The organism is Sphingomonas corticis, from assembly GCF_012035195.1.
GTDB lineage: Bacteria > Pseudomonadota > Alphaproteobacteria > Sphingomonadales > Sphingomonadaceae > Sphingomonas > Sphingomonas corticis.
Genome location: NZ_JAAVJH010000012.1, coordinates 1 through 57,671, shown reverse-complemented (window position 1 = coordinate 57,671; position 57,671 = coordinate 1). Strand labels below are relative to the sequence as shown.

Sequence of the window (57,671 nt, the reverse complement as noted above, 5' to 3'; positions counted from 1 at the left end):
CGTCGCGCCAGTCGAAGCCCAGGTGGCGCGCGATCGTCTTGATCGACAGGTTGCGCAGCGGCCACTCGGTCTTGGGCATGATGACGTCGAAGAGGAGGTCGACCGCGCGCGCGGGATCGAACAGCGTCTCGATCTCCTCGGGCGAGCAGACGTCGGGGTGGCGGCGCTGGAGCGCGCGGTAGGACGAGCGCTCGTACTTGCTGTAGTAGTAGATCATCGCCGAGGGATCGGCGGAGAGGAACTCGAGCGCCTGCGCGAAGGCGTGGCGCTCGTCGTCCTCGGTCTCGGCGAAGAAGCGGACGTACTCGGAGGTCTGGACGCCGTCGCGCCGCCGCACGTCGAGCACGCCGTGGAGGTAGACGAGGCCGTCGCGGCTGGGATCGGCCTCGATGTCGAAGTGGAGTTCGCGCGGCGCTCGGGCCAGTCCGAGGGGCTCGCGCGCGTAGGCGGCTCCGCCTTCGACCACCAGCCGCGCGCGGGCCTGGAACCTGGCGAGGCGCTCGGCGCCGAGGCCCGGCACGCTCGTCCGCCCCCGCGGTCGGACGAGCGGCCGGGGGTCGAGCGTCGCCAATGCCGCCACGGTGGGTGCGTGCGGCGCCAGGACGTCGCGCACGCTGCGCCCGATCCCGGCCAGCAGGGTGAGGTCGTCGGCATCCTCCAGTTCGCGCCCGCAGACCGTGTGCCAGCAGCACATCTTGCAAGTGGCGGACATGGCGCCGAGCGCCTCGTGCCGACCATCGCGGATGGCGCGGGCCTTGGCGGCCAGCGCGGCGGCGGCGTCGGCGATGCTGGTCCCCGCCCTGCCCCGCCGCATCCTGAGATCGTAGAGGGTGTCGTCGCCGTCGCGTCCGATGACCAGCGCGGTGTCGCCGCGGCCGGCGTTCAGACCTTCGAGCATGATCGCGTAGTGCGCGACCTGAGCCGCGTACTCGCGCCTCGGCGTCTCCCCGTCCTGTTCGAAGGCGCCGCCCGTTTTCACGTCTCCCGCGATCCAGTCGTCGCCGGCGCGTCGCAGGACGTCGGGTTCGCCGAGCATGTCGCCATGCTCCAGACGTCCGCCGAGGATGGTCTCGGCGCCGGAGCGGAGCGCCGCCATGGTGGCGGCCATCCTCTCCGGCTTCGGCACCTGGCGCAGGTCGACCACGGTGCCGGGCATGCGGGCGAGCACGGCCTCCTCGTGTTCGCGACCGCCGCGCCAGAGCATCTCCACGAACTCGCCGACGCCGTCGCGTCGGGACGGATCGGAGTGGAGGTCGTGGTGGACCTTGCGCTCGCACTTGACCAGGTCGTGGAGCATGGATCCGGTGATCGCGGGCGTGGCGGGCTCAGTCATCGACGATGCTCCGGTCGCTTCCGCGCCGGACGGGCAGCGTGACGCGATGGACGGTCGACACGCCCGCCATCTCCCGCTCCACGGTTCCGCCGAAGCGCCGCAGGAGGGATGCTACGAGCGAGAGGGCCGGCGAACCACCCGATCCGAACGAGGAGACGCCAGGTTCGGTCAAGGAGCCGCGCGGCCGGTCGCCTCCTTGACCGCCATCGTCGGCCACTGTCAGGACGAGGTCGCCGTCGCGGCGCACGAGGCGGATCTCCAGCCTGCCGCCATCGGCGAGCGGCCGCTCCACGGCGTCCGCGACGAGCTCGTGAACGATCAGGGCGAGAAGCCGGGCTCCCGTCGCCGCGACGCGGACGCTCTCGAGGTCCAGCGAGAGGACGATCCGTCCGTCGCCGCGCCCGCGGACGATCTCGCGGCAGAGCAGGGCGAGCAGCAGCCCGATGTCGCACGGCTCGCTCGAGCAGGACAGCAGTCTGGCGCTCCGGCCGAACCCCTCCATCCGCTCGATCGCCCGGTCGACGAGTCGTTGCGCCGGTCCGTCCGCGCGCGGTCGCGCCAGGCGGAGCGCCGCCAGCGCCGCCGCCGCCTCGCCTTCGGTCCTCCGGAGGTGCTGCTCCATGAACATCGCCTCCAGCCGGCGCGCCGCATGGCCCGCGAAGGTTGGGCGCCATCCGGTCGCATCCGCCATTCCCATCTCCTCGACGCACGAGATAGGATCATTTCAGTGAACTTTAAAGTATTCCCTTGCCGGTTCTTCCCGATGCGGGACTCTCGATGACGATCCGCCGTTGGCCGCGATGCAGCCGGGCGGGCGCCGGAGCGCGCCGGAGCCGCCGCGACGCATCCCGACGTCCCCGTTCCTGCGACTGCTAGGCCGCCCCGGCCCGCTTCCATGCGCGATCGTCGAAGTCGTGCGGCTGCGGCCAGATCCTGCCGGTGGCGCAGTCCGCGAGGGCGATGCCGATGTCCAGCCTGAGCCTGAGCGCCTCGTCGCGGATCTCCTCGGCGTCCTCGATGACGCAGTCGCAGTCGAATGGCAGCTGGGCCACGTCACGGAGCTTGCGTCCGACCAGCGCGCCTTCGACCATCTCGGGCAGTTTGACGCGCTCGAGTTCGAGCACCTCGCGATTGAGGTCGAGGCGGTTGGCGACCTCCGCCTCCGCCCTGATCACGCCGTCCCGCCAGTAGAGCGTCGCGTGGAAGGGCCCGCTCGACGTCTCGAACGAGATGAAGGTGTCGTATTCCTTCGCCAGACGCGACAGGACCGCCGCGGCCCCGCCGGGCGCCGCCGCGGCGATGGCGGCGGCGACGTCGTCTATGCGACCGTCGGCGCCGAGCGAGCGCAGTTCGTCCAGCTCGGCCGAGCGGAGGCGTTGCAACCATGGTATGCGGGTCAGGTCCTCGCCGGCGCGAGGGTGACTCGTCGACACGTAGTCGATCACGGTGCCGGAGCGCAGAGCCTCGTCGACACCCAGATATTCGACGTAGAACGACGGCTTCTCGACGTCGCGTTGGGTGGAGATGTCGATCGACAGTGCGTGTACCTTGAGAGGGGCGTCAGGTCCGCACTCCCTGACGATCCCGGCATCGGCAAGTCGGCGGATCTCCGCGGCCTGCCCGCCGATCTCCACCCGCCGCTTCCAGAAGGCGCGCATGTCCGCGACGATCTGGTCCGCCATCTCGCCGACCTGCTCGGGCAGCACCGAGCAGAACCTGATGGCGCCCATGCCGAGGGTGAAGCACTGGAGCACGGCGCCACCCGCGTCCGGCGACGGCGCGAACTGCAGCGTGTTGCGCTCGTCGACGTCGACGATCTTGCGGGGCGTCGGGAGGCCGAGTCGCCGGCAGGCGAGTTTGCGGGTCTTTCTCTCGATCAGCCGGTGGAGGAGCTGGAGGTTGGGCCCGTGCGCGTCGCGGCGGGTCTCCTCGAGCGCGTGCAGACCGGGTCGTCCGGCGTCCAGGACGTAGGTGCTTCCGTTCAGCGTGACGCTGCCCTTGTGTAAGCTCCTGGCCGAGGTGCCGAAGGGCATCTCGAACTCGCCCTTGCCGGATTGCAGGGCGACGATCAGCTCCACCGCGGTGTCGACCAGGTCCTCGTGCGTCTTCGTCAGGATCTGCCTGGCGTCGACGCCGGCGGCGCGCGCGTCCGCCGCGAGGGCCGCGGCGAGTGCGTCCGGGATCGGCGTGCCGTTGCCGACGTCGCCCGGCGCGAACAGCGTGCGGACGTGGTCCAGGATCTGGGCCGCGTCGAAGTTGCGATGCGTTCCGATGAACATGTCTTCTCCCCTCTTCTGGGCGGTTGCGCCCACTCCCGTTCGAAACGGGCACTGCTGTTCCACCCGCGCGCTGCGGGTCCGAGCGGCGCCTTGCCGCTGGCGACTAGCCGCTTGCGGGAGACAGGATGGTGATCGCGACGACGACTGCGGCGATGCGGGTCGCCGCAGGTACGGAGATGACCGTCAGGAGCAGGCGGCCGAAGTGGGACACGGCTCCGAGAGCGGCCAGGCAGACGACCAGCGCGACCAGGTTGGCCGCGAGCTGCTCCGCTGCGTCGGCGGGTGCTGAGGTGACGCTGGTGCCCACATGCCGTCCTCTGGCAGCACGCCGTTAACGTCGCCCTAGCGGAACGGGCCGCACTCTTGCGGCGCGTGATGTCCGGGCTCTTCGATGAGCGCAAGCTGCCGCACGCAGCAGATGACTTTCTCGCCAGTCGAATCGCACCCCGCCCGCAGCTGCCTGGAGAACCCGACGAGGACTCGCACGTCGACGCGCGGCGACTTGTGCGCCTTTTCGTCGTCGGAGGACGCAGCGACTTGCGCGCATCCCGGCCGCTGATATCCTGATGGCGAGCGTGTTCTGGCTCGTGGCGTACCGGGGGGCAGAGCCATGATCCTAAGGAAGCGCACTCGCGCGAGTCTCACTTTTTTCATGCCGCTGTTGGCGCTGGCGGGTTGCGCCGGTTCCGGACCGGAGGCGACGATCTTCGGGGGTGGTCGCGTGAACCCCGCCGGAGCGAACAGCCTGGTCGCGTTCCGCAGCGAGCCGATCGCCTCCGCCGAATTGGCGGCGGCGATCTGCCCGGTTTCCCCGCCGGCGGCAATTGCCGACCCGGCGGTCGATCCGCTCTCGGCGGCGCTCACCTGCTTCCGCGACGACGCCAAGGCGGATGGCGGCAGGTCCTCCGAGAACCTGATTGCGAGGCGGAACGACGTCCAGCATCTGCTGATGCTGCGTTCGGATCAGAACTGCGGCATCTGGGCGACCTACCTCGCCCGTGCCGGAGCCATCAACCGGGGAACGTTCAACGTCCTGAGCGTGCTCGCAGGTGGCGCTGGCGCCCTGCTTTCCGGCGACGCGTCGCGGATCTTCTCGGCCGGGTCCGGCATCGCGAGCGGCACCGGCGCGGCGATCGACGGCGCACTGCTTCATGGGCTCACCGAGGGGCTGATCATGCCCCGCGTGCGCGCGGTGCGCGACACCATACGCGACGAAGTCGACGCACACGCGGAGGACGATCTGATCGTCTACCCCGTCACGCGCGCCATCGCCGACGCGCTGCGCTACCACGCCGCCTGCAACATCAGTTCCGCCTTCGATGCGCAGACGCCTGGCCTCACCTACGCCGCGCAGCTGGCCGCGGTGACGGAGGCGGTGACGACCGGCAACCAGCTCAACCTGGCGCTGGGTCGCGGGCTGCCGCCCACGCGGGAGGGCGACCTCAAGAAGGGCGCCGTCTTCATGCTCGCCGACCGCCGCTTGGTGCGGGTGGACGATCTGCCCGCGGGAAAGGTCGACTATTCCGACCCGCTCGATGGCGGTGCGGCCGGGGTAAAGGCGGTGCCGCTTTCGGACTTCAAGAAGCTGCTGCTCGGCAGCTCGCTGGTGAAGTCCGGGAGCTGAGGCGTGGCGGAACGCCGCGCGTGGAGTTTCGGTGGACACGAACTTTCTGGGAGAGAGCGGGATGAAACGGCTGGCGCTGTTCCTTGACGGCACCTGGAACACGGTGGAGAGCCAGACGAACGTCGTCCGTCTGCACGACGCCGTCGCCACGCGCGACGGTGCGATCGAGCAATGCCGCTACTACGATCGGGGCGTCGGGACGGCGATGTTCGAGCGGCTGCGAGGCGGCATGCTGGGCTACGGCCTTTCGCGCGACGTGGTGGACGCCTACAGCTGGCTGCTGAAGCGCTACGAGGACGGCGACGAGATCTACATCGTCGGTTTCAGCCGCGGGGCGTACACGGCGCGCAGCCTGGCCGGGATGATCGCGCGCTGCGGGCTCCTCCGCCCCGGGGCAAGGCTCACGCCGAAGGAGCTCTTCAAGCGCTATCAGCGTTCCGACGTGCGGCCGATCCACGAGCTGGATTACGCCGCGGCGACGGGCGGGGAACTGAAGAACGAGGAGCGCGAGTTGCTGGGGCAGTCGCGTCGCGTCCCGATCAGGATGATCGCGGTGTGGGACACCGTAGGGGCGCTCGGCATTCCGTTCGGCGACATCCCCGGCCTGAGCCGTCGCAGGTTCCAGTTCCACAACACGCGACTGAGCACCATCTTCGAACATGCGTACCATGCGCTGGCGATCGATGAGCATCGCCAAGCGTTCCAGCCTACCCTCTGGACCCGGTTCACGCCGAAGATACCGGACCCGCCGCCTGCGGCCGGCGCCGCGCCACCTCGGACGGTGGAGCAGCGCTGGTTCGCAGGCGCGCACGCGGACGTCGGCGGCGGGAACGCGACGTCGCTGCCGTCGATCTCGCTGAGGTGGCTGGCCGAGAAGGCGCATGCGGCGGGGCTGAAGCTCAACAGCCCGATTTCAATGCCGATGAACGCGATCGACGGCGAGATCACGGACTCCTTCGGCCAGTTCATGTTCGGGCTCTACAAGCTCGCCAAGCGCGGCATCCCGTTCGAACGCACGATCCAGGCGGCGGCGGTCGAGAAGGACAGGGGCTGGGTCGACACGGTTTCGGAGACGATAGACGCCAGCGTCTTCGATCGCTGGCGCCGATACGATGCGTACCGGCCACCCGCGCTGAGCCGATGGGCGCGCGATATGGGGATCGATCCGGAAAAGATTAGTACCGCCGTCTCGGCAGTCGATGGAAGGCCGCTGAACTGATCGGCGGGCCGTTCACTCTCCGAAAGAGACGATCCGAGAACCCGTTGGCGATCTTTACTTGCCTGGTGCTTTGTGATCAAATGCGGTTCGGTCTGTGAGACTTGCTGGGGCAAGGGTCCGGCACTCCGTTGCGTAGCTTACATCATGTGGCACAGGGGAGCGGCTCGTGGCAGGCAAGCGCACCGCGGTCGTGCTGGTTCATGGCATGGGCGAACAGCGGCCGATGGAGACTCTCTGGAGCTTCGTCGACGCCGTCTGGACGCACGATCCCAATGTCGTGGCGCTCGACCGCAGGGAGGTGTGGTCGCATCCGAGTCCGGTGCCGGGCAACTACGAACTTCGTCGGGTGACGACCCGCGGGGGGCTGAACGGCAAGCGCGTCGACTTCTACGAGTTCTACTGGGCGCACCTGATGGCGGGCAACACCGTGGCGCAGCTGCGGCGTTGGCTCGTCGGCCTGCTGGTGCGGCGGCCGAGTTCGGTGCCCGCTCGGCTCAAGGGCGTTTGGGTCGGCGGAACCGCGTTTCTGGTCATGACGGCGCTGCTGCTGCTTGGGGCTGCCTTCGCGCCGCAGCTGGTGGAATGGTTCGGCTCGGAACGGACGTCCGACCCCCGCCGTGGCGGAGGTCTGCGACTGCTCCTCGCAGGGTGCGCGGCGGTGACGTTCGTCGCCACCATGCTGCTGAACGGGGTGCTGGTGCCCGTCGCCGGGGACGCAGCGCGGTACTTCAGTCCGGTTCCCGAGAATGTCGAGGCGCGTCAGAAGATCCGCGAGGCGGGCGTCGATCTTCTGGAGCGGCTGACCCGATCGGGCTTCGTCGACCGGATCGTTCTCGTTGCCCATAGTCTCGGCACGACGATCGCCTACGACGTGCTGACCCATGCGTGGGGCAAGGTCAGTCACGATGCCTGGCGCAAGGCTCATGACGACGACGCCGTTGCGACCGCGCTGGCTGCGCTGCAGACCGCGAGCCGGGCACTCTACAAGAAGCGCCACACCGCCGAGGAGATCGCGACGTACCGCGACTGCCAACGGGCCTATTCGGCAGCGTTGAGCGACGCGGACGCGCCATGGCTGGTGAGCGACTTCGTCTCTCTCGGTTCGCCGCTCAGCAAGGGCGACGTGCTGATGAGCCGGGACGCGGACGCGTTCGAGCTGCGCAAGGCGCGGCGCGAGTTTCCGACCTGCCCGCCCGTCAGCGAGGGCGCGGTGGGCGAGTTCACCTTCGATCCCGATCACGGCGGGCGACGCATCCCGCATCACGCCGCACCGTTCGCACCGACGGTATGGACCAACATCGCCTTCGAGCACAGGCTGCTCTTCCTGGGCGACGTGGTCGCGGGACCCGTGCGAGCACTCTTCGGATCGGGCATCCGGGACATCGTCCTCCCGGCGGGGAGCAGGTTTCGCCACCTCGACTACTGGAAGGGCTCCAGCGCCGACGTCGCCGGAGCCGTGCCCGCGGCACTCGCCGCGTTGCGGCGGGCGCTCAACCTGCGCGGAGAGAGCGAACGTGCCGTATGGGGGAATGCGGGCGGCAGGATCGGCGCGGCCGACCTCGCAGCGCCTGGCATGCCGCCGCAAGCGCCGATGCAGCCGGACGGCGCCTCGGGAGCCGCGATGGGTAGGGCTCCGGACGCCCTCGCCTCCGATCCGGCGTCGCCGTCCCCCGCGCGGGTGCGGCCATGACCCTGGTTCCGAGCCCGGAAGTCCCCACGCCCGCGACGCGTCAGCTTCAGGTCTACGCGTTCGATCCGCAGGCATCCGTCCACCTCGCCACGGCGACGATCAACCATGCGGTGATCTCGCTGCCCTGGGAGACCCCGTGGGAGGACCCGTTGGGCAAGGGGCCGACGAACGACTATCTCGAAGTGGTCGATTACGATCCCGCTTGCGACCTGTTCTACGCGCCCGTCGACCTGAACGCCCCCCACGTCCTCGCGCAGAACGGCCTGCCCCCATCCGAGGGTCGGCCCCAGTTCCATCAGCAGATGGTGTTCGCGGTGGCGATGCGCACCATCCGCATCTTCGAACGTGCATTGGGACGGACGGTGCTCTGGGCGCGCGACGCGTCGCCCGAGGAGTCCGATCGTCGCAACGAGAACGGCGTTCCGAGGGACTTCGTCAAGCGGCTGAGGATCTATCCGCATGCGCTCCGCGAGGCGAACGCCTACTACAGCCCCGAGAAGACGGCGCTGCTGTTCGGCTACTTCAAGACGGGCGTGCGGCCCGATGCGGAGGACAGCAGCTGGGTGTTCACCTGCCTGTCGCAGGACATCATCGCCCACGAGACCGCCCATGCCATCCTGCATGGCATGCATCGGCGCTCGATCGAGGCGACCAACATCGATGCGCTCGCATTTCACGAGGCGTTCGCCGACATCGTCGCGTTGTTCCAGCGCTTCACCATGACCGACGTCGTCGAACACCAGATCGCCGCGACGCGTGGCGAACTGCGGACGGAGCAGAGCCTGCTCACGGGACTGGCGCGCCAGTTCGGACAGGCTCTGGGCCGAAGCGGCGCGCTGCGGTACGCGCTTGACCTCCTGAAACCGCTGCCGGGTGGGAAAAAGCACCCGCCGCTCTCCGAGGCGTTGGAGCCGCACGAGCGCGGCGCCTATCTGGTCGCCGCCGTGTTCGACGCGTTCGTGATGATCTACGAGCGCCGCACCGCCGATCTCCTTCGACTGGTGCTGGGGCAGTCGCGTCCCGACGGACGCGAGCTGCCGATCGACCTCGTTCGCCGGCTTGCCTCGGAGGCGGGCAAGGCCGCGGACCACGTCCTGCGCATGTGCGTGCGCGCTCTCGACTACCTTCCGCCCGTTGACGTGCACTTCGGGGAGTACCTGCGCGCGATCATCACCGCGGATGCCGATCTCGTCCCCGACGACCGCTTGGGGTATCGCGTCGCCATTGCCGAGGCGTTCCGCAAGCGCGGCATCTCCGTGCCCGGCTGCATCTCGATGGCGCCCGACAGCTTGATGTGGGAGACGCCCGACAAGGATTGTGACGGGCTCGAATACGACAAGCTGTTCGCTTCGCTGCTGCCGACCATCCGGCAGGGAGTCAACTTCGACGCGCCGAACTCCGGCAGCGAGGTGGATGGCAAGCCGCCCAACTACCGCGAGGAGTCGATCCGCGTCATCGTGCAGAATCAGCACGCGATCTGGACCTGGCTGGTTGAGCCGTCGGAGGATGACGAGAAGTGGGAGGGATTGCTCGGCGTCCGCCTCACCCGCGGCGACCTGAAGACCATTCCGATCTCACCGAAGGGCAAGCCCGCCGTGGAGGTTCATTCCGCTCGCATCGCGCGCCGCGCCGGCCCTAGCGGTGAGGAGCTGGTGCAGCTGATCGTGCAGATCGTCCAGCGCCGCCATGGGTACATGAATTCGAAGAAGCAGCGCGCGGCAGACGAGAAGGGCACGCGCATCAAGCCGGATTTCACCTTTCGCGGAGGCTGCACGCTGCACATCGATCTTCGCGATGGCAGGCTCAGGCGGGTGATCCGCAAGAGGATCGACGACGACGGTCGACTCGAGAGGCAGCGCCGCTTCCGATCGGACGACGACGGCGGGCTGGCGACCGCGCAGAGGACCGACCCGCGTCGCCGCGAACCGTTCGCGTTCATGCACGGGAGTTGAGCGATGGCCCACCCGACCGTCCACGTGCGGATGTATCAGCGGCTGCTCGGCGACTGCTTCCTGCTCACGATCGGCGCCGAGGACGCCGATGCCCCCGTCCATGTGCTGATCGACTGCGGCATCCTCAACGGCGTCGAGGGAGGCGGCGCCGTCATGGAGGAGGTGACGGACGACATCATCGCCACCACCAAAGGCAAACTCGACCTGGTGGTCGTGACGCACGAGCACGCGGATCACATCTCCGGCTTCCGTCGGCTGCTCAAGGATCGGCGGCTGAGGATCGAGCGACTGTGGCTGGCGTGGACCGAGGACGACCAGGACGGCCAGGCGAACGCCCTCCGCACCGACCTTGCGGCCCGACGACGCGCCGTGCGGGAGGCGGCGAAGGCGGCGCGCGAAGGCGCCCGCGAGGCGAGCGGCGACGCCACGATGGAGAACCCGTTCGCGCTGACGCCCGGCGGCGCGACGCGTGGCCTGGAAGCGTTCCTGGACGACGAGGAGAGCGAGGGATCGAGTGGCGGGTCGCTCGGCGTCGCCGGCAGGAAGCCGAGGCCGCCCTTGCTCGCCACCCTGAAGAAGTTCGTGGGGCGTGCGTCCACCGACTTCCTTGAACCGGGCGATACGGTGCCGCTGCCAGGGTCGTCGGGGATCGTCGCGCACGTCCTCGGACCGCCCCGCGACGAGGGACTGCTGTTCAAGGACCTTCCGAGCGCGGGGAGCGATAAGGAGACTTACCTCACGGCGACGCGCGTGCTCAATGCCGAATGGATGGTCCGACTGGCGGCCGGAGCGCCAGATGGAGGTCGAACGCCCAGGATGGAGGAAGCCAGCCCGTTCTCTCCGCAGCATCGGAGACTGACGAGGCGCGGCATCGAAGACGGCAGCCTCGGCGGTGAAGACGCGGAATGGGTGCGAAGTCACTACTTCTCCTCCTGCGATCCGCGCCCCTTCCGCTACCTCCCGGCCCATTTGGCGGCGAGGACCGACGTGGCCTGCGACACGGGCTGGCGGCAGGAATTCCGTCGCATAGACGGGGTTTGGCTCTCCGCCGTCGGACCGCTGGCGCTCAAGCTCGACAGCGACACCAACAACACCAGCCTGGTGCTCGCGCTCGAGATGCCCGATGGCTGCGTGCTGCTTTTCGCCGCCGACGCCCAGGTCGGGAATTGGGAGTCCTGGCACAGGCAGCGGTACGGCCGCGGACGCGCCACCGCCGCCGATCTCCTGGAGCGCACCATCCTCTACAAGGTCGGCCACCATGGCAGTCACAACGCGACGCTGACGGAGAAAGGGCTCGCGCTCATGACGCACAAGCGGCTGGTCGCGATGATCCCCACGGTCGAGACGGTCGCGCTCGAGCGGGGCAGCAAGGGCTGGAAGATGCCCTACGCCCCGCTCCTCGCCGAACTGCTCAAGCGGACGGAGGGGCGACTGCTGCGGGGCGACGCGAAACCGGGCTGCGACGTCGGTGGCGCGTCCTTGACGCGCGATGCCGAGTTCCGGGCGCGCGTGAGGGTGGAGAAGTCGGCGCGTGCCGGCGCCGACGGGCCGCAGCTCTACGTCGAGTACCGAGCCTGGCCGATCTGAACTCGTGGATTGGCGTCGTCGAGGTCGAACCCCTCCCAGTCGGGCCGGCGTCCCACCTCCTCGTGCTCTCGGGTCTGAAAGTGGCCCTCCTCAGTGACGCCGGTCGTCGCCGACGAGCTGCTTCAGGCGCGACCAGATCTCGCGCATGCGTTCGACGCCAGCCGCATCCCCTTTTCGCTCCAGTTCCGCCGCGCGCACGGCAACCCATTCGAGCGCACGGTCGCCGTGGGCGCGCTCCAGGTGGAGGGCCTCGGCCCAGCGCTCCTCGTCCTGGTTCAACTTCGATCGCCTTCGGGTCCAGACGCCAGGCCGTTCGGGTCCGATCGGCTTAGGTGGTTTCGATGATCGACGGGCGGGGCGGGCGCAAGGGCCTGCCGGGGCTCGGGCGTGCGTCGGGGAGCGATGGGAGCATGATGCACGCGGGAGACGAGGGCACCGGCCGTGATCGGACGATCAGTCGAGCACTTGCCGAACGACGTTCCACGCGGTCTGCCTTCTGCGTGGGTGAGCCGGCACGGATGATCTGAACCATGGTCCACGGAACGGGCGAGACGTCGTGGCTTCACTCCGCAGGCGATCGGGGGCGCATTCCATCGCCGGAGGGTGGCAGACGTGGCGAGGTCATTCACGGAGGCGGAGTTGTGGGCACAGGCTCTCGCCATCGAGGAACTGCTCGGCGACCGGGCGCTCGAATGGCTCGGCCGGACCGCAGTCGAGCTCCATGCGGCCGGAGATGCGAGGGGCGTGCGGTGGATGCGCGACATGCATGTGCGGGTCGAGCTGCTGTCCGCCGCGAGGAGGAGGACGTGATCGTCCGCACGCGGGACATGGTACATGCTGTTCTGACGCGTTGCGGCGGGATCGACCTGAGTGGCGCATGTCATGTGGGGTTTGTAGTGCCGGAGGAGGAGGGAGAGCGGATGACGTCTGGTCGGATCGAGGCGGTGATGCGAAGCCGCGGTGCGTCGCCGCGCGCGCTGCGCCTGCTTCCTTTCACGCGACCGTCGTCGTCCGCATCGGCCGTGAAGCCGCGCGAAGCCCTCGGCTGCGGCGACGCGGGATCGGCGGAATGGCGCGGGCCGTCGTCCTCGACCCTCGGTCGCGCCACGCCCTCTTCGCTGGCCTGCCTGTGAGAACCCTGCTGTCGGCGGCGGCGCTGGACCGCCTCGCGGGTCGAGCGGATCGGCTGGCCGGTCTGGACCTCCTCATCCTGGATCATGGCGGGGTGGTGCGCGATCCTCTCGGCGGAGTCGTAGACGACCCGGACCCGGAGATCTGCTGGCTGAGTCTGGACGTCTACGAGGCGGGACTGCTCCCCGTCATGCTGGGCGTCCTGATGGACGGCCGCAGCGGAAGGTGGGCGCAGTCGTTCAGTGCCGGCTTGGACAGCCCCGTGTTCCGCAGGCTCATGGAGAAGGGATATCGTCTGACGCGTAGCGACGCGCAGGCGCCCGCGATCGCCGACTACGTCATGGCGCAGGTCATGGCGCTGCTGCACCCGTTCTCGGAGCAGGCGGACGCACGTGCCGAGCGGGAGTGGCGCCGCGTTCCGTTCCGCGAGGTCGGCGAGACGCGCTGGCTGGTCGTCGGCCTGGGAGCGATCGGCGGCGCGCTGGCGTCCCGGCTCAGGCCGTTCGGAGCCCAAGTCACGGCTGCGCGGAGGACGCCCGGCCCGGATCCCCGTGTGGACGCGGTGACGTCGCCGGACCGCATCTCGGCGGTCCTGCCGGAGACGGACGTGGTCGTCCTCGCCTGTCCGCTGAGCGATCGGACCCGCGGATTGGCGGACGACGCCTTCTTCCAGGCCATGCGACCGGGCGCGATCCTGGTCAACGTGGCGCGCGGTGGCGTGGTGGACGAGGACGCGCTGCGGCGTGGGCTAGGGCGCGGGCAGCCGGCATGGGCCGTGCTGGATGTCGTCTCGGAGGAGCCGCTCCCTGCCGATTCGTGGATCTGGTCGCATCCGCGCGTCCGCCTCACCGCCCACACCTCCGCGGCGGGCGGAGGCGTGCAGCGCCGTGGCGACGCGCTGTTCCTGGACAATCTGGCCCGCTTCCTCGCGGGCGAGCCTCTGCGGAACGAGGCGGACCCGGCGGAGGTCGGCCTCTGAGAAGAGAGCGCGCGGGCGGAGCACCGTCGGCGTCCTTCCACCCTCTCTGGCGCTTCGATCCCGGCGGTCGCCACGGGCTCACGTTCCGCTTACTTCCGCGCTCGTTGCTGGTCCGATCCGGGACGCGGGAACAGGCGTCGACATCCCCCCGCGCGCGGGGAACGACATCCATCGGCTGATTTCCAGGAGTTCACGTGACAGGATACCTTCCCCTGACGGCCTCGGGTCCGGGACGCTACGCGATGCTGGTCGAGCCCGAACACTGCGTCGGCCCGGAGCGGCAGCCCTTCCTGTTCGGAGGCGTCGGACTTGGCACCGCGGTCACGGCGGCCGAGGCGCATTGCGAACGCCCGGCCCGCTGGATCACGGCGCAGTTCCTGTCGGCCGCGCGGCCAGGCGACTTGCTGGAGGTGGTGGTCGATCCGTCGCGCGCAGGCCGCGCGGCCACCCAGGTGATGGTGTCCGGAAGCGTCGGAGGTAAGCCGGTGTATCGCGCGATGGCGGCCCTCGGGTCCGGGCGCTGGGAGGGTTCGAACAGCTGGAGCGCCCCACCCCGTGTCCCTGGACCGGAAGGCCTGGAGCGCACCACCCACTGGCGCGGCGATCGTGGCGTGCACGCAGGTATCGAGGTTCGCGTGGTCAGGGGTGGGTACGGCGCGAGGCGACCGGGCGAACATGAGCCTGATGGTCGGCTGATCCTCTGGGCCCGGCCGCGAGCGGGAGCCATAGACCCCGCCTTCTTGGCGGTGCTCGCGGACTTCGTGCCGGCGGGTCTGGGCAGCGCCTTGGGGATGCACGTGGGCGGGACCAGCTTGGACAACACGCTCCGCGTCGTGGACGTCGCATCGACGGACTGGGTGCTCGTGGACGTCGGCGTGGAGGCGCTCGGGTCCGGCATCGCCCACGGCTCGGTGCGGCTCTACGATCGAGGTGGCGCGCCGCTGGCCATCGGCAGCCAGACCATGGTCGTCCGCACGCGCGAGGCCTAGCCGGGGCATCGAGGCAGGGCACGCGCCGGGCGATCGCATCGCCCGCTGGATTGCGAGCGGCGAAGCTCACGTGGTCCGAGCGCCGACGAGGCCGTGTAGCAAGCGGTCTCGACGCCTCGCGGCGGGAGAGTGATTCTAGTCACACCCGCCATGGCGGACGCGTTCGACAGACGTGCGCTGAAGCGTTCTCAGGCGGCCTCCGAGGTGCGAGGTCCGGACCTCGACATAGCGCCGACCTGTCGGGTTCCGCGTGCCTCCGCCGTTTGACAAAGCGGTGCGAGCGCCGGATACGTGCATTATGCACGTGGAGTTCGCATGACCGAGAATGATCCGATAGACGTTCTGATCTGTGGCGCCGGCGCCGCGGGTCTCACGCTGGCGCTGGACCTCGCGCGGCGCGGCGTGTCGTTCCGGCTGATCGAGAAGAGCGGGACGCCCTTCGTCGGCTCCCGCGGAAAGGGGATCCAGCCCCGCACGCAGGAGGTGTTCGAGGACCTTGGGATCCTGGACGCCATCGCCGCGATGGGCAGTCCGTATCCGCCGCATCGCAACCATCGGCAGGACGGCGGGTACGAGGAGGTGCAGGACGTCGTCATCGAGGCTCCGACGGCGCAGGAGCCGTACCGTTCGATGCTGCTTGTGCCCCAGTTCGTGACGGAGGGCGTGATGCGATCGCGCCTTGCGGGTCTGGGCGCGGCTCCGGAGTTCGGGCACGAACTCGTCGCGTTCGAGGAGCACGGCGACGGCGTCACGGCTTCTGTCGAGAGTCCGAAGGGTCGGCACCGGCAGCGTTGCCGCTACCTCGTCGGTGCGGACGGCGGCCGCTCGTTCGTCCGGAGCGCTCTGGGCGTCGACTTCCCGGGACAGACCTTGGGGGTTCGCGCCATCGTGGCCGATCTCGAGCTCGACGGTCTCGCGCGGGATGCCTGGCACTGGTTCAATCGGGGCGAAATGGCGCAGCAGATCTCCTTCTGTCCGTTGCCCAGGTCCGGCCTGTTCCAGCTGCAGGCGCCGATCCGGGCCGAGGGCGAGCCGGACCTGTCGGTCGCCGGGCTGCAGGCGTTCGTCGACTCGCGCGTGCCCGCGGGATCGGTGTCGGTCCGCGCGGTGCCTTGGGCGTCGGCCTACACGATGAACGCGCGCCTGGCGGACCGCTACCGGGCGGGTCGCGTCCTCCTGGTGGGCGATGCCGCGCATGTGCATCCGCCGACCGGCGCGCAGGGTCTCAACACCAGCGTGCAGGACGCGTACAATCTCGGCTGGAAGCTCTCGGCCGTGCTGGCTGGAGCGCCGGAGGCGCTGCTGGACACCTACGAGGAGGAGCGGCGGCCGATCGCGGCGGGGATGCTGGGCCTTGCGAGCGAGATGCTGGACCGTGCGCGCAGGGGCAATCTCAGGCGCGACCGGGAGGTGGCTCAGCTCGATCTCGACTACGCGTGGTCGTCCCTGTCGCTGCCGATCGACGATGATGGTCGGCTCCACGCTGGCGCGCGTGCGCCGGACGTGCGTCTTCGCGGCGCGGGTGGGCAGCCCCGACGTCTGTTCGATCTGACGCGAGGCACGCACTGGACCTGGATCGTCCATGGTCGGCCGGTCGCCACGCTGCCGCCCGAACGGCGGGGTCTTCGGGTCCACCACGTCGCCGCTGAAGGCGAGTACGCCGACGAGGATGGCGCGATGGCGACGGTTTACGGCCTCCGCGACGGAGACCACCTGCTCATCCGGCCGGACGGCTACGTGGCGGCGATCGTCGACCGTGACGGGGGCGGGAAGGTTTTTGACCATTTGGCGAGCGCGCTGCCGTCGCGGTGACGTCCCCGCACGGAAGGCTCGCGCGCCGGCACGGGGTTCCGGACGGGAGCGTCGCGCCGACGGCGGATCGTCGGCGTGCCCCGATCGGCGGCGGCGGCTCGCGCCGACGGGGAGCGTTCGGCCGTGGAAGCGCCCTCAGGATGCTTCCGCGTCCGCCAGGAACCGCTCGTACTTGCCGATCATCAGCGCCGTCGCCTCCCGGCCCTTCGCCATCGCCGCGTCGCGGGCGGCGGGGTCGTCGGGGAGCTTGGCGGCATTGCGGCCGAACCAGTCCAGGCGGGCGTTGCCAAGCCACTCGATGAGCCCCGGCTCCTGCGCCCAGCGCATCTGGTTGCGCGTGCTCGCCAGAGTGACGCGGAGGTAGTCGAGCGCGCCGTCCGGGTGCGGCACCGGGCGGCAGATCTCGTTCTTCAGTGCATCGTCGGGATACGCGTGCTCGACGTGCGCTATGAAGGCGGCGCTGAACACCTGTTGGCAGACGCGTACCGATTGCAGCGTGATGAGGTCGTCCTCGAAGACCGGCACCGCTGGGCGGCGTTCGAGTCCGTCGGCCGAGCAGTCGATGTAGAGCGTGTCCTCCTCCATCGGCACGGTGCCTCCGTCGAGCTCGAGCGCGGCGGGCTCGATGCGTCGGACGCGACCCTTGCGGATGATGGCGGTGATGCGCCTGAGGTCGGCGAGTTCGGCCTGCGAGACGGTGGCGCAGCGGTACATCGTCGGGGTGACGCGCTCGTCGATGCGCAGGAGCGTGCCGGCCTCGTTCAGGCGTTGGAAGAGGTCGTCGACGCTCTCCGCGGCGGCGACCGCGGCCATCTGGCGCATGCGGCCCTGCGCGAGACGGTCGGCGAACCTTGCGGCGGGCTGGAACCCCTCTCGGTCGAGCAGCCAGCTGTCGCGCGGCATGACCCAGCTGATGCCGTCGGGCGCCACGCCGTTGCGCAGGAGGAAGAGGCAGGCGTCCATGCCCGTCTTGCCCGCGCCCACGACGCAGAAGCGCGCGGGCCGGCGCGTCAGCCGGACGAGCTCGTTGGGGGTGATGCACGCGACGCCGTGCGCCACCGCGTAGGGAGGCGCGCGCATGGCAGGCACCGTCACGTTCATGTAGGTGGCGTCGACGACCTTCCTGGCCTCCACCTGGTGCGTCTCGCCCGAGATGCGCGAGTGGAAGCGGCCCTCGCCTTCGTGCTCCGCCATCGGGAAGTAGCGCACGCGGCCGGAGGCGAGCAGGTGCTGCTGCATGATCTGCCCGAAGTAGCCGACCACCTCGCCGGACGAGGCGAGCTCGTACAGCCCGGCGTTGGAGCCGGTCGCGTCGATCACGTCGCGGCCGAGCGGGGCGGAGTTCACGCCGTAGAAGGCCGAGGGCTGGTGCAGGCGGACGAAGGGATACGCGACGTTCCAGTGGCCGCCAGGCTGGTGGTGGCGATCGACGATCACCACGGTCGCGTCGGTTTCCGAGACCAGCGTGTCCGCGAACGCCATCCCCATCGCGCCCGCGCCCACCACCAGATAGTCCGCCTTCAGCGTTTCACCCATCGATCACCTCCTTGTCGATCTCGCGTCTTTCGGCGGTCGAACGGCGTACTGGAAGAACCTGATCCCCGGCCTGCGGGCGAGCGCAGGCTCAAGGGGACGACGTTGGCACTCCGTCGCCGAGCGGAGCATAAAGAGGGGCGCGGTCTTAGCGACCGCGCCCCTCCTCCCCCTTAGCTCTACTCTGCGGTTCGCGACTCCCGCTTTCCGCGCCGCGACCTCTTTGGGATCAGGGCCGGGAGCGGGCGGTTCCGGAACCCGCGGTCCTCACTGGAACATGATGACGGAGCGGGCGAGCTCGCCCGTCTTCATTTCGGCGAACCCCTCGTTGACCTGCTCCAGCGCGATGCGGCTCGAGATCAGTTCGTCCAGCTTCAGCTTGCCCGACATGTAGAAGTCGACCAGCCGCGGCATGTCCACGGGGAAGCGGTTGGAGCCCATCATCGAGCCCTGCAGCTTCTTCTCGCCGAGGAAGGCGGCGCCCATGATCGACACCATCTGGCCGACGGGGATCATGCCGACGATGGTGGCGGTGCCGCCGCGCGCCAGCATGCCGAACGCCTGCTCGGCCGTCTTGGCGAGCCCGATCGCCTCGAAGGCGTGGTGGACGCCGCCCCTGGTGAGCTCCTGCACCTGCTTCACGGCGTCGCCCTGGCTGGCGTCGATGAAGTCGGTCGCGCCGAACGCGTGCGCGAGGTTTGATTTCGCCGGCACCATGTCGACGGCGATGATGCGCGCAGCTCCTGCGATGGCGGCGGCGTTGACGATGGCGAGACCCACCCCGCCGCAGCCGACCACCGCCACCGTCTCGCCCGGACGCACCCCCGCGGTGTGCGCGACCGCGCCGTAGCCGGTCATCACGGAGCAGCCGATCAGCGCCGCCCGGTCGAGCGGCATGTCCTTGCGGATGGCGACGCAGGCGTGCTCGTGGACGAGCATCATCTCCGCGAACGACGACAAGTTGAGGAACTGCGGAAGCGGCGCGCCGCCTTGACTGAGCCGCGGCTCCTCGCCCGGTTCACGCTTGGTCTCGGGCGACTGGCAGCGGCTGAGGTGGCCGGTGACGCAGTGCTCGCAGTGGCCGCAGAACGCCGAGAGGCAGGTGATGACGTGGTCGCCCGGTTTCACCGTGCGCACCTCGCTTCCGACCGCCTCGACGACGCCCGCGCTCTCGTGGCCGAGCACGGCCGGCAGCGGATGGGGGTAGTTGCCCTCCATGAAGTGGAGGTCGGAATGGCACAGGCCCGCCGCCGCGGTGCGGATGAGCACCTCGTGGGGGCGGGGATTGGCGATCTGGACGTCCTCGATCTCCAGAGGCGTTCCGACCTGGCGGAGCACGGCTGCCTTCATGTCGATGTCTCTCCTGTGGTGCTGGGGAAGCGCGGTCCGGCGCGTCTAGGGAGCGACCGCCCGAGCCTCGCTGGTGAGGGTCTCGATGACGGCGGCCTCGTCGTATTGGGCGTCCCGCTCGTCGAGCTGGCGGCGGATCTCCGCGTGCCGCTCGGCGGTGAGCCCGTATCCTATCATGCAGAACGCGCCGAGCATCACGAACACGATCGGTCCGGTGAGGAAGACGATCTCGAGATGGCTGATGGCCTCGGGGGTGTTCGTCGCGCCCTCGGTCGCCACGTAGCCGACCCGCGAGAGGACGAAGAAGGTGAGTCCGATCGAGAGGGCCCCCGTGATCTTGTTGGTCATCGTCGTCATGGCGTAGAGCAGCCCCGCCCGCTCGCGGCCGTGGTCGAGCCTGACCTCGTCCGCGATGTCGGCGGTCATCGCCCGGGTGGTGGCGTTGAAGCTCGCCGCCATGAACCCGGCCAGGAACAGCGCGCAGACGAACGCCGGCAGGTTGCCCCTCGGCAGGAGCATGAAGCTGGCGAGGACGAGCGAGTAGACGACGCAGGCGACGATCACGGTTCGGTGCTTGGAGATGCGCACCGCGACGCGGCCCATGACCGGCGCGCCGACGATGCCCGCGAGGATGTAGGTCGCGAGCAGGACGCTCGCCTGCCCGGTCGTGAAGCCGCGACTGTCGGTGAAGAAGAAGAGGTAGATCGCGGCCATCCATCCCGGCCCGAGCGAGAGGCAGAGGTCCGCGAGGATCAGGCGTGCGAAGGATGGTCGGGCCAGCAGCGCGAGGTAGTCGCGCGGACCGAACTTGTGGCCGGCGATCTCCGGCGCGACCCGCTCGGGGGTGCGCCATAGCATCAGGCCGATCGCCAGGGGCGTGGCGACCAGCGCGAACGCGCCCATCGCGGGCACGTTGGTGGAGTCCGGGAGATCGCGCGCGTCGTTCACGATGGAGATCGCGATCACGGCAGCGGCGCCGAGCACGCCGACGGCCGTGACCAGGCCGAACAGCTTCGAGCGCTCGTCGTATCTGGGCGCCAGGGTGGACGCCCAGGCGAGATGCGAGAGCATCATGATCGAGTTGCCGAGGTACATGACGAGGAGCCAGGCGATCAGGTACGTCCGGTCGATGCCCGCCGGCGGCATGAAGACGAAGTAGACCCCGAGCATGAAGAGGGGCGTCCCGATCAGCGTCCACAGCCGGTATCGGCCGAGCCTCGAGCGCGTCCGGTCCATTCCCCAGCCCAGCAGCGCCTCGACCGGGATGTCGATGAAGCGGACGATGAAAAAAGCGGTACCGACCAGGGCCAGGTCGATACCGAGGTGGCTGGCGTAATGGCGGGGAAGATAGACCGCCATCGCCAAGGACACGGCTGCCACTGGAAGGCCCGCAGCCGCGAACGCGAGCGAGGTGAGTGGCGAGAGCGCCTTGGACTGTTGATCGGATCTCGTTGCCACTAGGATACTCCGGGGAAGGATTGGTGCGGGTTGCCTGTCAGAAGCCCTTGGTCACTGCGACGCCGAGGAGGCGCGGATCGGTGACGGCGAGTGTGCGGTAGGCGCCGAGGTTCTCGTCGGCGATCTCGAAGCCGACGATGTTGGCCTTGTTCTGCAGGTTCTTGACGAAAAGCAGGACGGACCAGTCATCGTCCGGACGCGCGAAGATGAGGCTTGCGTTGATGTTGCTCCAAGGACGGACGTCGTCGAAGAAGGCGTTGTTGTAGCGCGCGAAGCTGCGGGACTGGCGGTAGTAGTCGCCTCGGATCGTGGCGTTCCATCCGCTGTCGCCCAGGTCGAACCCGTACTGCGCCCCGACCGAGATGGTGAGCTTGGGCGCGTTGGGCAGCTCGTTGCCCTCGAGGTCCTGCAGGACGCCTTCGGCCGAGCCGTTCGAGAAGAAGGCCACGTTCGGACCGTAGTCGTAGATGCCGGCGGTGAGCGTCGCCGCGGTCGCGGCGGGGATGCGGGTCGCCAGCGCGGTGCGGAAGGTGGCCGGCCCCTTGCAGGCGTTGTCGCCCAGCAGCACCGGCGTGACCGCCGGATTCTGGAGCGCGGTGGCGACGCCGGCGGCGTTGAGGATGCAGCCGCCGTTGGTGCCGTTGGCGTAGACGTAGGTCGGATCGCCCTGCGTGCGGTAGAAGGTGTCGACGACCTCGCCTTCGGTGATCTTGGTGTGCAGGTATCCGATGTTGGCGTTGATCCGCAGACCGTCGATCGGCTCGGCGATGCCCTCGAACTCGACGCCCGCGACGGTGGTGTCGATGTTCTGCACGAAGCTCGAGCGGTTCACCGATCTGGCGATCTGGTAGTTGGTGTAGTCGTAGTAGAAGCCGGTGACGTTCAGGATCAGGCGGCCGTTGGCGAGCGTGTTCTTGGTGCCGACCTCGAGCGCGTTGACGAACTCGGGTTCGAATTCTGCGGGGAGCCCGACTTCGGCGACGAGCGGCGAGTTGAAGCCGCCGCCCTTGTAGCCGCGCGAGACGGACGCGTAGATCAGCGTCTTGTCCGTGAACGACAGCACGGGAGACCAGTCGACGTTGAGGCGACCTGTGACCTCGCGGAAGCTGGTCTCCTGCTCCGGGAAGAAGCTCAGGCCCTGCCCTGGCACCAGCAGCGTGCCGCGAGCGCCGAGCAGCTTCTTGTTGTCGTCGGTGTAGCGGGCGCCGGCGGTGACCTTCAGCGTGTCCGTCAGTTCGTAGTAGAGTTCGCCCAGCACGGCGGCCGACTCGAGGTCGAAGTACGAGTTGTTCTGGAAGTAGTTGTGGCCGGTGAAGTCCGGAAAGGGATTGGGGTCGATGTAGATCGGCGTGCCGCCACGAGCGCTGATGGCTCGGGCCAGCGTGTCGATCACCGTCGAGTTCACGTAGGTGATCGAGTGCGCCTTGTACTTGAGGTAGATGCCGCCGACGTTGAAGTTGAACGGCCCGTCGAACGAGGATTGCAGCCGCAACTCCTCGCTGAACTGCTTGTTGTCGTTGAAGAGGCCGTTATCGTACCGGAGGCGGTCGCTGACCCCCATCTGCGCACTGGTGGCGAGCCCGTTCGGCAGCAGCGGCGAGATCGGGAAGGTGACGCTCGAGTAGCCGCCGGTCGCGTCGCCGAGGCGGTCGTCGTGGTTCTCGTTGTAGCTGGTGAGCGAGCTGATCGTCAGCCCCTCGGCGATGTCGATCTCGCCGCTGAAGGTGAACAGGTCGGAGACGGCGCGGAACAGCGGTCGTCCGACCACCTCGGTCTCGCGCAGGTCGCGTGAGACGAACTTGTTCTCCAAGGAGTCGCGCGGCTGGATGCCGAACTGGCGCGCGAGGATGCCCGAGAAGGTCGAGAGCTGGTTGGTGGTGCCGTAGACATTGTCGCCATAGACGCCTACCTGCTGGCAGCCGGCGGTGAACGCCACCTGCGTGGCACCGGTGGCGACGCCATTGATGCTGCTCGGCCCCGGATCCTTGAGGCAGAGCTGCTTGCGTGCGGCGGCGCTGCGGTTGTCGTTCTCCGAGAAGCCCTCGTACATGAAATACGCGCGCACGGTGGAAGACGGCTCGAAGCCGAGCGTGATGCGGCCGGAGAAGATGTTGCGGCTGTCGAGGTCGCCGCCGGTCAGCAGGTTCTCGACATAGCCGTCGCGCTGCAAGCCGAAGCCGGCGACGCGCAGGTTGAGCGTGTCGGTGATCGGGGCGTTGATGTAGCCGAAATAGCGGGCGCTGCCGTAGTTCCCGAGCTCCACCGTGGCCGAGCCGGAGAACTCGCTGGTCGGCTTGTTGGTGATGACGTTGACGACGCCGCCGGTGGCGTTGCGGCCGTAGAGCGTGCCCTGCGGGCCGCGCAGCACCTCGACGCGCTCGACGTCGAAGAACTCCGCCTCGCCCAGCCGGTTGCTGGTGAGCGGCACGTTGTTCTGGTGGACGCCGACACCGTCATCGCCCGACAGCGCCGAGAGCTGCGTGCCGATGCCGCGGATCTGGAAGTTGTTGCGCGTGCCGCGGCGCTGGAACGAGACGTTCGGGATCGACTGGACGAGGTTGGAGGCGCCGTCGAGGCCCTGCGCGCGCAGCGACTGCTCACTGAACGCCGAGACGGCGATCGGCACGTCCTGCAGCGTTTCGGAGCGCTTCTGCGCGGTGACGATGATGTCCTGGATGCCGGTGACGTTGTCCTCGGCCGGCGCGGTCTGGCTCGCCTGGTCCTCGACCTGCGCGGTCGGCGCCTGCGTTTGCGTCGACGGGCCGGCGGGCGCTGCCGGCTGGGTCGTCGCCGCCGTGCCGGGGGCGTCCTGCGCCATCGCCGAAGTCGCACAGATGATCGCCGCCAGTGAGGCGGACACAAGTCCTACCGTTCGCATTTTGCCTCCCCATGTTCCCCGCCGGCTCTGTGAGCTTGCCGTCGCCTCCTTTCAGGAGGTCTGGTCGAGGAAGATCAGCAGTCGAACATCGTTCGACAAGGGGTTTATGCAAAGTGCACGCGGTTGGGCCCGATCTCCGGGCGGCCCACGGCTTGGGTCTTGCTCGCGGCCACGAACCCCAGCGAGGCGCCGAACACGATGTCGTAGCCGAACCAGTCGGCCACCCAGCCGCCGAGCAGCGGCCCCAGCGTGGCGGTTGTGCTCTCGGCGGTGGCGGAGGCGGCGATCCGCATCGGCAGGTCGTCGCGGTCGCCGAACTCGAGGATAATGGTCTGGGCACCCATCATGTAGCCCGCCTGAGCCGCGCCCAGACCGAAGAAGGCGATGAAGATCAGCGCCATGGAGCCCGTGCTCATGAGCAGCTCGGTGGCCGCGACCCAGCAGCCGATCGAGAGCAGCAGCACGAGGCGGAAGCCGGTCCGGTCGCCCAGATAGCCCCAGAGGAGGTTCGAGATTGTGTCTGCCCCGAGGTAGGCGAGCGAGAGCAGGCCGAGGGTCGCTCCGTCCACGCGCATCTGCTCGCCGACGTGGAGGATGTAGAAGGGAGTGGCGATGCGGGCCGCCGTGGCGAGCATCTGAACCATCAGGAACCATCCGAAGCCCGGATCCTCGGCGACCAGCGCCGGGAACTCGCGGAGGCGGTCCACGAAGCGGGATTGGGAGCGGAGCGTCGGCGTCACCGGCTCGCGCAGGAGGAGTTGCAGCGCCCACAGGCCCGCGCTGGTCAGGATGAAGGCGCAGAGGAACGTGGTCGAGTAGCCGTTGCCGAGGAGGTTCTGACCGATGAGGTACTTGCCGGCCACGTAGGCCAGGACGGCTGCGATCAGACCGCCCGTCGCGTTGCGCTCTGCCTGCAGACGTCCGCGGCGACTGAGGGGGATGACCTCGGACATGAGCAGCGAGAACACGACGGACATGAGCAGCGAGAACACGACCCGCTGCGCGCCCATGAACACGCCGAACATGAAGATGAACCTGAGCAGCGCGATCACGAGCGCCTGGCCGCTCAGAAGCCAGCCCGAAAGCGCCATCCCGAGCACCGCGAGCCGCCCCATGCTCCCCATCAGCACTGCGGCGGGCATGACCTTCGGCCGATGCTCGATTTTGGTGCCCGCGAACATCGGCGAGATGATCCCGCCCAACTGCTGCAGCGCGAGGCCGAGTCCGACGATGGCGTTCGAGCCGGAGACGAGATGCAGGTAGGCCGGCAGGAACGTCGGCGCGTTGATGAGCCTGGATCCGGTCATGCCCAGCATGCCGTGGAGATAGTTGCCGATGTAGTTCCGCCGCAGGTTGGCCCACACGAAGCGCTCGTACTCCGCCTCCTTGTCGACGGGATCGGCGTCCGGCAGCCCCGCTCCGTCCGCTGGCAACGGCAGTGCGTCCTCCGAATCGAGGGCGTCGAAGCTGCCTATGTGGGTTCCTTCTGGCTTTGCGGGAGCGGCGTCATCGCCGGACGGAGCCGTGGGCGCGTCCGCGTCCGGGAGCGCCTGCGGGCCTGGTCCACGGCCCGGCTCGTTCCGTCGTGGTCGGGGTCATGTCGCGCGATGCCGCCGCCGGCCTCGCGCATCGCGGAGCACGGGCCAGCGGGAGCCATGTCGTGGCTCCGCTTCGAGCCTGCGGGCGCGCGCGCCGCCCGTTCCCGTCGCCCCGGGGCCTGCTCGCCGGCCGGCCGGCGCCAGGCCCTTGCGACGACGGAACGCGCTCGGTTCGCGTCCGGCGGCGGGCGCCGGACGAGGTCGCGTGGGCGGGCGACCCGCTCGGCGCGGGACGGACCCGCGCCGAGGTCGACCTCGCGCATGGCCGGAAGACCGGCTCGCGTTGGGTCCTCACATCAATCTCAGGCCGCGACCTGCGGCGGCGGCGGCGCCGCGTATCCGAGGATCGCCTTGACCTCGAGGAACTCGTGGAAGCCGTAGTCGCCCCACTCGCGACCGTTGCCGCTCCTCTTGTAGCCGCCGAACGGCGCCGTCAGGTCGCCACCCACGCCGTTGATCGAGACCTGCCCGGCGCGAAGGCGCGAGGCGACTTTCCGGGCCTCGTCGACGTCGGCGGCCTGCACGTAGGCCGACAGTCCGTACTCGGTGGCGTTGCCGACGCGGATCGCCTCCTCCAAGTCCCGGTAGCCCATGATCGACAGCACCGGGCCGAAAATCTCCTCCCGCGCGATCGTCATCTCCGGCCTCACGTCGGCGAACACCGTCGGCTGGACGAAGTAGCCCTTCTCGATCCCCTCGGGACGTCCCGGGCCGCCCGTCACGAGGGTGGCGCCCTCCTTGATGCCCGCTTCGATCAGTCCCTGGATCTTCTCGTACTGCATACGGTTCACCACTGGCCCCATGTGGAAGTTGCCGGCCGGGTCGCCGACGGTGATCTGCGACGCGGCCTCCTTGGCGACGGCGATCGCCTCCTCCATCCGGGCGTGCGGCACGAGCATGCGCGTCGGCGCGTTGCACGACTGTCCCGAGTTGTTCATCACGCTGGCGACCCCGCGGGACACGCCCTTGGCGAAGGCGTCGTCGTCCAGGACGATGTTCGGGCTCTTGCCGCCGAGCTCCTGCGCGACCCGCTTGACGGTCGCGGCGGCGGCGCGGGCCACCTCGATGCCGGCCCGGGTGGATCCGGTGAAGGAGACCATGTCGATGTCTGGATGGCTGGCGATCGCCGCGCCCACGCCTGGACCATCCCCTTGGATCATGTTGAAGACGCCCTTCGGCACGGCGGCGGCGTCCATGATCTCGGCGAAGATCTGGGCGCTGAATGGCGCGACCTCCGAGGGCTTGAGCACCATCGTGCAGCCGGTCGCGAGCGCCGGGGCGACCTTGCACACGATCTGGTTCATCGGCCAGTTCCAGGGCGTGATGAGCCCGCAGACGCCGATCGGCTCCTTGACGATCCTCGTCGGCCCCCGCTCCTCCTCGAAGGCGAACGCCTTGAGGACCTGGATGGCGGTCATCAGATGGCCGAGGCCGACGGGCGCCTGCGCCCTCTGCGCGAGCGAAGCCGGTGCGCCCATCTCCTGCGTGATCGCGGCGGCGAGGTCGCCCATCCGCTTCTGGTACTCCGCGGCGATCCGCTGCAGCACCTCCAGCCGCTCCTCGCGACTGGTCCGGCTCCAGCCTTCGAAGGCTTGCCGTGCCGCCCTGACCGCCTTGTCGACGTCGGCGGACGACCCGATCGAGATCCTCCCGACGGTCTGCTCGGTGGCCGGATTCTCCACGTCCAGGGTGGAGGCGACGGTCGGCTCGACCCATGAGCCGTCGATGTAGAAGGTCAGGTGTTCGCGCATAGGTCCTCCTGAGTTCGCCGGCCATGTGGCGGCGCTGGTTCGATCCGTTCGGTCTGCGCTCTCCGGCACGCCTTCATGTGACGCCCGGAGCGGCGATGGGTTGGACGTGCGGGATGCCGATCACCGAAGACGTCGAAGCGGACGCCCGACGTGCCAGGCCACCGCCGCGATACGCCGCTGCAGATGCGCGACGGCCGGGAAAGACGCGTTACGTTCCTTTCCTCCCCGGCCGCGTGGCCCTCGTTAGCTCCGACGCCGATGCTGGCGACCACCGTTTTGCCCAGCCTGAGCCGTGGAACGACGTTCGAGAAGTCCTATTGAGCTTTATTTTTTATCATGGCCTTTACTTGGTGACCGGCGCCACTTCTTTGTTGCAACAGGTGTTTTGGTGACGCACTTCGCCGCGTCTTCGCCTCATGCGCAACTAGAAGGAACAAGCATTGTCGTCGCCATCGTGCGAAGCTCGTGAGCGGTTCGGTAAGGGTCGCAGCCCGCGGCGCGGGCGCCCGTCGGAGCCGGGGTGGCTCCGATGACGGAGACGGCCTTCGACGTGCTGGTCGTCGGAGCGGGTCACGCGGGCGCTCAGGTCGCGATCTCGCTGAGCCAGCGCGGCTTCGTGGGCAGCATCGGGGTCGTGGGCGACGAGCCAGAACTGCCTTACGAGCGCCCTCCCCTGTCGAAGGAGTATCTGGCGGGCGAGAAGCCCTTCGAAAGGCTCCTGATCCGCGCGCCGTCGTTCTGGAGCGATCGTGGCGTGTCCATGCTGCTCGGCCGCCACGTTGCGCGAGTGGACGCCGGCGCCCGCAGGATCGTCACCTCGGACGGCGACGAGTACGGCTACGGCTCGCTGGTCTGGGCGGCCGGCGGATCGGCGCGCCGGCTGATCTGCGAGGGCAGCGACCTTGCCGGAGTCCACACGGTGCGGGACCGCCGGGACGTGGACCGGCTCAGGGCGGAACTCGACGGTGTCGGCCGCGTGGTGATCGTCGGGGCTGGCTACATCGGTCTCGAGGCGGCTGCCGTGCTCACGAAGCTCGGCAAGAGCGTCGTCCTCCTGGAGGCGCTTCCTCGCGTCCTGATGCGGGTCGCCGGCGAGCCGCTGTCGCTCTTCATCCAAGCGGAGCACCGCGCCCACGGGGTGGACCTGCGTCTGGAGGCGGCGGTGTCGTGCCTCGAGGGGCGCGACGGACGGGTGACCGGCGTGCGCCTGGCGGACGGGGAACTCCTCGCCGCCGAGATGGTGATCGTCGGGGTGGGGATCTCGCCTTCGGTCCAGCCGCTGCTCGACGCCGGCGCTCAGGGCGGCAACGGGGTGCTGGTGGACGCGCAGTGCCGGACTTCGCTTCCGCACGTGTTCGCCGTCGGGGATTGCGCCCTCCACGCCAACCGCTTCGCGGGCGGACGCGAAGTGCGGATCGAGTCGGTTCAGAACGCCAACGATCAGGCGATGGTCGCCGCCGCGACGCTGGCCGGCGTCGAGGCAGCGTACGACGCCGTTCCGTGGTTCTGGTCCAACCAGTACGACCTGCGTCTCCAGACGGTCGGCCTGCTCACCGGCCATGACCGGTTCGTTCTCAGGGGAGATCCCGCGTCACGCAGCTTCTCGGTCGTCTATCTGCGTGACGGGCGCGTGATCGCCGTCGACGCTGTGAACGCCATCAGGGACTACGTGCAGGGCCGCAGGCTCGTCGTGGAGGGGATCGCCGTCGACCCGTCGATCCTGGCCGACGTCGGGCGGCCCTTCTCCGACCTGATCTGAAGTGCCCGATCGAGTCGAATGCCGGATTTTCCGGTGAGATAGGTCAGGCGGAAGCTGCGGTCGCGCGCCGTTGTCGACCGCGAACTGCGCGTCCTTCGATCCGCTCAGGGCTCCGGTCTCGCGCTTGGACCTGTCTCGGTCACGAGCGCTTCGAAGAGGGCGGCTGTCCTGGTGATGAACTGCTCCCGCTCCTCCCCTTCGAGCGGGGCGTCGCGGACGAGCCGTTCGGCGAGGAAGCCGATGAAGGTCGCCGCGAGGATGCGCGCCCGCACTTCGACGTGGGGACCTCCGAGCCAGGCGCGGATCGGCGCCATGAAGCGTTCCTGCATGGCGCTGCTCAGCAGGGGCGCGGTGGCGGGGGACGTCGCGGCGCGGAGGAGGAACTGGAAGCCGTTCGTCCCCTCCTCGTCGGAATGGGCGTTGTCCGCCAGTCTGGTGGCGAGATCGCGACCGAAGCTCGCGCGGTCCCAAGCGCCGAGGCGGTCCGGGTGGAAGCTGGCCTTGAGCGCCTCGACGAAGAGCCCTTCCTTGCCGCCGAAGTAGCGGTTGACCAGAGCGACGTCCACGCCGGCCGCCGCCGCGATCTCGCGCATCGAGGTGCTGTCGTATCCGCGACGCGCGAAGAGCGCCTTCGCGACGGAGAGGATCGTCGCGCGCGTGGCCTGGGAGTTGCGGCGTCGGCGAGCGGCACCGTTGTGGTCGAGCGGGACGCCGATGGACATGTGCGAGCTATTGCACGCGGCGTCTGCCCTGTCAGGCCGCTTCCTCTTCGGCGTTGCCGCAGGGTGTTGCCGGGGTCGGCGTGCGGACGGGGGAGGGACTGCGCTACCGCTCCTCCGCGAGCATGTTGCGGTCGATGAGGTAGGCGAGCGCCTCGCTGATCGCGGCGCGGAACGCCGGGTCGAGCTGCTGTCCCGGTTGGGAGAGCGCCGTGACCCCCATTCCTCGGCCCAGGGTCCAGAACGTCGTGGCGATGCTGCGGGCGAGCTCCGGAGGGAAGCGGCGGTCCCGTGCGACGCCGTCCAGGAACGCCGTGAACGCGCGCCGTTCCGCTTCGCGAAGGCCCCGGTGGCGCGCCATGAGGTGCTGGTCGAACATGAGTTCGTAGAGCGCCGGGCGTTGCGCCACGTATTCCAGGAACGCGCGGGCGGCTGTCGAGAACGGGCCCAGTCCGGGCCGCGGTTCGGCCGCCGCCTCCATCTCGCGAGCGAGGTCCCCGAAACCGTTGAGCGCGACTTGGAGGAGGAGGTCCTCCTTGTTCCCGAAGTAGTGGTACATCGACGACGTGCCGATGCCCGCCCGATCCGCGATCATGCGGACGCTGAGCTTCTCGGCGCCGACTTCGCGCAGCAGTTCGGCGGCCGCGTCGATCGCGCGGCCGCGCACGTTGCGCTCCACGACCGCCACTCTTCCGCAATCGCAACCGGGTCTGACAGGTGTGAGCATGTGGCGACCTCGCCAGGCGTTCTCGTCCGGGACCGCACGGACCTGGGTCGAAGGACCGCGGACCGGTGGCGCGGCCTTGGCCCGCCCGGCCGACCGGCCGAGATCCTCAGAAGCGCGCCGGGATGACGACGGGTAGCGTTTCGAACCCGTGCACGAAGGCCGAGTAGGTCCTCGTCGGCTCGCCGACGACCTTGATCTCGGGGAAGCGCTTCAGGATCTCCTCCCAGATGATGGTCAACTGCATCTCGGCGACCCGGTTGCCGACGCAGCGATGGATGCCGAACCCGAAGGAGAGGTGTTCGCGGGGCCGGGCGCGGTCGATCACGTACTCGTCCGGACGATCGATCTTGGTCTCGTCGCGATTGCCCGAGATGTACCACATGACCACGCGCTCGCCCTTGCGGATCGTCTTGCCCGCGAGTTCGACGTCCCGCGTGGCCACTCGGCTCATGTGCGCCAGCGGGGTCTGCCAGCGGATCGTCTCCGAGACCATCGACGTGACGAGTCCGGGGTTGGCGCGCAGCTTGGCGTACTGGTCCGGGTTCCGGTTCAGTTCGTAGACGCTCCCGGAGATGGTGTTGCGGGTCGTGTCGTTGCCGCCGACGATCAGCAGGACGACGGTCCCCTGGTACTGCTGCACGTCCATGTTCCGGGTTTCCGGATTGTGGGTCAGCATCGAGATCAGGTCGTTGGCGGGCTCCGAGTTCAGGCGCTCGTTCCAGAGCCGGGTGAAGGTGTTGAAGCACTCCATCGCGGCCTCGGCCTTGTGCTCCCAGCTCTTCACCGGACCGTGGCCGGGCATGTTGGTGATCATGTCCGACCAGTATGGGAGCTTTCGGCGGTCCTCGAACGGGAAGTCGAAGAGCGACGCCAGCGTCATCGCGGTGAGCTCCTTGGACACGAGGTCGACCCAGTCGAACTCGCGGCCGATCGGAAGGGCGTCGAGGATCTGGCCCGCTCGTTCGCGCACCACGGGCGCCATGGTCGCCAGGTTCGCCGGGGCGACGGTGGGGTTGACGGCCTTCCTGTGCTTGCTGTGCTCGGGCTCGTCCATGGTGATGAAGCCCGCGCCGCCGCGCCGGCGCTCGCCCATCACCCTCTCCTGCTCCTTGATCGCCTCGAGGTTCGGCAATCCGATGCCCTCGGCCGACGAGAACGCCTGATGGTTGGTGTCGACCGCCACGATGTCGTTCCAGCGCGTCACCGACCAGTACGGTCCGTATTCGCTTTCGGGCGTGAAGTGGACGGGATCCTCGCGGCGGAGCCGCTCGAAGATCGGCCAGATCGTGTCGTCCTGGAAGCGCGATGCCTTCCCGGGATTCAGCTGGGCGAGTGGCGTCGCATACGCCTCGTCCGCGATGATCTTGCTCGCTACGTTCATGACCCGTCCTCTCGCTGTCGCGCCACCAGGTCGGACCGTCGGCTTGTTCTCCGGAGCCGCTCGGGTCCGCTGCACCCGTGACATGCGCCCATGCTCGCCCGATGTCAACAAGCGTTGATTTACGTGCTTCCGATCAGCAGAGGTGCTTCGCGAGGCCTCTCGCAGCCGCTACCGGATGCCTTGCGCCCATGGAGGCGAGCGTTCTGGCAAGCCGTGCCACTCCCGTTGGGTGCGAACGGGGTTGCGACCTGCCTGCGGGGTGCCTGCGAACGGCGGAGCGCCTCCGATCGGTCGATTGCGGCGCGGTCGGGACGGATTGTTGGCGGGCATGGGAGGTCGGTCGTGGATCTGAGGGTCGGGAGCGGGGATGACGAGCCCGCGATGCGGCGGTTGATGCACCCGTACCGGAACGCTTTCCTTCCGGGCTCCCTCATGGAGTACGAGGTCCGGGTCGCCGAAGTCGACGGCGAAGTCGTCGGCTTCGTCGGCTGGCGAGGCTCCCGCATCCTCGCGCTCTACGTCGCGGAGGCCTGGCGCGGCCGGCGCGAGGTCGGCACGGCTCTGTTGGCCGAAGCCGAGTCCGCGATCCGACGGAAGGACTTCAAGGAGATCCGCGTCATGGTCGACGCGGACGCCTCGCCGGCACAACGCTTTTACCTCCGTCACGATTACGAACCGCAACAAGGCCGGGATCACGAGGACTTCGTGTGGATGACCAAGCGGCTCTGACGACTTCTTGGCGGAGGCCTCGATCGGAGCCCGGTGGCCGTCCCGCCTCGCGCACCGCCTCGAGCCGGGACGACCGGGCGCGCGGGGGACGCGCACGCCGTTTGCCGTCGATGGGCGCCGATCGCTGTCAGGTTCGGCGGCCGCCCTTCCGGTAGCGCCCCTACGTGCGGGCCCGCTCAGCGCAAACCCGCGGACGCTCACTCGCCGAACGGATAGGTCTCGGGCATGCCCCTATGGTGCTCGCGGCCGAGCGGCGTCACCGCCTCGGTCTGGTCGAACCAGACGTAGGCATCGAACTGCTCGGGCAGCACCGCCTGGCTGTAGTGGCTCCGGAGCTCCGTCTCAGGCCGGTAGATCACGCCGATGAAGCGCTCGAGTCTGGCCTCGGAGAGTCCGCGGCGCAGGGCTTCGTGGCGGCCAGGCGCTAGGTCGAGCAGGAAGCGCGGCACGCCGCTGTCGTGGCACAGCCGCTCGTAGCTGTCGCGGCGGGACGGCAGCACCCGTTTGACCTCCATGTCGCCATCCCAGTTGGTGGCTGCGGCGACGGTGCCCGTGTGGGTTCCGAACCCGATCAGCGCCGCCTGTTCGCCCCATCGCTGGCGGCAGAGCTGGCCGATGTTGAGTTCGTCGCGCGCCGCGCCCATGTCGGTCGCTCGCGCGTCGCCGATGTGGCTGTTGTGCGCCCAGACGACCGCCTTCGCGTCGTTCCCCTTGGCGTCGAGCAGGTGGCTGAGGGTTTCGAACATGTGCGTGTCGCGCAGGTTCCAGCTCTCCGCGCCTCCATGGTACATGACCCGGTAGTAGCGCTCGGCGGAGGCGATCAGCCGAGCGTTCTGCGCCGCGTCCATGAATGCGTCGCCGTCCTGCGCGGCGTAGTCGAGTTGCTTTCTCAGCAGCTCGTGGCACTGCTCGACCACCGCTCGTTCGCACTCGGCATGTCCCTTCGTCAGGGCGGCACGTCCGTAGGTGGCGGGGTCGCTCTGCCACGGGGTCAGGCACCCATAGCGCTCGCGCGCCGAAGCGGCCGCCTCGGGGTCCACCTCGTCGAGATAGTCGAGGACCGCTCCGATCGACGCCGACATGTTGTAGATGTCGAGGCCGTAGAAGCCCGCGCGGCGCTCGTCCGCCAGACAGGCGTTGTGCTCGTGCAGCCAGCCGATCAGCGTCTGGACGTCGGTGTTCCTCCACATCCAGGTCGGGAAACGACGGAAGGGCTCTTCCGCGACGTTTCGCGCGGCGCGGTGGCGCACGAACCGGTCCACCGCGGCCGCATCGGGCCAGTCCGCCTCGACCGCGACGATCGTGAACCCGTGGTGCGCCACCAGCTGCCGCGTGATCGCCGCGCGGGCCCGGTAGAACTCGCTGGTACCGTGGCTCGACTCGCCCAGCAGCACGATCCGTCGGTCCGCGAACCGTTCGAAGAGCCGGCCGAAGGCCGGGTCGTCGAGCGGCGGGAGAGGTTCGGCCGCGTCGGCGATCATCTCGGGCAGCGTGTGCCGCCGGGAGGCGCCCGGACGATGATCGCTGGCGGCCCGGCTGCCGTCCTCCCTCCAACCAGCCGCGCCGATCAGCGGCACGAACGACACCGGAGCGAGACCGACGTCTTCGTAGGTTTCCTCGCCGGTGCGGGTGATCTTGAGCAGCGTCTGGCGCCCCGGCTCGCCGACCGGCATGACGAGGCGGCCGCCGATCGCCAGTTGGCGCTTCAGCGCTTCGGGCACCTCCGGTCCGGCGGCGGCGACGAGGATCGCGTCGAAGGGGCCGTCCCCGGGCGCGCCGAGCGTGCCGTCGCCCAGCCGCACCTCGACGTTGTCGTACCCGAGCGCCGCCATCCGCGCGCGCGCAAGGTCCGCCAGCTCCCGGTGACGCTCGATCGCGACGACCAGCCGCGCCATTTGAGCAACCACCGCGGCGGCGTAGCCGGATGCCGCCCCGACCTCCAGCACGCGGTCGCTTCGCGCGAGTTCCGCCGCCTCGATCATCGCGGCGACGATGTAGGGTTGCGAGATCGTCTGGCCTGCCTCGATGGGCAGCGGCGCGTCCTCGTACGCGAAGTCGGCGAGCGCGGCGGGTATGAACCGTTCGCGTGGCACCGCCCGCATCGCCGCAAGCACGGCGGGATCGGAGATGCCGCGTCTGGCGAGCTGCGCGTCCACCATGTGCACGCGGGCGGCGGCATGGTCGCGCACCACGTCAGCCCCGGGTGCGCGGTTGCCGGAGGATGCCGCAGGTCATGGTGGGCTTAGGCGCAGGCAGCTCGGTGATGATCGGACCGGGGAACTCCACCTCGAGGCAGATGGTCAGGACGTCTCCGATCCGCAGCCCGAGCTCGGTCGCGATCGCCTGGTCGATCGGCAGCAGCGATCCGGAGCTGGTGGGGAACAGGGAGGTGCGGCAGGCGCGTCCCTCGACCGTCGCCGCTACCGGGAGGATACCCCATGTAGAGGGTGCCGAACCGGTCACCAGGCGGATCTCGGCGTCGAGTTCCTCCGGCAGTACGACGAAGAAGAAAGCCGCGGGCCCGCTCCATCGCTCCAGTCTCGCGCTGAAATTGATCAGGTCCACGGAGCCGTTCTCTTCGACATGCCGCCGAATAATGCGCGCCGCGCGGGCGCGGTTCCGTCGACGCAGGCGCCGGCAGGCGACAGAAACGGGACGATCGAGCAGTCTTGACTGGGAAGTCGGCCCCCAGGGACTGGAACCGGTTGGGGCGGGACCGCATCGCCGATTGGTGGTGAACTCGTGAAACCGCGAGCTGGAGCGTAGACGTCCGAGCGGCACGATCGTGTCAGCTGCCGCGGCGCCGCACGCCGGTGGTGGCAAGGTCGACGGTGTGGTCAGCAGAACCGCTGTCGCGGGCAAGCAGGTGTCGGATCGCGTCGGCAGCAATCGGACGGCTGAACAGATAGCCCTGCAGGTGCGTGCAGCCGCACTCGAGCAGCAGACGCATCTGCTCCTCCGTCTCGACGCCCTCGGCTACGACGCCCATGCCCAGCTTCCTGCCGAGCTCCACGACCGACTGTACGATCGCGCGCGAGGTGTGCGACGTCGCGATCGTGTCGACGAACGACTTGTCGATCTTCACCTTGTCGAATGAGAACCGTTGAAAGTAGCTGAGCGAGGAGTAGCCTACGCCGAAGTCGTCGATCAGCACCTGCATCCCAAGTCCGCGCAGCTGTTCGAGCTGTCCGAAGGTCCGCTCTACGTCTCGGATCATAAGGCCCTCGGTCACTTCGAGTTGGAGGCGGTCCGCCTCCAGGCCGACCTCCTCGAGCACCGACCTGATCCGGCCGACCAGCCCGCCGGAGACGAACTGGAGCGGCGACAGGTTGACGGCGACGCGGACGTGGGAAGGCCAGTCCCGCGCGTCGGTGCAGGCGCGCCGCAGCAGCTGGTCCCCGAGCCGATCGATGAGCCCGCTCTCCTCCGCGAGCGAGATGAACGTTTCCGGGCTGATCGCGCCGCGCGACGGGTGGGTCCAGCGCGCCAGGGCCTCGGCACTCGTGATCTGACCGGTCTCCACCGACAGCACCGGCTGGTAGGCCAGTGCGATCCCGTCGCTCTCGACTGCGCGCCTGAGGTCGTTCTCGAGCGTGCGCCGGTCCCGAACCGCCCTGTCCATCCCGGCATTGAAGAAGCACACGGTGTTCTTGCCCTGCCGCTTGGCCCGATGAAGAGCGAGATCCGCGCTCTCCCGGACCTGCTCCGTCGTCGTTCCGTCGTCCGGGACGACGACCACGCCGACCGAGGCGCCGAGATGGGCGACCGCGTGGTCGGTCACGAACGGTTCGGCTAGTTCGCCGATGATCGCCTCGGACTCGGCCCTAGCCCGGTCGCGGAGGCTCCCGCCCGTAAGGATCACGATGAACTCGTCCCCGCCGAGGCGTGCCACCCAATCTGCCGCGCCCAACCTTCTCCGCAGGCGCTCCCCGACCTGCCGGAGCACCGCGTCGCCGACCAGGTGCCCGAACTGGTCGTTGATCGCCTTGAAGCGGTCGAGGTCTATGCTGAGCATGGCGAACGGCACGGACTCGCGCAGCAGACGCTCCATGCGTTCGCCATGGCTCGCTCTGTTCAGGAGGCCGGTCAGCGGGTCGTAGTGCGCAAGCCGGAGGACTTCGGCTTCCGCACGACGGGTCGCCGTCACGTTTTCGGCGATTCCGAGGATGTACTGACTTGGCCCGTCGGGGCCGTCGATGAGGCTGCGCGTCGTGCGCAGATGGACGGCCTCGCCGTCGTCGCGGACGAAGACGCTCTCGAAGACGTGCGGCCTCCTGGCGGCGACCGCCTCGGAGTCGCGCTGCTCATAGGCTTCGCCGTAGAGGGGGAAGAGCTCTCGATCGGTCGCGCCGACGAGGCTGCTGGCGGCGCGACCGAGGACGGCCTCGGCGGCGCGGTTCACCATGACGTACCGGCGGGTTCTGCAGTCCTTCACGAAGAGCATGGCCGGCAGGTTCGTCACCACGGTGTCGAGGAAGGCCTGGGATCGGGATCGTTCCTCCTCGAGGGCCTTGCGCCCTGAGATGTCGCGCACGATCGCGGCGAAACCCTGATCCGGCCCCCCCTCGCCCCATCGTGCGAGCGAGAGCTCGATCGGGAACTCGGTGCCGTCGGCTCGGGCGCCGACCAGTTCCAGGGACGTGCCGACCAGGCGCGTCGCGCCCCCCGCCGCCGCGCGGGCGAACCGCTCGCGGTGCCCCGTGGCGTGGCGCGCCGGGATGATGATCTCGACGTCGCATCCCAGCGCCTCGTCGCGGGAACGACCGAACATGCCTTCCGCGGCCGCATTCCAGTAGACGATCGTTCCGGCTCGGTCGACGGCGAGAACCGCGTCGGACGTGGCTTCGACGACCTTCGCCGCGATCTCTCCCATGCGCCTCAGACGTCGGGACTCGATGAGGTCGATGGCGAGCCGCGCCAGATCGCGCAGCACGGTCTCCTGGGCGGGAGAGAGCCCGGCGCGAGGCGTCGGGTCGAAGACGCACAGCGTTCCGAGGCAGTGACCCGACCGGGTGATGAGCGGCACGCCGGCGTAGAAGCGGATCCCCCCTGCCTGCGTGACGAGCGGGTTGGCTGCGAAGCGCCCGTCCACGGCTGCGTCCGGAACCACCAGCAGGGCCTGGGACGCCACCGCGTGGGTGCAGAACGCGACGTCGCGAGGCGTCTCTGCGAACGGGATGCCGTGGCGCGACTTGAACCATTGCCGGTCGGCGTCGATCAGGCTGACGGCCGCGCTCGCGGCCCCGAGCGCAGCGGCGGCCAGGCGCGCGACGTCGTCGAACTCGCGCTCGGCCGGCGTGTCGAGAATGCCAAGACCGGCAAGCGCGGCGAGCCGGGCCTGCTCGACACCGTCTGGGGACGAAATGATGGTGCGCTCGTCCACCAGCCTGGTCCGCTACGAGCTTGCGCGCCTGGCAAGGCCGTGCGCGCGGGAAGCGTCGACCTGAAAGCGCTGCAACGACACGGCGAACTCCACGGACATACTGGGAGCGCTTAACTTCGACATGTTGACAACGGATTAGGCCGCGGACTGCGACGCCGCGTCCGGGCGCCGCGCCGCCCACGAGCATGCCATTGGGCGTGCGGGGCCGTCGCTCCGGCACCACCGCGCGGTATCGCGGACTGGAGCGAGGCGAAAGGCAATCGGATCACGTGCACGGCTCCGATCGGCGACTCCCGCCAATCGCGAGGCTGCGGCTGTGCAGCGATCCAGTTCGACAGCGGCGGCGGCGTTGAAAGGGACCACGCGCCGTCACTCGCGGCGGCGAGGGGTTGGCGGTGCGACTACAGGTTAGGCTGGCCGGACGTCGTCACCGCGCACGAGGATGCGTATCGCGCTCTCGGCGCGACCATACGCGGTCTCTACCTCCACGCTCAGGCGGTGCTCGCCGGGATGTGGCTGCTTGGCGACGGCCTGACGTCCCTGGGCGACGCGCTCGCCGTCGAGGAGCCATGTGACGCGCTCGGCGGACCTGCCGGCCGCACGTCGTCCGCGCTCGCCGCGGTCGATGATCTGGGCGGCCAGCACGAGCGGCGCGCCGGGCGCGAGTGGCGCGCGTTGGCGCGGCGAGGTGATGGCGACGATCGGCGCTCGCGGAGGCACGCGCACGGGACGGCTCACCGTCGACACGGAATGGAAGCCGTCATGCACCCGTAGCTCGAACGAAGCCTCGCCGCCGGGCAGGGCGGATGCGTCGAAGGTGATCCGGTCCTCCCCGCGCCCGCAACCGCTCTTGCGCGCGAGCGCGTTCCAGGATCGCCCTTGATCGTAGGACACGCACAGGCTGAAGCGTACGTCGCCGTCCGCCGCGCGCGACGTCCAACGGGCCTCTCCCCGGTCCCCGTCGACCGCGACTTCGAGGTCGCCGACGACGGGCCGAGCCGCTGGCGCGCTCCGTTCCCAGACGGTCTTCGACGTCCGGTCCTCGGCCACGTCGCCGCGCCGATCGTCCGCCCAGGCGCCGCGGGTGATGCTCAGAGCCGTGCCCTCCCCGCGATCCGGAATGAGCGCCTGCACGATGCGCGGACCGTCCGGTCCACCGCAGCCGGAGCCGCAGCCGCCGCCACAGCCGTGCGCTGGAAGCGTCATCAGCGGTGCCGACGCCAGCGGCGCGCGATCGGAGCCGATCAGGTGGCCGACCAGGCCGGTGCGCCGGGCTCCCGGCAGTGTCGGCAGCGCGCGGACGCGACTGACCGACAGAACCGACAGGTGATCGTCCTCGAGCAGTCCGATGACCGACACGAGCGGCTCGGCGCGGCGCAGGCGACGTGGGTCGAACGGTCGACGGACGAAGGGCCCGAGCGGATCGATCAGCTCCTCCCAGGGCCACACCCAGGGGTCGACCCACTCGGGGACGTGCGGGAGCTCGGGAGCCGCGTTCGTGGAGCCCGGCTGGAGGGCGTGCACGCCGATCAGCTTCCTGTAGTGGTAGAGGGACAGCCAGTCGCCGCCGCAATAGCCCATGTAGTCCCGCTCGCCGGGCAGCTTCACGTCCCCGGCGGCCGGATCCAAGCCGTACTCGCCGAGCCGCCCGCCGGGGCTGCCGGAAGGATCGTGGGGTTCATAAGCCGGGTAGTCACCGTCCGGACCGTTGTCGCCGCAGGGGGCGTGCCCGAGCCCCAGTCCGTGCCCGATCTCGTGGGCCATGGTGATGTCCTCGCCGTTGCTGGCGGACGTGACGCCGTGGGATGCGCATCCGCCGACGTTGGCGATGGGCACGCCCACCGGCAGGAAGCCCATGTAGACGAGATCGTCGCGGTTGCCGTCCTCGGTCTTGACCTCGGCCAAGGCGGCGTTGAGCGCGTACCATTCGGCCGAACAACCGCCCGGACTTGTCGCGACGCCGGTCAGGGGCGTGCTCCACGACAGCGTTCCGGCGGACGAGAAGATGGCGTCCGCCGCGACGGGCATGGACGCGATCGTCGCGTCCGAGGTCGCGGCGAGATCGGCGAGCGTGGGCGCTGCGAGGTCCAGCGTTCCGGTGCCGGCCTGGTCGGGGCCGTTGTAGTCCATGAACACGCCTCGGACGTGGAGGCGCTGCGTCAAGGTGACGTCGAGCGCTTGCGTGTAGCTGTGGACGACGACGTCGGGTGTGCCGGCTTCCCAGATCGTCAGCTCGAGTTCGAGCGCGCCCGCGGCGTGCTCCGCGGAGATCAGGAAGTTGAGCGTCGCCGCGAGCGTGCCGCGTTCAGCGGCGTAGTCCGGGTTCTCGCGCGCCGGCACCGAGGGGGCGTTGAGCTGGTCCAGCGTGACGTCCAGCGCTGGCAGGCCGAACAGCGAACCCTGGCGCCGTACCCGCATCCGGCCGCGCATTCCCGGAGGCGAGGTGTACCCGAACGACCGTAGGTACGCCCGGACCATCAACGGCTTGTATGCGATCAAGGGCACGTCGTTGTCGGCTACGACGTCCAGTGGGTCGGAAAGATGTCGAGCCGAGCGCCACGCCTGTACGGCCTGGGTCGCCTCCACTCCGTCGATCCGCACCGATCGGAACAATTTCGGAACGTTGTGCTGCCACCCGCCACCGAAGGCGCCGTCCAGCACATCCTGCCACCACGGTCCCGTGCCCATAGCCGAACCTTCCCCATCGCATGCCACCGGTCGGATCGCAGCGAGTGTGCGCGCAGAAGCATGGAAAGGCGAGGCCTAAGTTGCCTTTGCGACCGCCCAGTCTTCGGAAGTCGGATCGATCGCCATCGTCAAGCCGTTCAAAGTCCAGGTGCAACCTCTTGTTCAGGAAGGACAGGGCCTGCTCTTGAGTGGCGATCGGTCTTATTTGAAGTGCGAAGAGGCTAGTAAGTATCGAGGCGATTTGGCGATTCCGGTCACGACCTGTTCGGGTGCGAGCAGTGACGAAGGCGCATTCGCGTCCCGACCCGGTCATGCGCACTTCAGACGTTGGCCGTGGCGCGTTCGACCACGGCCAGTTCCGGCGCCGGCCTGGATCCGCCGGGGTGCAGTGGCGCCCCAACCCGTGAGGCTCCAGGCTCGCATGCGCTTCGAGATGTTCAGCGTTGATCGCCTCGGCTGCGGCAGGAGCGGCGAAGTGGATCTCCGGCCTGTCCCGTGAGCGCCAGCCTCCTCCCGTTCGCGGTCGGGTTCGCCAGCTTGTCGTTCCTGCCGATGAGCGTAGTTTCGTGCTCCTCGATGCAGCCGCTCCTCGTCCCCCCCTTTCCGTACCGCTCGCGCGACTGGCCGCCGGTGTGGACGTCGTTCGTGGGACGGCGCGCCAGCAACAGCGTCTACGGCTGGCCGGACGAAGCGTTCGACATCGCTTGGCGGACGCGTCGCGTGCTCGGCCACACGGTGCATCTCGTGTCCGAGCCCGACGCGATCGGGCGGGTGCTGCTGGACAACAAGGCCAACTACGAGCGGCCGGCGCTGGTTCGCCGCCTGCTTCGGGGCGGGTTGGGCGACGGCCTGTTCAACGCGGAAGGGGAGAGCTGGCGCGAACAGCGTCGCATCGTCGCGCCCACCTTCTCCCCCGCTGCGGTGGCCGGGTTCGCGAAGCCGATCGCGCATGTCGTGCAGGAGCAGGTCGCCCGCTGGCCCGCGGGCACGCGGCCTATGGACATGGCGGCCGAGGCGACCAGCGCGACCATGGGGATCATCGCGGCCACGCTGTTCGGCGGTGACTCGCGGCTGACCGCGCCTGCCGCGGCCGGCCACATCACCGCCATGCTGGACGCCGCCGGCCGAGCGCGGCTGACGGCGCTGCTCGGCATGCCGGCGCTGGGCCCCGGCAGCAGCCGGGCGCGCGCAGGCGGGCGCTTCCTGCGCGACACACTGGGTGCGCTGGCCGACGAGCGCGCACGGACCGGCGGGCGCGACGACTTCTTCGGCGGCCTGGTGGCGGCGTTGCACGCACGCTACCCGGCTCCGCAGGCGCGGGAGCTCGCGGTCGACAACGCGGTCACCTTCTACGTGGCGGGGCACGAGACCACCGCGAACGCGCTGACCTGGACGATCTACCTGTTGGCGGCGCAGCCCCTGCTGCAGGAGACGTTGCGCGTCGAGGCGCTGGCCGCGCTCGGAGGGGACGTCGAGACGCTGGATGCGCGCCTGCCGCGGCTGCGCGCGGTGTTGGACGAGGCGCTGCGCCTCTACCCGCCCGCCCCTCGGCTCGACCGCGAGGCGATGGCGGATGACGAACTGGCGGGCCACGCCGTGCGCCGAGGCGACCTGGTGTCGATCTGGCCCTATGTGCTGCACCGGCACCGGGCGTGGTGGGATCAGCCCGACGCGTTCGATCCGGAACGTTTCCTAGGCGATCGGCGCGTCGGCATGCATCGCTACCAGTACCTGCCGTTCGGGGCGGGGCCGCGGGTGTGCGTGGGCGCGCGCTTCGCGGTGGTGGAGGCGTTGATCGTTCTGGCGCATTGGCTCGCGGCGCGGCGCTTCTCGCTCCGCGGTGGGCCGCCGCCGGTGCCGGTCGGACGAGTCACGTTGCGACCGGCCGGCGGAATGCCGCTGGAGTTGGCGCCCGTGTGAACGATGCGTCGATGCGATCGTGGCATGTGGAGGACGGGGCCCATCCCTTCTCCTGGCGGCGCTCTGGTTTAAGTCTGACCGATCACCCGGACCTTCCGCCGCGAGGAGGCAAGCACCCGTGTGCCGAAGGGCTCGGACTCGAACCGGTGTCTGCCTTGGTGCTGCGAGTTGAACGGCTTCGGAGGCCGCGTCTCCGTTCCTGCGGCCATCAGCTCTCGGTCGTTCCCGAGGTTGTGCCGTCTGGCCGCATCGGTTCGGACCGACAAGCTCGTCCATCCGGTGAGTGCGATCCGCTTCATCGTTGGTCGCCCAGGTGCTCGCGCAGGCGCTCATGCAGTCTGGCCGGGAGCCCCACCCCGTTCCAAGTGGCGCCTCTGGCGAGCCCGCTGCGCTGCCCGTTGCGGCGCTGCCGGAGCGCGCGCAGGGCGCGTGTCCGGATCCCCGGATCGTGCTCGTCGAAGACGGCCGTCGCAGACGCCAGGACGGCGGCGGCGGCGTCGTCGCGAAGCATGCCGCTCTCCGCCAGGTTGAACACCACGTGGCGCTCGAGGCTGTCGTCGGCAGCGCTGAGGATGGTCTGCGCCACGACGGAGGGGTCAAGCGCTCCTGAGAGCGCAAGCAGGATCATGGCGCTCTCCCGTACGCTCCGCGATCCGCTCTGCACCTCCTTCGACGCGTGCCGCCTCAGTTCGGGGGCCCGCTCGACCAGTTCCTTCGGCGTCGAACCGAGGATGGCGACGGCGAGCGGCAGGAAACCGGGGCTTCTTGCCGCTGCCGCGAGGCTCAGCGCAACCTCTTGGACGGCGCTCGTCGCTCTGCCCGCCGCGAGACCGTACAAACCTTCCACCCCCTTCCGATCGAGCCAGGCGAGCACGTCCGGCCGCGTGACGTCCTCCGGTTCGATCATCTCCAGGAGCTCGGGCCTGATCGGGGACCCATGCTGATCGTCGTAGAGCTGCAGCAGGACCTCAGGTGGTCCCGGGTCCGCTCCGTAGTCCATCACCGTCCTCTCCACCGCGAACCGGATCAGGTTGCGCGGCGCGCCGGGCGACATGGCCGCGGCGCTGGCGGCGAGCCTGCTCAGCCACGACAGGTCGGCCGGGCGCTTGTGATCTCGGCTGATGGTGCGGAAATGCGGAGCGCCGACGGTTGCGATCCTCTCGTCGAAGTGCATCCCCGTCGCCCACATGGCGAGATCGGCATCCTGGAGACCCGCGGTTTCGAGCCGCGCCTCGGCCAGCCTCCAATCGTCGGCCCGGCCGAACGCGCCGCGCGCGGCGCGCTGGATCAGTTCGGCTGGATCCGCCCCTGCGTCGACCAGGTGAACCAGCGTGTCCACCGGCCATGGCAGCGGCAGCGCGAGCAGGCCGCCGAGTCGGCCGGGGTCGTTGAGCATGCCGGCCAGCTCGGCGAGCGTCTCGGCGCCGGGCGCCGCGAGGAACCCGCGTACGAGCGCCGCAACCGACCACCGGCTGGTCGGCTCCTGGTTCAGCCACTTGGCCTGAGCGGCCGCTTCGAAGGGCGGCAGCAGGAAGCGGAGGTCCGTATTCGGATTGAAGATGCCGATCTCGAGCGAGCTTTCGAGTGATCCGCCCTTCGCGAACGTCGAGAGACCGGGGAACGCCTCCCGGATGGCCCGCGTGCCCCGCCGGTCGGAGGCTCGGTCGCGCCTCGAGAACTCGGCGGCGAGGACCGTGAGGTCCGCGTTTGCGACCGCCTCGCCGTACCGGTCGAAGAGCCGAGCGCCCGCGTGCGGCGCGGCCCCGCAGGCCAGGACCTCGGCGACCTTGGACTGCTCGTCCGGCCATGCGCGCAGAGCCAGGTCGTCGGCCCAGGCGGCTTGGCGATCGACCAGTTCGACGAGGACCCGCCATGCGGCGAGGCGCTCGTGCCGATTTCCCGACGCGAGGCGTCCCTGCAGCTCCGATTTCGCGAAGGGCTCGCCGAGTTCGAAGAGGACGTCGACGAGCGAGGTCCCGGTGCCTTCCGGACCGAGCTTCAGCGCGTCCATCGCGTGGCGCGCGAGTTGCACCCGGTATCGGGGCTGATCGGCCGCGAGGCCGTCCTCCAGGAGCTCGAGAGACGTGAGGGCGCCGCGGCACGACGCGCGCGAGCTTGCGTCCTCGTCGTCCAGCCCGCGGTTCGTCGCCAGGATGGTGTCGCGGAAGAGCTCGGCGTCGGGATGGGAGAACGCCTTGCTGGCCGCGATTCGGTAGACGTGCTGCCAGTGCACCTGCCCAGCTATCGTGCGTAGGCGTTCCTGGATCAGACGGTCGGCGCCGGACATGAGGGCGGCGGCCGCGGCGTACTCCTGCAGGGACCTGACCTCGAAGGCGATGCGGCCCTCCTCGCGCTGCTCGAGGAAGACCAGACGGTCGGTCGCGGCCCTGAGGATCTCGCCGGCGATGACGCCGACCGCGTCGGGATCGTGCCCTTCGTCGAGGAGGATGTCGCTGACGAGGTCCAGCAGCTGAGCGGGCGTGACGAACGAGGAGGCCGCGCCGTCGCGCTCGGCGTCTACGTGGAGCAGGAGGCCGGCCTCGCGCAGGAGCTTGAGGATGCTGCGTCCGCGTCGCCGGACGACTTCTCCGCCTGGTCCGGGCTTCTCCTGCTCCCGCTTCATGACGACGTCCAGGTAGCCGTCGAACAGCGTCCATCGGTCGGTGGGCGCCTGCCCACGCTGGTCGATGATCTGGAACAGGATCGCGACCTGGAGGGGGCTGACGGTGAGAAGGGAGGTGGTCGTGTTCTGCACGGCCTCGCGGAGCCTCGCGAGCACGCGTTCGCGCCTCTCGGGCTCCACCAGCCGCAGCGACGCGAGCCGCTCGCCGTAGGCGAGCGCCCGTTCACCGTCGAGCCGGGTCAGTTCGAGCTTCAGGTGGTGTCTGGGATCCAGATCGTCGTTGTAGCCCTGCGGCCGGGTGGTGATGACGAGCGCCACGTCGGCGTCGAGCGGCACCGCCTCGTCCCAGAACTCGTTGATTGCACGCAGCACGTCGACGCGATTTCCGGAATCCGGCACCTCGTCCAATCCGTCGAGGGTGAGCAGCCAGGGGAAGGCGGCCAGCCATCCGCGCAGATCCTCCGGCTCGATCCTGGCGTCCGCCACCATTCCGACGTTGTCCGCCATGTGGGTGAGGAGCGACAAGCGCCGGCCGTCCGCGGCCGCCCTCCCCAGCGCGTCGGCGAAGCCCGGCAGGTCGACGCGAACGGGGTAGCGCCGCACGCCCTCGCGGGGGATGTTGAGCCGGGCGGCTCCGCGCCCGACGGACTGGAGGATCGCGGACACGTCGGGCGAGAGGCGTGGATCGTCCGCGAGGAGGCGCCAGCGCATGATCTGGCCGGCGAACTGGGCCACGGTGGACTTGCCCTGCCCCGGCCCGCCGATCAGGATCTGCCGCGACGGAGCCGGACTTCGCGCGTCCCCCTCCTTCCGCGCATGGAGCGCCGACGGTGCGAGCTTGACGGCGAACCTGTCGAGGAGGGTCGCAAGGGCGAGAGGCGCCTTTGCGATCGCGGCCGGGTCGGGGTCGGTGGCGACGAGCTCGCGATCGTGCTGCTCGAGCGCCTCGCCGGCGCATGGAAGATCGACGAAGAGGTCCTCGAGGAAGGCCGCGTCCTCTCCGACGTGACCGGCCTGCTGGAGGCGGGTTGCGCGCTGGCTGCGGAGTTCGCGCTGGAGATAGCGCGTCATCGTCTCGCCGAAGTCGGGGCTGCGCGACTTGAAGTAGCCGAACGCGGCCGAGAGCAGCTCGCGCGGGCCCAGCCAGCCGTCGTAGCTGCGCAGGAGGTCGGGGGCGCCATCGAGCAGCACCGCGATCTTGTCGGCGTGCCACACGTGCATGTCCTTGATGCCGAGCGGCCTGCCGAGCCGCTGGAAGACCTCCTCGACCTTCTGCTGCCCGCCCTTCCTTCGGGTGCCCTCGATGGAGGAGAGGCGCACGTTGCTGACGAGGACGTAGTAGTCGGGCAGCTTGCGCCCCTTCCCCACGTCGGCGTAGGCCTTGAGCTCCGCCTCGAGCTGGCGGGCGAGCCACTCGCCGTCGCTCCTGGACTCCTCCCGCTGGCGGAACTTGGCCTGCATGACGACGTGGCCGCGCCAGCGCTCGACGTCGTTGGGATACGGGAGGGTCCCCGTGTGGGAGGCCTCGCGGCCTCCGTCGGGACCGTCGCCGAAGACCATGATGCCCGGACCGAGCACCTCGGCGGCCAGGGCCTGGGCGAACTGCTCGAACGAGCGCGGGTTGAAGGCGGCGAAGGACAGATCGGGCATCGCGTTGCCTCCATGGTGAAGCTCGGCCGTTCGGCGCCTCCTTCGTCCACGACCGCAGGCGCGCGATCAAGACGGCTCGCGCGGCCGGAGGATGCGTCGCCCGGCCACGACGCCCACCCGGGGCCGATGCGGCACCGCCGGTCGACCGGCGCGACCTGCCGGGAGCCTGGACGTCGTCTAACGTGTTCGGCCCCGGTATCCGTTGGCAGCTGCTGTCCGAGCAGCGTCCAAGCATGCTTGCGCGAAGCGATCCGCATGGAGCTACCGAACCCGGGAAAGCTGAAGCGGAGGTGACGTCGGCGACGCCCCCTCGCCGCCGTGATCCCCTTCGTGGGCGGATCAGCTGTCGCCTGAGCGACGCGATCTCCGCCAATCGTCCGCCCGCGCGAGATTGGCGTCCACCCACGAACCGAGCCGTTCGACTTCGGCGATGGCGGCGAAGAGCGCTTCCCGGCTGACCGTCACGCCCGGAGCGCCGAAGAGGCCTTCCGGCCGGCCGGCGGCGATCCACGCTTCGACCTCGCGCGACTCGGCGAAGTGCGGGAGGGCGTGTCGCCGCAGCATGGCGGCGTCGTGCGCCGGACGAAGCGCGAACAGGTCCGTGCCGTGCTGCGCGCGGTTGCGAGCGAGCACGACCTGCTCGATCAGATCGAAGTCGATCCCGCTGCCCATCCAATCCGTTGCGAGGATCTCGCCGAGGGCTTCCCGATGGGCCGCCACCCAGCTTCGTCGGATGGCGCGCCTGCCCTCGTCGTCGAACTCGAAGCCGATGCGGTTGCGCTGCAGATGCCCCAGGTACAGCTTCAGCGCGTCGCTGAGGAGCGACGTGCAGCCGAGGCCGATGACCTGGATCGAGGCGTCCGCATCCATCCACTCCTGGAGGAAGGGCGGCTCGTCCTCATGGATCGGCGTCGCGTCGTACGGCGGAGCGCCCGCCTCGATCAGGCGCTTCGTCTCCTCGAAGCCGGTCACCGCCGCGTCGTAGTGCCGCCGGATGAAGCTCAGGCGTTCGCGCAGGAAGTACAGGATGTCCATTTGATCTTTCGCCGTGCTGCTGTTGTCCTCCGTGTCGCGGACGTGCCGATGGGCGAAGACCTGATGGCGGAGGCGTTTCGAATGCTTCCGACAAGAGGTGCGGTTCGCCTGCCGGGCGTGCCGGCCGCGACCTGCCTCACCTCCGGCCGCGCGCGTCCGGTGGACGAACGAGTTGCGCCGTGCCGGTAAGCAGGAGCAGCGCCTGAGCCTTCGCCGCGGCGTCCGCGCGGAAGCCGCCTTCACCCCTGACACGCTGCTCCAGATGGAACGGTCCCACCTGGATGGGGATGACGTAGCCGTTTGCAAGGCGGGCTCCGAGCGAAACGACGACGCCCTCCGGCTCCTGGGCGACGCCGTGGATCTCGTAGTGGACCGGTTCCTCGTCCGGGCGCAGCGAGTGGGCGTTGAACGGCAGCTGCGCGGCGGCTGCGACGGCGCACGCCACCGTTGACATCGCGACAGCGACGATCGTCCTGATCACGGCGGCAACCTCCTAGCTTGTGACCTCTCGCTCCCCGACAGCACAAAGCGTAACATCCCGGCCGCGTCTTGGCCCACCCGAAACGTCGCTCCCGCGGACGACGGGACGCGGCGCGGGAGAGCATGGGGGATCCGGAACGGAGCGGACCTCCACCTGCGCGGACAGCAACTGTGCCGTCTTCCAACGCTCCGGCGCGCGGAGACCCCTTTTCCGTCGCGACCGTCGGGCCACGTCGGGGAGGAGACGGGGCTGGTGCTGTCGACGACGCTGATGCGCGGGCGTCGACGCATCGGACCGGCGCTTGCGCCGTCAGGCGCGCTGGTCCAACCTCGGCCTACTCGCCCATCTCGGAGGAGGAAGGCTGTGGAAGCGGTGAGCGTCGCTGCCGATAGTGTCGCCAGCCGCGTGGTCGCCGCGAACGGGGTGGAGTTCCACCTGCTGGAGATCGGCGCCGGCCCGTTGGTGCTCTGCCTCCACGGCTTCCCCGACCACGCACGCTCCTTCGTGCCCCTGATGCGGCGGCTGGCGGCGGCGGGCTACCGCGTCGTAGCCCCGAACTTGCGTGGGTTCTGGCCCACCGGCCCTGCGCCCGACGGCTGCTACCTGCCATGGGCCACGGGAGGCGATGCCGTTGCGCTCGTCCAGGGTTTGGGGGTGGAGAAGGCGGCAGCCCTGGTGGGCCACGACTGGGGCGCCGCCGCCGCCTACGCCGCCGCCCGCACAGCGCCCGAACGCTTCGCCAGGCTCGTGGCGATGTCGGTGCCGGAGGGCGGCCGGGTCGGAGCCGCGATGGTGGCCGACCCGGTCCAGCAGAAGCGCAGCTGGTACATGTACTTCTTCCAGATGCCCATCGCCGAGGCCGCGCTCGCCCATCACGACTTCGCGCTCGTCGACCGGCTCTGGGAGGACTGGTCGCCCGGATATGCGCTGCCTGCCGAGGCTCGCGAAGACCTGAAGGCGATGTTCCGGCAGCCAGGCGTGCCGTCGCAGCTGCTCGCCTACTACCGCCAGGCCTTCTCGCCCGTGACGGCGAGACCGGAGTGGACGGAGCGGAGCTCGGCGCTTCGTGGGCCGATCACCGTGCCGACGCTCTACCTTCATGGCCGTGACGACGGCTGCATCGGGCCGGAGGTGTCGGACGGCATGGAGGCGAGCTTCGCGGCAGGGCTCACGCGCGAAGTGATTGAAGGCGGCCATTTCCTGCAGCTCGAGCGGCCGGACCTCGTTGCCGACCGCATCCTCGCCTTCCTCGAGGCGTGAGTCATGCCGCAGCGCTCGATCTTCATCACTGGCGGCGCGGGCGGCATCGGTCTCGCGACAGCGCTTCGGTTCGCCTCGGCCGGCTGGCGCGTCGGTGTCGGCGACCTTGCGGATGCGTTGGGGGGACTGCCGGTCGGTTTCGAGCGCTACGTTCACGACGTCACCGATGCGGATGCCTGGACGGACGTGCTGACGCGCTTCTCCGGCAGTTCGGACGGCGCCATCGACGTGCTCGTCAACAACGCCGGCATCCTGCGCTTCGGTTGGTTCGAGGAGCAGACGGCGGCGGCGCATGCAGCGCTCGTCGACGTCAACGTCAAGGGCGTGGTGCTTGGCGCCGGCGCCGCGCTGCCGTTCCTGCGCAGCGCGGCAGGCGGCTGCCTGATCAACATCGCCTCGCTGGCGTCGCTCCAGGCGACGCCCCGTCTCGCCGTCTATTCCGCGACCAAGTTCGCGGTGCGCGGCCTCTCCGAGGCGCTGGCCCTCGAGTGGGAGCGGCTGGGCGTGCGCGTCGCCTGTGTCGAGCCGGCCCTCATCGACACGCCCATGCTCGACCACGACGACGCCGGCGGGCTGAGCTTCCGCCGCGCCGTGGGAGGCGCGGATCTGCTTTCGGCCGAGATGGTGGCCGATGCGGTGTGGTCGGCCGCCCATGGCGACGATCTGCACTACCCCGTCGGAGCTGCTCCCGAGGCGCTGCTGCAGGAGATCGCGCCGCGGCTCGCCTTCCAAAGGCGGCAATGGCGTGAGCGCCTGGCGGCACCCTCGCAGCGCAGCTGACATCCGCCTCTCTCCCGAGCCGACCGCCACACGCGTCGGCCGAGGCGGATCCTCTTCGGTCGTCAGCGGCGCGGCGGATCGTGCGCTGGTTTGTTCCCCGTGCTTACGAGGATCGTGGCCAAGGTTGCGAGGTGCGCTTGTAGACGCGACGCCCTCATCGAGCTGACGATTCGCAACATGCCGCATGGGGATCGAACCCGTCATCTTTCTCTTGTCGAACGGCGCTCGACGCCATCCACCTCGCCCAAGGGAGGACGGCATGGACACGATGGCGAGGATCGGCGGGGCCGCCGCGGCCGAGGCTGAAGACTTCGACGTGGTGATCGTGGGCGCGGGCATCGCCGGGATCGGTTCCGCCTATCACCTGCTCACGCAGGCGCCGGGCCGGAGCTTCGTGGTGATCGAGGAGAAGTCGAGCTTCGGCGGCACGTGGTTCACGCACCGGTACCCGGGCGCCCGGTCGGACAGCGACCTTCATACGTTCGGATACGGCTTCAAACCGTGGAGCGGGCCGCCAATCGCCACGGCGTCGGAGATCCTCTCGTACATGGGCGAGGTCATCGCGGAGAACGGCCTGGACCGCTTCATCCGCTACGGCACGCGCGTCATCTCCGCCGACTGGTGCGAAGCGGATGCGCGGTGGACGCTGACGATCGAGTCCGGGGAGGGCGGCGAGCGGCGGATCGTCACAGCTTCCTTCCTGTGGATGTGCCAAGGCTACTATCGCCATTCGGCGGGTTACATGCCCGAGTGGCCGGGCATGAGCGACTTCCGCGGGATGATCGTCCATCCGCAGCACTGGCCGGATGACATCGATCTGGACGACAAGCGTGTCGTCGTGATCGGCTCGGGGGCGACGGCCGCGACGTTGATCCCGGCGCTCGCATCACGCGTGGCCCACGTGACGATGCTTCAGCGCTCGCCCGGCTACTTCACGGTCGGCCGGAACCGGAACGAACTCGCCGAGACCCTGCGCGAACTGGAGGTCGATCCGGCCTGGATCCACGAGATCGTGCGCCGTTCGATCCTCAGCGAGGGTGCGAAGAGGACGAGGGGCATCCTGGCGAACCCCGAGCGTGCGCGCGAGGAGCTTCTGAAGGCGCTCGGCGAGCATCTCGACCACGAGACGATCACGCGGCATTTCACTCCGAGCTACGATCCCTGGCGCCAGCGCATCTGCTTCGTTCCCGATGGCGACTTCTTCAAGGCGCTGGGATCCGGCCGTGCGTCCGTGGTGACCGACGAGATCGACCGGTTCGTCGAGAGCGGCCTGCTCCTCAGGTCGGGCGAGAACCTCGCCGCTGACGTGATCGTCACGGCGACCGGGTTCAGTCTCGCGGTCCTCGGCGACATCGCCTTCTCCTTGGACGGCGAGCCTTTGGATCTGTCCGCGTCGGTAACGTACCGCGGCATGATGTTCACCGGCGTGCCGAACCTGGTCTGGGTGTTCGGCTACTTCAGGGCGAGCTGGACGCTCCGCGCGGACCTCATCGGTGATTTCGTGCCGAGATTGCTGAGGCGCATGGACGAACGGGGTGCCTCGCGCGTCCGCGTCCAGCTGCGCCCGGAGGACGAGGGGATGGAGCTGGGTCCTTGGGTGGATCCCGCGGACTTCAATCCCGGATACCTGACGCGGGACATGCATCGCATGCCGAGGAGCGGCAGCAAGGCCGAGTGGCGTCATACGCAGGAGTATTGGCTGGATCGTCGGGACTTTCCGTCGATCGACCTCGACGACGCGGCGTTCTCCTATGGGTGAGAGTCGAGGTGGACGCGCGGTGCCTGCCGGAAGGCGGCGGCCGTGACGCAAGGACGCACCGACGGACTCGCGTTCCGCGGGTCGCCTCTGGCGGCGGGGACTTCCGCCGCCATGTCGCTCATGCCCGCCCTCCATCGCAGGGCGGGCTAGTCGTGGTCGGGGCTCCGCGGCGGAAGAACCGGTTCGATGCCAAGCAGGCGCAGATGCTGGACGTGGCGTCGATGGAGATCAATCGACACGGCGCGGGCGGGATGACGCTTGAGGCCGTGGCCCGGCGACTCGGCCTCGATCAATCCAGCGTGAGCTACTACTTCGGCCGGAAGGAGGATTTGGTCGCTGCGTGCCGGCAGCGCACCCTCCTCTGGAAGCTCGAGTGCGCACGGCGCGCGTCGGCCGAGCGCACCGCCGCACGACGCCTCCGGGCCTTCCTCTTCTCGCACCTGTCCCTGGTCGCCCGTTCGCGTCAGTCCGTCGACATCCCGCTGGTCCGCGTCTCGAACATCCGCGTGCCCGATGACGCCCCGCACGCACCGCTGCTGAACCTCCGTGGCGAGCTCGTCGAGGCGGTGCGAGCGCTCCTGGGCGACGAGGAGCGCGATGGGCGCGGGACGCTGTGCGCGCATCAGCTCCTTTCGGTGCTGGACACTCTCCCGACCTGGCTCGAAGCCCATACGCTGTGCGAGTTCGGCAGGTTGGGAGAGCGCCTTCTCGACGTTCTGGAGTCGGGGATCGGCATCACCTTCGATCGGGACCTGTACCTCGAGGCGCTGCCGGGGTCGGTGGACGTCACCATGCGCGACCGCTTCGGGACGGCGGCCGCGACTGTCATCGATCAACGGGGCTACCGCGGCGCGAGCGTCGATCGGATCGCCGACGAACTGGGCGTGAGCAATGGCAGCTTCTACCACCACTTCACGTCCAAGGACGAGCTGATCGAGGCGTGCTTCGACCGCAACTCCGATCTGCTCGAAAGAGCGCACGCCCGATCCGACGGCACGGCCGGTGGCGAAGGCGCCGGATTGGCGATGACCATCTCCTCCCTCGTCGCCCTCCGCCTCGGCGATGGCCCGCTTCTCGGTCTCGACGCTCACCTGGGGCTGCCGGGGGAGATGCGCGCGGAGATGGCTCGTCGGGGGGCCCGGGAGACCGTTCGGCTGGCTGGAAGGATCTCTGACGCCGTCGCGGACGGGTCCTGCAGGCCGGTGGATCCCAAAGTCGCAGCGCACGTCGTGGAGGCTCTCGTCGACGGCGCAGCCGTGGCCCCTCGATTGGTCGACGATCCCCCGTCGGAGACGATGGTCGCCCTCTACCTCGATGCGATCCGCGGGGGCCTCTGGGCGAACTCTCGATCAATCGCGGTTTCTTGCGTCGACGAGCCCGGGGATGATCTCACCTCCGCCTCGCCGGGGTGAGGCCGCTCCTCATCGCCAAGGAGCGACTCACGTGAGGTTCGCCTATCCGGCGGGTTCTGCCGCGCGGACGCCCGTGAGCGCCTCGACATGTGACGGGATCCACTCCGCGGGGCGTCGGTGTCGGCGGACGTCTGCCTGACGAGGTGTCGCGAAGGCGACATCTTCCGACCGTCCGCTGCGCGGTGGGGCACCACTACCTGTCAGACCCGGTGTGCGGGCGTGCGAGTGCGCGTCTCAGCGCCTCGGTGGTCTCCGACACCACGGTCCCGACCGCCGGCGAGACATCAGGCATGAGGAAGAAGTCGTGGATCATCGCCGGGAACTCGACATGCTCGACCGCGACCCCGGTTCGGGCCAGATGCTCGGCGAACGCGCGTCCCTCGTCCTTGAGCGGATCGTGTCCCGCGGTCACCACCAGCGCCGGCGTTCGCGACGTGCGACCACCCAGGAGGGCCCTTCCGGACTGCGCGTGGCCGCGGGCTGCGAGACAGGCGTCGAACCACGCGAGCGCGTCGCGGGTCAGCACGGGCCCATCGAGATCCCGGCGCGACGCCGTCTCTTCCTCCGGCCAGATCACCGGGTAGAGGAGAAGCTGGAGCGCGAGCCGGCATCCCCGCTCTTCGTCGAGCGAGCAGGCCACCGAGGCGGCGAGATTGCCCCCGGCGGAATCGCCGCCCACGGCGATGAGCGTGGGATCGGCGCCGAGATCTGCGGCATGCTCGAAGGCCCAGAGAGTGGCGGCGAGCGCGTCGTCGTGGGCGGCGGGGAACGGGTTCTCGGGAGCGAGCCTGTAGTCGATGGCCAACACCCGCAGGTCGGCCCCGGCCGCCAACCTGCGGCAATGGCCGTCATGCGTGTCGAGGTCGCCGAGCACGAAGCCGCCCCCGTGGAAGTAGACCAGAAGGGCCGACCGAGGCTCCGCCGTCCGGGGTGTGTAGAGCCGCGCCGGACGGTGGCCCGCCCCGCCGAGGACTTGCAGATCGAGCGCGTCGACGTCGTCCGGGGGGCTCAGGTCCTGCTGGTGGCGACGCGCCTTGTAGCCCGCCCTCACCATTTGGACCGGAAGACCGCCGACTGGAAGTCGCGGCTGCTTGCGCGCGATCTCCGCCTCTTCGGCGAGCATCCGCTGAAAGTGTGTGTCGATCCCCGTCATCCCGGCACGCCTAGGGCGCCATCGCGCGGTGGGTTGGCGATGGCGATCGAACCGGCGCCCCCGTTCGATGCCACCGCCCTTCGAAGTCGGCGCCCTGCGGGTTCCGGATCGCCTCGCGAACCCCGCCCCGGCTCGTCGCGCAGGCATCGAACCCGATGCGACGTTTCCTGGCTTCCGCCGCATCGCCACGGTGGGGAGGCCTCAATTTGACCGCAAAGGTGCCCGCGGCTCCGCCTCATCGCTGGCAGGTTCTTTCGCATGCGATGTCTTCTCTCGGCTTCGGATCGGGCGCAGCGGGACCAGCGGGTTCGGACGCTGGCGACCTCGACACGACGGCCGATGCTGCACCCTGGAACGTTGTTCGCAAAGCGGATCCCTCCAAGCTGGCGAAGACCTGGTCGCCGCGACGCCCCTGGAGGTCGGCCGGGTCGGGCCCGGCATTGACCACCGACCGCAGCCGCCGTGCCCGTGGGTGTCAGCGGCTTTCGGCGGGATCCTGACGGAGGCGCCCCGTGCGCCAGTACAGGTCCAGTTCGTCGCATGAGGCGAAGCCGAGCGCAGCGGCGAAGTCCTCGTTGATGAGCCTCACGGCCCGGCCGCTCGCGTCGAACGCGGCGAGCGCCCTGCTGCACTCACTGCCGCGCTCGAACCGGGAGAGTGTGGCTGGGCTCACCCCCGCCCTGGCGGCGCACTGTTCCAAGGTGAGTCCCAAGCTCCGCCGCCGGTCACGCAGCAGGGTGAGCGGCGGATGCTGCGCATAGGCGTCCGTCTCCTTGCGCTTGAAATCGAAGCTCTCGATGTCGACGTCGAGGACGAAGCAGATCCGGTTTAGGACGCACGCGGTCGGCAGCCGTCCTGCCTCGAGCCTGTAGACGGTTTCGCGCACGACGCCGGCCTTCTTGGCGAGACGCGCCTGCGTCATCCCCTTCGCCTTTCGCGCGGCCAGGAGGGCTTCGCCGATCCGCTTTCCCGTCACGGTCGCCATGGAAGAAATATGAGACTTCCTTTCAGCAAAGGCAAGCGGACGCTCCCGTATTGTCGGCATGGCCGCCACGCGGATCTCGGCTCGTCCGCCTGCAAGGACGGAACTGTCCACCTCGGGGCCTGTCGCGCCGCCCGCGGAGGCGGAGCTCGTGCGTCTGCTGGCGCGGCAGGCGGCGGCCGAGTACGTCCGCTCCGCGTTGCGCGACGGCGGCGATCGTCCATAATCGAGATCGGAGGACGATGCGCAATGTCGTTGAGGATCGCCATCTACGCGCGGCACAGCACGGACAAGCAGAACCCGATGTCGAGCGTCGATCAGGTGGCGGCGTGCCAGGTCCTCGTCGACAGGCTGGGCGGCCGCCTCGTGGAAACCTACGCCGATCCGGAGATCTCCGGATATCGGCGCGACCGTCCGGGGCTGAACCGTCTGCTGGCGGACGTGAGGAACGAAAGGATCGACGTCGTCGTCTGCGAAGCGCTCGATCGGATCGCGCGCGATGGCGAGGACATCAGCTGGATCGGGAAGAAGCTCCGCTTCGACCGGGTCAAGCTCCACACCGCGACGGAAGGCGAGATCGACGAGGTCAAGCTGGCGGTCGCCGGCCTCCTCGGATCCATGTTCCAGTCGAACCTCAAGCAGAAGACCCTGCGCGGCATGAAGGCGGCGGTCCTGGCCGGTCGCTTCGCCGGTGGGAGGGCGTACGGCTATCGCCGCTCGGACCAGATCGGCGAGGGCGGCGAGGTCGTCCGAGGGGTCATGCGGGTGCACGACGGCGAGGCCGAGGTCGTCCGCCGCATCCTGCGGGAGTTCGCCGCGGGGCGATCCTCCCTTCAGATCGCCACCGCGCTGAACGCCGACGGCGTGCCGGGGCCGCGCGGGGGCGAATGGAACGCATCGACGGTCCGGGGAGACCCGCGCAAGCACGTGGGCATCCTCACGAACCCGCTGTACCGTGGGCGGCTGATCTGGGGACGGCGCGAGTGGCGCAAGGATCCGGACTCCGACAGGCGTGAACGCCGTTACCGGTTGCGCGACCCGTCCGAATGGGTCGAGGTCGATGTGCCGGATCTGAGGATCGTCGACGCCGATCTCGCGAGACGGGTGGACGCGGAGTTGGAGCGTCGCTCACGGCCGGTCGACGCGGCCGGCACCGCGTCGCGACGTCGGGGCCGGCATCTCCTCTCGGGCTTGATCATCTGCGGCGCGTGCGGCTCCCGGTTCACGATCGTCGGCAGGGACTATTACCGTTGCGCGCGCAACCGCGAGCGCGGCACGTGCGCGAACACCGCCTCGATCCGCCGCTCGGTCGTCGAGGAGGCGGCGCTTTCGGCGTTGCAGGATCGACTTCTCACGCCGGAGTTCGCCAAGCTGTTCGCGGACGAGTTCAATCGCGAGGTCCGGCGGCTCGTGGCGACGCGGCAGGACCGCGATGCGGATCTTCGCGCCCGGCTGTCCGAGCTCGATGCCGAGATCGGGAACCTTACGACACACTTCCTCAAGGGCGTCGTGAGTGACGCCCTCACCGCGCTGCTCGCCGATCGCGAAGCCGAGCGGGCCAGGGTGGTCGCTCAGCTCCGCGGAGGTGAGGCTGCGGACGAACCGCGCATCCTTCCTCATCCGACGCTCGTGAAGAGGTTCGAGGCCAAGGTCGCGCGCCTGCGCGAGGCGCTGACCGAGGAGGGCACGCGGGAGGAGGCGGCCGCGGTGATCCGGGAACTGATCACCTCCGTCACCATCGTGCCGCAGGAAGCGGGCGTGTCGGCCGATGTCGAGGCCTCGGCCGGGCGCCTCATCGACTTCGCCACGCAGGACAGAAGGGCGCCCTCTCGGGCGCCCTCCAGTTCGCTAGCGGTGGTTGCGGGGACAGGATTTGAACCTGTGACCTTCAGGTTATGAGCCTGACGAGCTACCGGGCTGCTCCACCCCGCGTCGAGGTAATGTCCGCAAGGATGCGGTGTGTGGTGTGCCTTGTGGTGGGAAGGCGGGTGAACGGGTTCTTCTGGGTACGCAGGCTGCAATGCCTGGCGACGACCTACTCTTCCATCGCTTGAGCGATAGTACCAT

At 69.2% G+C, this 57,671-nt stretch carries 42 protein-coding genes and 1 tRNA gene (1 of these 43 running past the window's edge); 19 read left to right on the top strand and 24 right to left on the bottom strand.

Features of this window, described 5'->3' with window-relative positions; genetic code table 11:
- From HBH26_RS15800 to HBH26_RS15785, 4 genes are all read right to left on the bottom strand, one after another.
- On the bottom strand, positions 1-1,333 hold the 5' portion of the coding sequence (locus HBH26_RS15800; RefSeq protein ID WP_168135606.1) for a TM0106 family RecB-like putative nuclease. Its footprint begins 173 nt before the window's first position; the window shows 1,333 of its 1,506 coding nt (coding positions 1-1,333); its start codon is at positions 1,331-1,333; the stop codon falls past the left edge of the window.
- The gene (locus HBH26_RS15795; protein ID WP_168135605.1) at positions 1,326-2,024 is read right to left on the bottom strand and encodes a sensor histidine kinase; all 699 of its coding nucleotides are present in this window, start codon (positions 2,022-2,024) and stop codon (positions 1,326-1,328) included. The genes HBH26_RS15800 and HBH26_RS15795 overlap by 8 nt, the downstream gene beginning before the upstream one ends.
- A gap of 181 nt (positions 2,025-2,205) precedes the next feature.
- Entirely contained in the window at positions 2,206-3,612 is a 1,407-nt protein-coding gene (locus tag HBH26_RS15790; RefSeq protein WP_168135604.1) for a hypothetical protein, read from the bottom strand.
- 103 nt (positions 3,613-3,715) lie between these two features.
- The gene (locus HBH26_RS15785) at positions 3,716-3,919 is read right to left on the bottom strand and encodes a hypothetical protein (protein ID WP_168135603.1); all 204 of its coding nucleotides are present in this window, start codon (positions 3,917-3,919) and stop codon (positions 3,716-3,718) included.
- A 345-nt stretch (positions 3,920-4,264) separates the two neighbouring features.
- Between HBH26_RS15785 and HBH26_RS15780 the strand changes: the two genes are divergently transcribed.
- From HBH26_RS15780 to HBH26_RS15760, 5 genes are all read left to right on the top strand, one after another.
- Complete coding sequence (locus HBH26_RS15780; protein WP_168135602.1) at positions 4,265-5,236, top strand: hypothetical protein; 972 nt, start codon at positions 4,265-4,267, stop codon at positions 5,234-5,236.
- Positions 5,237-5,297: 61 nt separating this feature from the next.
- Positions 5,298-6,455: a DUF2235 domain-containing protein gene (locus HBH26_RS15775; protein ID WP_239024865.1), complete on the top strand. Its 1,158-nt coding sequence runs from the start codon at positions 5,298-5,300 to the stop codon at positions 6,453-6,455.
- A gap of 166 nt (positions 6,456-6,621) precedes the next feature.
- The gene (locus tag HBH26_RS15770) at positions 6,622-8,145 is read left to right on the top strand and encodes a hypothetical protein (protein WP_168135600.1); all 1,524 of its coding nucleotides are present in this window, start codon (positions 6,622-6,624) and stop codon (positions 8,143-8,145) included.
- A gap of 182 nt (positions 8,146-8,327) precedes the next feature.
- On the top strand, positions 8,328-10,097 hold the full coding sequence (locus HBH26_RS15765) for a gluzincin family metallopeptidase (RefSeq protein WP_168135599.1): 1,770 nt from the start codon (positions 8,328-8,330) through the stop codon (positions 10,095-10,097).
- 3 nt (positions 10,098-10,100) lie between these two features.
- Positions 10,101-11,684: a ComEC/Rec2 family competence protein gene (locus tag HBH26_RS15760; RefSeq protein WP_168135598.1), complete on the top strand. Its 1,584-nt coding sequence runs from the start codon at positions 10,101-10,103 to the stop codon at positions 11,682-11,684.
- 90 nt (positions 11,685-11,774) lie between these two features.
- Here the strand turns inward: HBH26_RS15760 and HBH26_RS15755 are convergent, their stop codons facing one another.
- Complete coding sequence (locus HBH26_RS15755) at positions 11,775-11,963, bottom strand: DUF6961 family protein (protein ID WP_168135597.1); 189 nt, start codon at positions 11,961-11,963, stop codon at positions 11,775-11,777.
- A gap of 324 nt (positions 11,964-12,287) precedes the next feature.
- Here HBH26_RS15755 and HBH26_RS15750 point away from each other — a divergent pair, with 324 nt between their 5' ends.
- From HBH26_RS15750 to HBH26_RS15730, 5 genes are all read left to right on the top strand, one after another.
- Complete coding sequence (locus tag HBH26_RS15750) at positions 12,288-12,494, top strand: hypothetical protein (RefSeq protein ID WP_168135596.1); 207 nt, start codon at positions 12,288-12,290, stop codon at positions 12,492-12,494.
- A complete protein-coding gene (locus HBH26_RS15745; protein ID WP_168135595.1) occupies positions 12,491-12,817 on the top strand; it encodes a hypothetical protein in 327 nt (108 codons plus the stop codon). The genes HBH26_RS15750 and HBH26_RS15745 overlap by 4 nt, the downstream gene beginning before the upstream one ends.
- Positions 12,754-13,794 (top strand): D-2-hydroxyacid dehydrogenase, encoded by a 1,041-nt coding sequence (locus tag HBH26_RS15740; protein WP_168135594.1) that lies wholly within the window; start codon positions 12,754-12,756, stop codon positions 13,792-13,794. The genes HBH26_RS15745 and HBH26_RS15740 overlap by 64 nt, the downstream gene beginning before the upstream one ends.
- 242 nt (positions 13,795-14,036) lie before the next feature.
- Complete coding sequence (locus tag HBH26_RS15735) at positions 14,037-14,783, top strand: acyl-CoA thioesterase (protein ID WP_168135593.1); 747 nt, start codon at positions 14,037-14,039, stop codon at positions 14,781-14,783.
- Between the two features lie 315 nt (positions 14,784-15,098).
- Entirely contained in the window at positions 15,099-16,595 is a 1,497-nt protein-coding gene (locus HBH26_RS15730) for an FAD-dependent oxidoreductase (RefSeq protein WP_168135592.1), read from the top strand.
- Positions 16,596-16,730: 135 nt separating this feature from the next.
- On the opposite strand, the gene HBH26_RS15725 is transcribed toward HBH26_RS15730, so the two are convergent.
- The 6 genes from HBH26_RS15725 to HBH26_RS15700 all read right to left on the bottom strand — a co-directional run bounded on the left by HBH26_RS15725 (position 16,731) and on the right by HBH26_RS15700 (position 27,163).
- Positions 16,731-18,131, bottom strand: coding sequence for an NAD(P)-binding protein (locus HBH26_RS15725; RefSeq protein ID WP_168135591.1), 1,401 nt, complete (start codon positions 18,129-18,131; stop codon positions 16,731-16,733).
- A 264-nt stretch (positions 18,132-18,395) separates the two neighbouring features.
- Positions 18,396-19,478 carry a Zn-dependent alcohol dehydrogenase gene (locus HBH26_RS15720; protein ID WP_168135590.1) on the bottom strand — a complete coding sequence of 361 codons (1,083 nt, stop codon included), beginning with the start codon at positions 19,476-19,478 and terminating at the stop codon, positions 18,396-18,398.
- A 45-nt stretch (positions 19,479-19,523) separates the two neighbouring features.
- Positions 19,524-20,936, bottom strand: coding sequence for an MFS transporter (locus HBH26_RS15715; protein WP_338057431.1), 1,413 nt, complete (start codon positions 20,934-20,936; stop codon positions 19,524-19,526).
- Positions 20,937-20,973: 37 nt separating this feature from the next.
- Positions 20,974-23,754: a TonB-dependent receptor gene (locus HBH26_RS15710; RefSeq protein WP_168135588.1), complete on the bottom strand. Its 2,781-nt coding sequence runs from the start codon at positions 23,752-23,754 to the stop codon at positions 20,974-20,976.
- A gap of 164 nt (positions 23,755-23,918) precedes the next feature.
- On the bottom strand, positions 23,919-25,247 hold the full coding sequence (locus tag HBH26_RS15705; RefSeq protein WP_209308615.1) for an MFS transporter: 1,329 nt from the start codon (positions 25,245-25,247) through the stop codon (positions 23,919-23,921).
- A gap of 467 nt (positions 25,248-25,714) precedes the next feature.
- Positions 25,715-27,163, bottom strand: coding sequence for an aldehyde dehydrogenase family protein (locus HBH26_RS15700; RefSeq protein WP_168135587.1), 1,449 nt, complete (start codon positions 27,161-27,163; stop codon positions 25,715-25,717).
- A gap of 113 nt (positions 27,164-27,276) precedes the next feature.
- Here HBH26_RS15700 and HBH26_RS15695 point away from each other — a divergent pair, with 113 nt between their 5' ends.
- Together HBH26_RS15695 and HBH26_RS15690 are read left to right on the top strand one after the other, a co-directional pair.
- Positions 27,277-27,555 carry a hypothetical protein gene (locus HBH26_RS15695; RefSeq protein ID WP_168135586.1) on the top strand — a complete coding sequence of 93 codons (279 nt, stop codon included), beginning with the start codon at positions 27,277-27,279 and terminating at the stop codon, positions 27,553-27,555.
- A 137-nt stretch (positions 27,556-27,692) separates the two neighbouring features.
- Positions 27,693-28,922: an NAD(P)/FAD-dependent oxidoreductase gene (locus HBH26_RS15690; protein ID WP_168135585.1), complete on the top strand. Its 1,230-nt coding sequence runs from the start codon at positions 27,693-27,695 to the stop codon at positions 28,920-28,922.
- A gap of 104 nt (positions 28,923-29,026) precedes the next feature.
- On the opposite strand, the gene HBH26_RS15685 is transcribed toward HBH26_RS15690, so the two are convergent.
- The 3 genes from HBH26_RS15685 to HBH26_RS15675 all read right to left on the bottom strand — a co-directional run bounded on the left by HBH26_RS15685 (position 29,027) and on the right by HBH26_RS15675 (position 31,833).
- Positions 29,027-29,644, bottom strand: a complete 618-nt coding sequence (locus tag HBH26_RS15685; RefSeq protein WP_168135584.1) for a TetR/AcrR family transcriptional regulator — start codon at positions 29,642-29,644, stop codon at positions 29,027-29,029.
- 103 nt (positions 29,645-29,747) lie between these two features.
- Positions 29,748-30,320 (bottom strand): TetR family transcriptional regulator, encoded by a 573-nt coding sequence (locus tag HBH26_RS15680; RefSeq protein ID WP_168135583.1) that lies wholly within the window; start codon positions 30,318-30,320, stop codon positions 29,748-29,750.
- 154 nt (positions 30,321-30,474) lie between these two features.
- Positions 30,475-31,833, bottom strand: a complete 1,359-nt coding sequence (locus tag HBH26_RS15675; protein ID WP_239024857.1) for a cytochrome P450 — start codon at positions 31,831-31,833, stop codon at positions 30,475-30,477.
- Positions 31,834-32,181: 348 nt separating this feature from the next.
- Between HBH26_RS15675 and HBH26_RS15670 the strand changes: the two genes are divergently transcribed.
- Entirely contained in the window at positions 32,182-32,478 is a 297-nt protein-coding gene (locus HBH26_RS15670) for a GNAT family N-acetyltransferase (protein WP_168135582.1), read from the top strand.
- 197 nt (positions 32,479-32,675) lie between these two features.
- On the opposite strand, the gene HBH26_RS15665 is transcribed toward HBH26_RS15670, so the two are convergent.
- The 4 genes from HBH26_RS15665 to HBH26_RS15650 form a co-directional block, all read right to left on the bottom strand.
- Positions 32,676-34,667 (bottom strand): protein-L-isoaspartate(D-aspartate) O-methyltransferase, encoded by a 1,992-nt coding sequence (locus tag HBH26_RS15665; protein WP_338057429.1) that lies wholly within the window; start codon positions 34,665-34,667, stop codon positions 32,676-32,678.
- 4 nt (positions 34,668-34,671) lie between these two features.
- A complete protein-coding gene (locus HBH26_RS15660; protein ID WP_168135581.1) occupies positions 34,672-35,043 on the bottom strand; it encodes a DUF1905 domain-containing protein in 372 nt (123 codons plus the stop codon).
- Positions 35,044-35,266: 223 nt separating this feature from the next.
- A complete protein-coding gene (locus HBH26_RS15655) occupies positions 35,267-37,861 on the bottom strand; it encodes an EAL domain-containing protein (RefSeq protein WP_168135580.1) in 2,595 nt (864 codons plus the stop codon).
- 408 nt (positions 37,862-38,269) lie between these two features.
- Entirely contained in the window at positions 38,270-40,549 is a 2,280-nt protein-coding gene (locus tag HBH26_RS15650; protein WP_168135579.1) for a hypothetical protein, read from the bottom strand.
- A 576-nt stretch (positions 40,550-41,125) separates the two neighbouring features.
- Here HBH26_RS15650 and HBH26_RS15645 point away from each other — a divergent pair.
- The gene (locus HBH26_RS15645) at positions 41,126-42,469 is read left to right on the top strand and encodes a cytochrome P450 (protein ID WP_168135578.1); all 1,344 of its coding nucleotides are present in this window, start codon (positions 41,126-41,128) and stop codon (positions 42,467-42,469) included.
- A 295-nt stretch (positions 42,470-42,764) separates the two neighbouring features.
- On the opposite strand, the gene HBH26_RS15640 is transcribed toward HBH26_RS15645, so the two are convergent.
- The 3 genes from HBH26_RS15640 to HBH26_RS15630 all read right to left on the bottom strand — a co-directional run bounded on the left by HBH26_RS15640 (position 42,765) and on the right by HBH26_RS15630 (position 48,258).
- A complete protein-coding gene (locus HBH26_RS15640; RefSeq protein WP_168135577.1) occupies positions 42,765-46,742 on the bottom strand; it encodes an NACHT domain-containing protein in 3,978 nt (1,325 codons plus the stop codon).
- 339 nt (positions 46,743-47,081) lie between these two features.
- Positions 47,082-48,020, bottom strand: coding sequence for a hypothetical protein (locus HBH26_RS15635; RefSeq protein ID WP_168135576.1), 939 nt, complete (start codon positions 48,018-48,020; stop codon positions 47,082-47,084).
- Positions 47,914-48,258 carry a hypothetical protein gene (locus tag HBH26_RS15630; RefSeq protein ID WP_168135575.1) on the bottom strand — a complete coding sequence of 115 codons (345 nt, stop codon included), beginning with the start codon at positions 48,256-48,258 and terminating at the stop codon, positions 47,914-47,916. Before HBH26_RS15630 ends, HBH26_RS15635 begins: the two co-directional genes overlap by 107 nt.
- A gap of 363 nt (positions 48,259-48,621) precedes the next feature.
- Here HBH26_RS15630 and HBH26_RS15625 point away from each other — a divergent pair, with 363 nt between their 5' ends.
- The 4 genes from HBH26_RS15625 (at position 48,622) to HBH26_RS15610 (ending at position 53,469) form a co-directional block, all read left to right on the top strand.
- Positions 48,622-49,518 (top strand): alpha/beta fold hydrolase, encoded by an 897-nt coding sequence (locus HBH26_RS15625; protein ID WP_209308614.1) that lies wholly within the window; start codon positions 48,622-48,624, stop codon positions 49,516-49,518.
- Positions 49,519-49,521: 3 nt separating this feature from the next.
- Positions 49,522-50,298: an SDR family NAD(P)-dependent oxidoreductase gene (locus HBH26_RS15620; protein WP_168135574.1), complete on the top strand. Its 777-nt coding sequence runs from the start codon at positions 49,522-49,524 to the stop codon at positions 50,296-50,298.
- Between the two features lie 259 nt (positions 50,299-50,557).
- A complete protein-coding gene (locus HBH26_RS15615; RefSeq protein WP_168135573.1) occupies positions 50,558-52,057 on the top strand; it encodes a flavin-containing monooxygenase in 1,500 nt (499 codons plus the stop codon).
- A 203-nt stretch (positions 52,058-52,260) separates the two neighbouring features.
- Complete coding sequence (locus HBH26_RS15610) at positions 52,261-53,469, top strand: TetR/AcrR family transcriptional regulator (RefSeq protein ID WP_168135572.1); 1,209 nt, start codon at positions 52,261-52,263, stop codon at positions 53,467-53,469.
- Between the two features lie 193 nt (positions 53,470-53,662).
- Here the strand turns inward: HBH26_RS15610 and HBH26_RS15605 are convergent, their stop codons facing one another.
- Complete coding sequence (locus tag HBH26_RS15605; protein WP_168135571.1) at positions 53,663-54,622, bottom strand: alpha/beta hydrolase; 960 nt, start codon at positions 54,620-54,622, stop codon at positions 53,663-53,665.
- Between the two features lie 475 nt (positions 54,623-55,097).
- On the bottom strand, positions 55,098-55,607 hold the full coding sequence (locus HBH26_RS21310) for a helix-turn-helix domain-containing protein (RefSeq protein WP_275402981.1): 510 nt from the start codon (positions 55,605-55,607) through the stop codon (positions 55,098-55,100).
- A gap of 9 nt (positions 55,608-55,616) precedes the next feature.
- Between HBH26_RS21310 and HBH26_RS21305 the strand changes: the two genes are divergently transcribed.
- Complete coding sequence (locus HBH26_RS21305; RefSeq protein WP_420824994.1) at positions 55,617-57,503, top strand: recombinase family protein; 1,887 nt, start codon at positions 55,617-55,619, stop codon at positions 57,501-57,503.
- On the opposite strand, the gene HBH26_RS15590 is transcribed toward HBH26_RS21305, so the two are convergent.
- Positions 57,460-57,536, bottom strand: a tRNA-Met gene (locus tag HBH26_RS15590). The genes HBH26_RS21305 and HBH26_RS15590 overlap by 44 nt on opposite strands.
- Positions 57,537-57,671 lie beyond the last annotated feature (135 nt).

Coding starts and splice junctions, on each gene's coding strand:
- HBH26_RS15725 (WP_168135591.1), bottom strand. CDS start 18,131: ATGGGTGAAACGCTGAAGGCGGACTATCTGGTGGTGGGCGCGGGCGCG.
- HBH26_RS15690 (WP_168135585.1), top strand. CDS start 27,693: ATGACGGAGACGGCCTTCGACGTGCTGGTCGTCGGAGCGGGTCACGCG.
- HBH26_RS15640 (WP_168135577.1), bottom strand. CDS start 46,742: ATGCCCGATCTGTCCTTCGCCGCCTTCAACCCGCGCTCGTTCGAGCAG.
- HBH26_RS15695 (WP_168135586.1), top strand. CDS start 27,277: ATGCCGATCACCGAAGACGTCGAAGCGGACGCCCGACGTGCCAGGCCA.
- HBH26_RS15760 (WP_168135598.1), top strand. CDS start 10,101: ATGGCCCACCCGACCGTCCACGTGCGGATGTATCAGCGGCTGCTCGGC.
- HBH26_RS15720 (WP_168135590.1), bottom strand. CDS start 19,478: ATGAAGGCAGCCGTGCTCCGCCAGGTCGGAACGCCTCTGGAGATCGAG.
- HBH26_RS15620 (WP_168135574.1), top strand. CDS start 49,522: ATGCCGCAGCGCTCGATCTTCATCACTGGCGGCGCGGGCGGCATCGGT.
- HBH26_RS15730 (WP_168135592.1), top strand. CDS start 15,099: ATGACCGAGAATGATCCGATAGACGTTCTGATCTGTGGCGCCGGCGCC.
- HBH26_RS21305 (WP_420824994.1), top strand. CDS start 55,617: ATGAGACTTCCTTTCAGCAAAGGCAAGCGGACGCTCCCGTATTGTCGG.
- HBH26_RS15790 (WP_168135604.1), bottom strand. CDS start 3,612: ATGTTCATCGGAACGCATCGCAACTTCGACGCGGCCCAGATCCTGGAC.
- HBH26_RS15615 (WP_168135573.1), top strand. CDS start 50,558: ATGGACACGATGGCGAGGATCGGCGGGGCCGCCGCGGCCGAGGCTGAA.
- HBH26_RS15780 (WP_168135602.1), top strand. CDS start 4,265: ATGCCGCTGTTGGCGCTGGCGGGTTGCGCCGGTTCCGGACCGGAGGCG.
- HBH26_RS15700 (WP_168135587.1), bottom strand. CDS start 27,163: ATGCGCGAACACCTGACCTTCTACATCGACGGCTCATGGGTCGAGCCG.
- HBH26_RS15775 (WP_239024865.1), top strand. CDS start 5,298: ATGAAACGGCTGGCGCTGTTCCTTGACGGCACCTGGAACACGGTGGAG.
- HBH26_RS15645 (WP_168135578.1), top strand. CDS start 41,126: ATGCAGCCGCTCCTCGTCCCCCCCTTTCCGTACCGCTCGCGCGACTGG.
- HBH26_RS15610 (WP_168135572.1), top strand. CDS start 52,261: ATGCTGGACGTGGCGTCGATGGAGATCAATCGACACGGCGCGGGCGGG.
- HBH26_RS15605 (WP_168135571.1), bottom strand. CDS start 54,622: ATGACGGGGATCGACACACACTTTCAGCGGATGCTCGCCGAAGAGGCG.
- HBH26_RS15740 (WP_168135594.1), top strand. CDS start 12,754: ATGGCGCGGGCCGTCGTCCTCGACCCTCGGTCGCGCCACGCCCTCTTC.
- HBH26_RS15670 (WP_168135582.1), top strand. CDS start 32,182: ATGGAGTACGAGGTCCGGGTCGCCGAAGTCGACGGCGAAGTCGTCGGC.
- HBH26_RS15650 (WP_168135579.1), bottom strand. CDS start 40,549: ATGGGCACGGGACCGTGGTGGCAGGATGTGCTGGACGGCGCCTTCGGT.
- HBH26_RS21310 (WP_275402981.1), bottom strand. CDS start 55,607: ATGGCGACCGTGACGGGAAAGCGGATCGGCGAAGCCCTCCTGGCCGCG.
- HBH26_RS15685 (WP_168135584.1), bottom strand. CDS start 29,644: ATGTCCATCGGCGTCCCGCTCGACCACAACGGTGCCGCTCGCCGACGC.
- HBH26_RS15735 (WP_168135593.1), top strand. CDS start 14,037: ATGCTGGTCGAGCCCGAACACTGCGTCGGCCCGGAGCGGCAGCCCTTC.
- HBH26_RS15710 (WP_168135588.1), bottom strand. CDS start 23,754: ATGGCGCAGGACGCCCCCGGCACGGCGGCGACGACCCAGCCGGCAGCG.
- HBH26_RS15675 (WP_239024857.1), bottom strand. CDS start 31,833: ATGTCACGGGTGCAGCGGACCCGAGCGGCTCCGGAGAACAAGCCGACG.
- HBH26_RS15795 (WP_168135605.1), bottom strand. CDS start 2,024: ATGGCGGATGCGACCGGATGGCGCCCAACCTTCGCGGGCCATGCGGCG.